Annotated in this window: 45 protein-coding genes and 8 pseudogenes (1 of these 53 only partly in view); 23 read left to right on the top strand and 30 right to left on the bottom strand. The window is 68.8% G+C overall.

What is annotated here, in order from left to right:
- Positions 1-124, bottom strand: partial view of a hypothetical protein gene (locus ACIQKA_RS32925; protein ID WP_402119473.1) — the 5' portion only. 113 nt of this gene lie to the left of the window's left edge; the window shows 124 of its 237 coding nt (coding positions 1-124); its start codon is at positions 122-124; its stop codon lies beyond the left edge, outside the window.
- Positions 125-440: 316 nt separating this feature from the next.
- On the opposite strand from ACIQKA_RS32925, the gene ACIQKA_RS32920 reads away from it, so the two are divergent.
- The 3 genes from ACIQKA_RS32920 to ACIQKA_RS32910 all read left to right on the top strand — a co-directional run bounded on the left by ACIQKA_RS32920 (position 441) and on the right by ACIQKA_RS32910 (position 4286).
- The gene (locus ACIQKA_RS32920) at positions 441-2987 is read left to right on the top strand and encodes a Helicase associated domain protein (RefSeq protein WP_402543187.1); all 2547 of its coding nucleotides are present in this window, start codon (positions 441-443) and stop codon (positions 2985-2987) included.
- Positions 2987-3295: a hypothetical protein gene (locus ACIQKA_RS32915; RefSeq protein WP_402543186.1), complete on the top strand. Its 309-nt coding sequence runs from the start codon at positions 2987-2989 to the stop codon at positions 3293-3295. Before ACIQKA_RS32920 ends, ACIQKA_RS32915 begins: the two co-directional genes overlap by 1 nt.
- 460 nt (positions 3296-3755) lie before the next feature.
- The gene (locus tag ACIQKA_RS32910; RefSeq protein ID WP_402543185.1) at positions 3756-4286 is read left to right on the top strand and encodes a GNAT family N-acetyltransferase; all 531 of its coding nucleotides are present in this window, start codon (positions 3756-3758) and stop codon (positions 4284-4286) included.
- Between the two features lie 223 nt (positions 4287-4509).
- Here the strand turns inward: ACIQKA_RS32910 and ACIQKA_RS32905 are convergent, their stop codons facing one another.
- Both ACIQKA_RS32905 and ACIQKA_RS32900 read right to left on the bottom strand, forming a co-directional pair.
- On the bottom strand, positions 4510-4719 hold the full coding sequence (locus tag ACIQKA_RS32905; RefSeq protein WP_402543184.1) for a hypothetical protein: 210 nt from the start codon (positions 4717-4719) through the stop codon (positions 4510-4512).
- A gap of 210 nt (positions 4720-4929) precedes the next feature.
- Positions 4930-5871 (bottom strand): ribosome-inactivating family protein, encoded by a 942-nt coding sequence (locus tag ACIQKA_RS32900; protein ID WP_366379363.1) that lies wholly within the window; start codon positions 5869-5871, stop codon positions 4930-4932.
- A 1121-nt stretch (positions 5872-6992) separates the two neighbouring features.
- On the opposite strand from ACIQKA_RS32900, the gene ACIQKA_RS32895 reads away from it, so the two are divergent.
- Positions 6993-7286 carry an STAS domain-containing protein gene (locus ACIQKA_RS32895; RefSeq protein WP_402543183.1) on the top strand — a complete coding sequence of 98 codons (294 nt, stop codon included), beginning with the start codon at positions 6993-6995 and terminating at the stop codon, positions 7284-7286.
- 295 nt (positions 7287-7581) lie between these two features.
- On the opposite strand, the gene ACIQKA_RS32890 is transcribed toward ACIQKA_RS32895, so the two are convergent.
- The 8 genes and pseudogenes from ACIQKA_RS32890 to ACIQKA_RS32855 all read right to left on the bottom strand — a co-directional run bounded on the left by ACIQKA_RS32890 (position 7582) and on the right by ACIQKA_RS32855 (position 14585).
- The gene (locus ACIQKA_RS32890) at positions 7582-8058 is read right to left on the bottom strand and encodes a hypothetical protein (RefSeq protein ID WP_402543182.1); all 477 of its coding nucleotides are present in this window, start codon (positions 8056-8058) and stop codon (positions 7582-7584) included.
- Positions 8059-8469: 411 nt separating this feature from the next.
- Positions 8470-9279: a replication-relaxation family protein gene (locus ACIQKA_RS32885; protein WP_402543181.1), complete on the bottom strand. Its 810-nt coding sequence runs from the start codon at positions 9277-9279 to the stop codon at positions 8470-8472.
- Between the two features lie 375 nt (positions 9280-9654).
- On the bottom strand, positions 9655-10125 hold the full coding sequence (locus ACIQKA_RS32880) for a hypothetical protein (RefSeq protein ID WP_402543180.1): 471 nt from the start codon (positions 10123-10125) through the stop codon (positions 9655-9657).
- A gap of 456 nt (positions 10126-10581) precedes the next feature.
- Positions 10582-10908 (bottom strand): hypothetical protein, encoded by a 327-nt coding sequence (locus ACIQKA_RS32875; protein WP_402543179.1) that lies wholly within the window; start codon positions 10906-10908, stop codon positions 10582-10584.
- Positions 10905-12059 (bottom strand): annotated as a pseudogene (locus ACIQKA_RS32870) (relaxase domain-containing protein); the annotation flags it as partial. The pseudogene ACIQKA_RS32870 and the gene ACIQKA_RS32875, both read right to left, overlap by 4 nt.
- Before the next feature lie 72 nt (positions 12060-12131).
- Positions 12132-13331 carry an ATP-grasp peptide maturase system methyltransferase gene (gene tgmC / locus ACIQKA_RS32865; RefSeq protein WP_402543178.1) on the bottom strand — a complete coding sequence of 400 codons (1200 nt, stop codon included), beginning with the start codon at positions 13329-13331 and terminating at the stop codon, positions 12132-12134.
- Positions 13328-14314, bottom strand: a complete 987-nt coding sequence (gene tgmB / locus ACIQKA_RS32860; RefSeq protein ID WP_402543177.1) for an ATP-grasp ribosomal peptide maturase — start codon at positions 14312-14314, stop codon at positions 13328-13330. The genes tgmC and tgmB overlap by 4 nt, the downstream gene beginning before the upstream one ends.
- Before the next feature lie 4 nt (positions 14315-14318).
- Entirely contained in the window at positions 14319-14585 is a 267-nt protein-coding gene (locus ACIQKA_RS32855) for a putative ATP-grasp-modified RiPP (protein ID WP_402543176.1), read from the bottom strand.
- A 160-nt stretch (positions 14586-14745) separates the two neighbouring features.
- On the opposite strand from ACIQKA_RS32855, the gene ACIQKA_RS32850 reads away from it, so the two are divergent.
- The 4 genes and pseudogenes from ACIQKA_RS32850 to ACIQKA_RS32835 all read left to right on the top strand — a co-directional run bounded on the left by ACIQKA_RS32850 (position 14746) and on the right by ACIQKA_RS32835 (position 19378).
- A complete protein-coding gene (locus ACIQKA_RS32850) occupies positions 14746-16113 on the top strand; it encodes a Tat pathway signal protein (protein WP_402543175.1) in 1368 nt (455 codons plus the stop codon).
- 13 nt (positions 16114-16126) lie between these two features.
- Positions 16127-16417, top strand: a complete 291-nt coding sequence (locus ACIQKA_RS32845; protein ID WP_402543174.1) for a DUF6087 family protein — start codon at positions 16127-16129, stop codon at positions 16415-16417.
- A 198-nt stretch (positions 16418-16615) separates the two neighbouring features.
- A pseudogene (locus ACIQKA_RS32840) lies at positions 16616-17383 on the top strand (IS5 family transposase).
- Between the two features lie 153 nt (positions 17384-17536).
- On the top strand, positions 17537-19378 hold the full coding sequence (locus ACIQKA_RS32835; protein ID WP_402543173.1) for a hypothetical protein: 1842 nt from the start codon (positions 17537-17539) through the stop codon (positions 19376-19378).
- A gap of 356 nt (positions 19379-19734) precedes the next feature.
- Here ACIQKA_RS32835 and ACIQKA_RS32830 read toward each other — a convergent pair.
- The 4 genes and pseudogenes from ACIQKA_RS32830 to ACIQKA_RS32815 form a co-directional block, all read right to left on the bottom strand.
- Positions 19735-20097 (bottom strand): annotated as a pseudogene (locus ACIQKA_RS32830) (DUF4259 domain-containing protein); the annotation flags it as partial.
- A 65-nt stretch (positions 20098-20162) separates the two neighbouring features.
- Entirely contained in the window at positions 20163-20366 is a 204-nt protein-coding gene (locus tag ACIQKA_RS32825) for a hypothetical protein (RefSeq protein WP_402543172.1), read from the bottom strand.
- 80 nt (positions 20367-20446) lie between these two features.
- Positions 20447-22228, bottom strand: a complete 1782-nt coding sequence (locus ACIQKA_RS32820; protein WP_402543171.1) for a hypothetical protein — start codon at positions 22226-22228, stop codon at positions 20447-20449.
- Between the two features lie 185 nt (positions 22229-22413).
- Positions 22414-23166, bottom strand: a complete 753-nt coding sequence (locus ACIQKA_RS32815; RefSeq protein WP_402543170.1) for a hypothetical protein — start codon at positions 23164-23166, stop codon at positions 22414-22416.
- Positions 23167-23318: 152 nt separating this feature from the next.
- Between ACIQKA_RS32815 and ACIQKA_RS32810 the strand changes: the two genes are divergently transcribed.
- Positions 23319-24272 (top strand): YecA family protein, encoded by a 954-nt coding sequence (locus ACIQKA_RS32810; RefSeq protein ID WP_402543169.1) that lies wholly within the window; start codon positions 23319-23321, stop codon positions 24270-24272.
- A 104-nt stretch (positions 24273-24376) separates the two neighbouring features.
- On the opposite strand, the gene ACIQKA_RS32805 is transcribed toward ACIQKA_RS32810, so the two are convergent.
- The gene (locus tag ACIQKA_RS32805; protein ID WP_402543168.1) at positions 24377-25126 is read right to left on the bottom strand and encodes a transposase family protein; all 750 of its coding nucleotides are present in this window, start codon (positions 25124-25126) and stop codon (positions 24377-24379) included.
- A 242-nt stretch (positions 25127-25368) separates the two neighbouring features.
- Between ACIQKA_RS32805 and ACIQKA_RS32800 the strand changes: the two genes are divergently transcribed.
- Positions 25369-26133: an IS5 family transposase gene (locus ACIQKA_RS32800; RefSeq protein ID WP_402543167.1), complete on the top strand. Its 765-nt coding sequence runs from the start codon at positions 25369-25371 to the stop codon at positions 26131-26133.
- Positions 26134-26144: 11 nt separating this feature from the next.
- Here ACIQKA_RS32800 and ACIQKA_RS32795 read toward each other — a convergent pair whose 3' ends face one another.
- Together ACIQKA_RS32795 and ACIQKA_RS32790 are read right to left on the bottom strand one after the other, a co-directional pair.
- Entirely contained in the window at positions 26145-26453 is a 309-nt protein-coding gene (locus ACIQKA_RS32795; RefSeq protein ID WP_402543166.1) for a hypothetical protein, read from the bottom strand.
- 49 nt (positions 26454-26502) lie between these two features.
- Positions 26503-26952, bottom strand: a complete 450-nt coding sequence (locus ACIQKA_RS32790) for a hypothetical protein (protein WP_402543165.1) — start codon at positions 26950-26952, stop codon at positions 26503-26505.
- 178 nt (positions 26953-27130) lie between these two features.
- Here ACIQKA_RS32790 and ACIQKA_RS32785 point away from each other — a divergent pair, with 178 nt between their 5' ends.
- Positions 27131-27844 carry a hypothetical protein gene (locus tag ACIQKA_RS32785; RefSeq protein ID WP_402543164.1) on the top strand — a complete coding sequence of 238 codons (714 nt, stop codon included), beginning with the start codon at positions 27131-27133 and terminating at the stop codon, positions 27842-27844.
- A 551-nt stretch (positions 27845-28395) separates the two neighbouring features.
- Here the strand turns inward: ACIQKA_RS32785 and ACIQKA_RS32780 are convergent.
- Positions 28396-30081: an IPT/TIG domain-containing protein gene (locus ACIQKA_RS32780; RefSeq protein ID WP_402543163.1), complete on the bottom strand. Its 1686-nt coding sequence runs from the start codon at positions 30079-30081 to the stop codon at positions 28396-28398.
- A gap of 349 nt (positions 30082-30430) precedes the next feature.
- On the opposite strand from ACIQKA_RS32780, the pseudogene ACIQKA_RS32775 reads away from it, so the two are divergent.
- The 4 genes and pseudogenes from ACIQKA_RS32775 to ACIQKA_RS32760 all read left to right on the top strand — a co-directional run bounded on the left by ACIQKA_RS32775 (position 30431) and on the right by ACIQKA_RS32760 (position 35698).
- Positions 30431-31233: pseudogene (locus tag ACIQKA_RS32775) on the top strand (IS5 family transposase).
- A 294-nt stretch (positions 31234-31527) separates the two neighbouring features.
- A complete protein-coding gene (locus tag ACIQKA_RS32770) occupies positions 31528-33237 on the top strand; it encodes an IPT/TIG domain-containing protein (RefSeq protein WP_402543162.1) in 1710 nt (569 codons plus the stop codon).
- 492 nt (positions 33238-33729) lie between these two features.
- A complete protein-coding gene (locus ACIQKA_RS32765; RefSeq protein ID WP_402543161.1) occupies positions 33730-34563 on the top strand; it encodes an IS5 family transposase in 834 nt (277 codons plus the stop codon).
- 244 nt (positions 34564-34807) lie between these two features.
- Positions 34808-35698: a hypothetical protein gene (locus ACIQKA_RS32760; RefSeq protein ID WP_402543160.1), complete on the top strand. Its 891-nt coding sequence runs from the start codon at positions 34808-34810 to the stop codon at positions 35696-35698.
- A gap of 540 nt (positions 35699-36238) precedes the next feature.
- Here the strand turns inward: ACIQKA_RS32760 and ACIQKA_RS32755 are convergent.
- On the bottom strand, positions 36239-36607 hold the full coding sequence (locus ACIQKA_RS32755) for an STAS domain-containing protein (protein ID WP_402543159.1): 369 nt from the start codon (positions 36605-36607) through the stop codon (positions 36239-36241).
- Positions 36604-37977 carry a PP2C family protein-serine/threonine phosphatase gene (locus ACIQKA_RS32750; protein WP_402543189.1) on the bottom strand — a complete coding sequence of 458 codons (1374 nt, stop codon included), beginning with the start codon at positions 37975-37977 and terminating at the stop codon, positions 36604-36606. The genes ACIQKA_RS32755 and ACIQKA_RS32750 overlap by 4 nt, the downstream gene beginning before the upstream one ends.
- A gap of 242 nt (positions 37978-38219) precedes the next feature.
- On the opposite strand from ACIQKA_RS32750, the pseudogene ACIQKA_RS32745 reads away from it, so the two are divergent.
- Positions 38220-38551, top strand: a pseudogene (locus tag ACIQKA_RS32745) (hypothetical protein); the annotation flags it as partial.
- A gap of 65 nt (positions 38552-38616) precedes the next feature.
- Here the strand turns inward: ACIQKA_RS32745 and ACIQKA_RS32740 are convergent.
- Together ACIQKA_RS32740 and ACIQKA_RS32735 are read right to left on the bottom strand one after the other, a co-directional pair.
- Positions 38617-38982 carry an STAS domain-containing protein gene (locus ACIQKA_RS32740; RefSeq protein WP_402543158.1) on the bottom strand — a complete coding sequence of 122 codons (366 nt, stop codon included), beginning with the start codon at positions 38980-38982 and terminating at the stop codon, positions 38617-38619.
- Between the two features lie 684 nt (positions 38983-39666).
- Complete coding sequence (locus ACIQKA_RS32735; RefSeq protein WP_402543157.1) at positions 39667-40089, bottom strand: DUF3052 family protein; 423 nt, start codon at positions 40087-40089, stop codon at positions 39667-39669.
- A 417-nt stretch (positions 40090-40506) separates the two neighbouring features.
- Between ACIQKA_RS32735 and ACIQKA_RS32730 the strand changes: the two are divergent.
- Positions 40507-40695, top strand: a pseudogene (locus ACIQKA_RS32730) (transposase family protein); the annotation flags it as partial.
- Between the two features lie 4 nt (positions 40696-40699).
- Here the strand turns inward: ACIQKA_RS32730 and ACIQKA_RS32725 are convergent.
- Together ACIQKA_RS32725 and ACIQKA_RS32720 are read right to left on the bottom strand one after the other, a co-directional pair.
- Positions 40700-41041, bottom strand: a complete 342-nt coding sequence (locus ACIQKA_RS32725) for a beta/gamma crystallin domain-containing protein (protein ID WP_402543156.1) — start codon at positions 41039-41041, stop codon at positions 40700-40702.
- Positions 41042-41455: 414 nt separating this feature from the next.
- Positions 41456-42607 (bottom strand): serine hydrolase domain-containing protein, encoded by a 1152-nt coding sequence (locus ACIQKA_RS32720; protein WP_402543155.1) that lies wholly within the window; start codon positions 42605-42607, stop codon positions 41456-41458.
- 582 nt (positions 42608-43189) lie between these two features.
- On the opposite strand from ACIQKA_RS32720, the gene ACIQKA_RS32715 reads away from it, so the two are divergent.
- Positions 43190-46312 (top strand): AfsR/SARP family transcriptional regulator, encoded by a 3123-nt coding sequence (locus ACIQKA_RS32715; RefSeq protein ID WP_402543154.1) that lies wholly within the window; start codon positions 43190-43192, stop codon positions 46310-46312.
- A gap of 312 nt (positions 46313-46624) precedes the next feature.
- Here the strand turns inward: ACIQKA_RS32715 and ACIQKA_RS32710 are convergent, their stop codons facing one another.
- Both ACIQKA_RS32710 and ACIQKA_RS32705 read right to left on the bottom strand, forming a co-directional pair.
- Positions 46625-47458 (bottom strand): alpha/beta fold hydrolase, encoded by an 834-nt coding sequence (locus tag ACIQKA_RS32710; RefSeq protein WP_402543153.1) that lies wholly within the window; start codon positions 47456-47458, stop codon positions 46625-46627.
- Positions 47459-47761: 303 nt separating this feature from the next.
- A complete protein-coding gene (locus ACIQKA_RS32705; RefSeq protein ID WP_402543152.1) occupies positions 47762-48598 on the bottom strand; it encodes an alpha/beta fold hydrolase in 837 nt (278 codons plus the stop codon).
- Between the two features lie 1015 nt (positions 48599-49613).
- On the opposite strand from ACIQKA_RS32705, the gene ACIQKA_RS32700 reads away from it, so the two are divergent.
- Together ACIQKA_RS32700 and ACIQKA_RS32695 are read left to right on the top strand one after the other, a co-directional pair.
- A complete protein-coding gene (locus ACIQKA_RS32700; protein WP_402543151.1) occupies positions 49614-50195 on the top strand; it encodes a sigma-70 family RNA polymerase sigma factor in 582 nt (193 codons plus the stop codon).
- Between the two features lie 47 nt (positions 50196-50242).
- Positions 50243-50416, top strand: a pseudogene (locus tag ACIQKA_RS32695) (transposase); the annotation flags it as partial.
- Between the two features lie 29 nt (positions 50417-50445).
- On the opposite strand, the gene ACIQKA_RS32690 reads toward ACIQKA_RS32695, so the two are convergent.
- Positions 50446-51600: an IS30 family transposase gene (locus tag ACIQKA_RS32690; RefSeq protein ID WP_402543150.1), complete on the bottom strand. Its 1155-nt coding sequence runs from the start codon at positions 51598-51600 to the stop codon at positions 50446-50448.
- 52 nt (positions 51601-51652) lie between these two features.
- Positions 51653-52201 (bottom strand): annotated as a pseudogene (locus ACIQKA_RS32685) (transposase); the annotation flags it as partial.
- A gap of 682 nt (positions 52202-52883) precedes the next feature.
- Between ACIQKA_RS32685 and ACIQKA_RS32680 the strand changes: the two are divergent.
- Together ACIQKA_RS32680 and dhaL are read left to right on the top strand one after the other, a co-directional pair.
- Positions 52884-53882: a dihydroxyacetone kinase subunit DhaK gene (locus tag ACIQKA_RS32680; protein ID WP_402543149.1), complete on the top strand. Its 999-nt coding sequence runs from the start codon at positions 52884-52886 to the stop codon at positions 53880-53882.
- Positions 53883-53939: 57 nt separating this feature from the next.
- The gene (dhaL, locus tag ACIQKA_RS32675) at positions 53940-54596 is read left to right on the top strand and encodes a dihydroxyacetone kinase subunit DhaL (protein WP_402543148.1); all 657 of its coding nucleotides are present in this window, start codon (positions 53940-53942) and stop codon (positions 54594-54596) included.
- An 89-nt stretch (positions 54597-54685) separates the two neighbouring features.
- Here the strand turns inward: dhaL and ACIQKA_RS32670 are convergent, their stop codons facing one another.
- On the bottom strand, positions 54686-55450 hold the full coding sequence (locus tag ACIQKA_RS32670) for an HAD family hydrolase (protein ID WP_402543147.1): 765 nt from the start codon (positions 55448-55450) through the stop codon (positions 54686-54688).
- 520 nt (positions 55451-55970) lie between these two features.
- On the opposite strand from ACIQKA_RS32670, the gene ACIQKA_RS32665 reads away from it, so the two are divergent.
- Positions 55971-56657, top strand: coding sequence for a ScbR family autoregulator-binding transcription factor (locus tag ACIQKA_RS32665; RefSeq protein WP_402543188.1), 687 nt, complete (start codon positions 55971-55973; stop codon positions 56655-56657).
- Positions 56658-57135: the final 478 nt, after the last annotated feature.

Raw genomic sequence — 57135 nt, 5'->3', positions numbered from 1 at the left:
ATCCGGGGTTGGGGCCTGATAGCCAGGTGAAGTCGTACGTGCCCAACTCGTCGGGACGTTCGGTGACGTCGAACGTCTCTCCGTCGACCACGAGTGTCGACCGCTGTGTGCTGTGCCTGTCCATGACTGGTCATTATGTCTGGTGCTCTGACATCGATCGTGCGTGTCGGCACTCTTCGTATCAGCGCTTCAGGGAAGCGCGGGCTCCGTGTGCTTCATTTTTTCATCCGAGATAAACTATGGACTCGGAGAACACAACTCCGGACCTCTCCGAAGGGTTATCGAGATCCATCCCACGGCCTTGCTGGTGCTCCGGTGAGGCAGAGCAGCCACCCGATCACGTCAGTCCAACCGTAGCCCTAGTGGCTCCTCCACGTGCAGGTTTCCCGTTTCCCGTCGCTCGAATCGACCAGATGGCACCCTAGGAGAAGGCAGGCGTTATGTCGAGCACAGAACGCGTTGATCAGCGCGAGGCGGCCCAGCGAGAAGCCGTTGACGCGGTCGCGCGTGCCCTGGAATTGCCTGCAAGATCACTTGTGCCCGAGCGGGGGCTTCGAACGCAGGTGATCATGGCGACCGGGTCCGGGAAGACTCGAGTGGCGGTCCGCAGCGCGGAGGAGCTCCACGCGGGCCGTGTGCTGGTGCTCGTGCCCTCTCTGGACCTGCTCGCCCAGACCGAGGCCGCGTGGCGCGAGGGAGGCCGTCGTGGGCCGATGATCGGGGTGTCCTCGCTGCGGGGCGAGGAAGCGTCTTTCCCCAACACCACGGACGTGGACGAGCTGGTGGAGTGGACGCGAGGGTTGGAGAAGGTCACCGTGTACGCCACGTACGCCAGCCTCGGTCTGGGCACGCTGGAGCGGGCGCACGCCGCGGGTCTCGCGGCTTGGGACCTGATCGTGGTGGACGAGGCCCACCGTGTTTCGGGCCGGATCGGGAAGCCGTGGGCGGTCGTCCACGACAACCAGAAGATCCCATCCCTGCGCCGCCTGTACATGACGGCCACGCCCCGGCTGTGGCAGCTCGGGGACGACGATGCGGCCGGCGCACCGGGCGAGCTGGTCGCGAGCATGGAAGACGACCCTGAAGGTCCCTTCGGCAGCCGCTGCTTCACTCTCACCCTCTCGGAGGCGATCGACAGGGGAATCTGTGCCCCCTACCAGGTCGTATGCGTGGACGTCACTGACACCGCGCTTCAGGCCGCGCAGCTCCTGGGCGCCGAAAGCCGGTCGGCAGAGGTCCGCGGAGCCCGGCTCGCCGCGCTCCAGACCGCTCTGGTGAAGGCGTCGGCGGAGGAGAGCTTCCGGCGCACGCTGGTCTTCCACCACGTCGTGAAGGAGGCCGAGGCTTTCGCGGTCGGCCTTCCGGACGTCGCCGCGCAGCTGCACGCATCCGACCCCGAGCTGTACCCGCGCACGGTCTGGGCGGACTGGCTGTGCGGCGATCACAAGCCCCTCTACCGGCGCCGGGTCCTGACCGAGTTCGAGGACGGCGTCGACGAGGACGGCAACGTGGTGGAGAAGGCGTTCCTGTCGTCGGTGAAGGTCCTGGGCGAAGGCGTCGACACCCGCCGGTGCGACTCGGTGTACTGGGCCGACGTGCGCGGCTCGATGCCCGACCTCGTCCAGGCCGTCGGCCGCGCGCTGCGGATGCAGCCCGGCGAGGGGAAGGTCGCCTCCCTTGTCGTGCCCGTGCTCCTGAGGCCTGGGGAGACGGCGGACAACATGCTGACCTCCCGGGCGTTCGGCGGGCTCGCCAAGCTCCTGGAAGCTCTCAGGGCGCACGATGCGCGGGTGGTGGAGGCGTTGGCGGAGCAGCAGCGGCCGAGCCGCTACACCCCCGTCAGCAAGGACGACAGCGGGTCGGGTACGCGTGGAAGCGGGAAGGGCTCCGGGGGCGTCAGCGCCCCCGCCAGAGCGTTGCTGAAGTTCTCCACGCCCCGCGACCCGGCACAGTTGGCGGCGTTCATCCGGCTGCGGGTGATCAACCCCGAGCACGAACACTGGCGGCGCGGCATCGAGGCCGCCTCCCTCTACCACCGGCTCCACGACGGCCTGCGCGTGCCGTTCACCTTCCGGGTCCCGGCCAGGGAGGAGGGTCAGGAGGTGCAGGGCGAAGGGTGGCCGGCGACGCTCGCCGGTTTCCCGCTGGGGCAGTGGATCGCCGACAACCGGCGCTTCTACGCTCGTGGGGACATGGCCCCGGATCGGGTCGAGGAGCTGGAGAAGCTCGGCATGGTCTGGTCCCACCACGACGTCGCCTGGGAAGAGGGCCTGACCGCGGCGCGCGGGTGGGCCGCCGAGAACGGGCACCTCCTGGCCCCGCTCGGCGCCGTCTACCAGGGCGCGGCGGTGGGAATCTGGCTGAAGAACGCGCGGGCCGCCGCCCGGCGCGCGGCCGAACTGGAGCAGCGCCAGGCCGAAGGGCTCCCCGTGGTGTCGTGGGCCGGGGCACTGTCAGAGGCGCGGCGCGAGCAGTTGGAAGAGATCGACCCGTCCTGGTGCCCGAGCTGGCCGGTGGAGTGGCAAAGGGCATTCCACCTCGTACGCCAGCACCTCGACGAGGGCGGAACGCTGCCGGTGGCGGCCGGGAAGGTCGTACGACAGGGCGAAGACCTCGGACGGTGGGTGCGGGCGCAGCGGATCGGGTTCGACAAGCTCACGAGCGTGCAGCAGTGGATGTGCGAGCACGCCCTCGGCATCACCCCCGCCACCGAGAAGGAAAGGCCGAAGGCCCGGGTGAGCCAGGCGGCCAAGTGGGCGATGCACTACGCCGCCGCCCGCCAGTTCTACGAACGCGAGGGGCATCTGACGGTTCCGAGGAAGCACGTCGAGACCCTCGTCTTCGACAGCGGCAACGGCGAGGGCCGGGAGCGGCGGGAGGTGTCGCTCAAGCTCGGCACGTGGATCGGCAACCAGCGCACCCGGGCCGTGACGTTGACGCCGGAGCGGATCGAGCAGCTCTCCCGGATCGGGATGAGGTGGGCGTGATGGGTGTGGGCGTCGCCGTGGTCGGGGCGCTCGCGGCCGGCTATCTCCTCGGCCGGGTGCGGCTGTGGCGGCGCCTGGGTGACTGGGCGGTCGACGAGTTCCGGTTCACCGGGCCCTGGGTGCTCGGCGGCCGGGGCCGCCAGGCCGTTCTGATCCTGCCCCACCTCCTCGCCGAGCCGCGCGCAAGCTGGCAGATCGCGCGCGCCTCGACCACGAAGACACTCCTGCGGACGCCGGTATCGGTACCCGTACGCGACCCGGAGTGGGCTGCCCGGCGGGCCCGAGACGACGAAGGAGGAGCGGCATGAGCACGAAGTCGTACGAAGCGGGCGCCTACGGACTGGAACTGGCCCGGATCCGCCGACACCAGGACGAGGCGGTGAACGCCCGCCTGGAGGTGTTCCGAGCCCTGGCCACCGCCGGGGTGCCGACCGAGCGCGCGGACGAACTCGTCGCGACGCAGCGCGTTCGTAGCCGGTCGGCGGGTCCTCCTGCCGGGCGCGCGGGCGCCGGCCCGGAATGCCGCCGCGACCGGCGCATCCTTGACGGTCTGATTCACGGCCGGCAACGAGATCCAGTACCTGTTCGCAGCACTGATCCGCCCAGTCCACGGCCCTCCCGCCTTCTGTGCTGGTCCCACTGGCAACACAGGCATCAGACCGGAGCGGGCCAGTGTCATACCGTAGGCAGGCCGCCGCCCGACCCTGAAGATCAAGTTCTAGGGCTGGAGCACTAGGGTGGCGGGAGGACAGGAGGTGTCAGGCGGTGATGACCGTGGTGCTGAGCTCGACCGACCTGACGCTGCGCCCGTGGGAGCTGGGTGACGCCGACGCGCTGGCGGCACTGGCCGATGACGAGGAACTGCGCCGTTGGACGTCGCACCGGGTGGCCGGGCCGCAGGACGCGGCGCGCTGGATCGCTACGCAGGAGGCGGGATGGGAGTCCGGGGAGCGCCTCGGTTTCGCCGTCCTCATGACTGGGCGGGTCGTGGGGCACATCGTTCTCAAGCGGCCCGCGAGTAAGGCATGTGGCGAGATCGGCTACTGGACGGGGGCTGCGGCACGGGGTCTTGGTGTCGCTTCCAGGGCCGTGGAACTGTTGACGGCCTGGGCCTTCGGCACCGGGTCGGGAGTGGTGCTCAGGCGTCTGGAACTGATCCACAGTGCGGGCAATCCTGCCTCCTGCCGGGTCGCGCAGAAGGCGGGCTACGTCCTGGAGTGTGTCCTGCCGCCTCGTGCACCGCATGAGGCCGAGAGGCACCTCCACGCGCGCGAACGCGAGGCCGTTCCTCCGCCATGACAAGCCGGGCCAGGCGATCGCACCACCGGCTCATACGGAGAGTGGGAGGCGCGACAACATCTGCGATCTCTCGGTTTCATGGCAGTGCACCACCTGCACAGGTGCCGCCCCCGTGACAGTGAGATCACCACGATCTCTCACACCTATGACAGCGCGCTCCACTCAAGAAAACCGGGTCGACCTGCGGCAATATGCCGCCCCACCACTGTCTCTCACTCTGCTGTCACGAAACCGAGAGATCGCACTTGTGCCACAGCCGGGCCGCCTCCACACGGACGCCGAGCCCGCGTATCGCCTGATCCGGGCTGAGGGGTACGTGCCGGTCCAGGAGCGCGGGCAGGTCCCGGCGGTGGGCGAGGGTGGCCACCTGGTCCGGGTGGGCGTCAGGGAACTCCGCCTCCCCACCGAGGGAGACCAGAAGACCCGCCTGCACCAGCTGCCTGACCCCTGCCGCAGTCACTCGGGGCCGACGGCGCGGCAACGGGTCCCCCAGCGCGGCTGTCAACCGGTCCGCCGGCGCCCCGGCCCAGAGCACGCCCGACAGGGCCGCCCGGATCTGTGCCCGGGCCGACTGCGGTGCGCGTACGGGAGCCGGGGCCCGGTCCTTCCCGGACCGGACCCCGGCTCCCGTACGTGTTACCGGTCAGAGGCCGCTGCCCTGGATCGCGAGGAAGGGGGCGATGCGGGGCCGGCCGGTGCTGTCGTCGTCGTCACCGTCGCCGTCCCAGATTTGCCTCAGGCTCCCGTAGACCCGCCCGTTGATGTTCACGGCAGTCACGTTCCGACCCGCTGCCGACCGGTGGGCCAGCGAGGACAGGGTGTCCCAGTTCATCTCCAGATCGGTGCCGAACTCGCCGATGTGGTCCGGGCTGCCCGGGTAGTCGGGGTCCCCGTTGTAGATGAGAGTGCTGGCGATACGATCCGCGATCCAGCCGAACCGGGTGGCCTCGGAGGTGGCGCCGATGAAGTAGGCCAGGGCCCGCCGCACCCCGCTGCTGTTCAGGTTGTTCGCGTTCGCGGCCTCCAGGGCCCGCCAGTGGAGACTGAACCTGGCCGCTGTGTACGCCTCGGCCCCACGCCACTCCTCACTGGCAGACAGCGACGCGTAGCTCCCGTTGGAGTCGATCGCACGAACCAGCGGAGCCGTCCTCAGGTTGTCGTGGACCCGGATCTCCTCCGCCAGGTGCGCACTGTAGGGGGCGTTGATGCGGTAGTGGTTTCCATGAGCCGAGAAGCCCATCAAGTAGAGGTTGTCAACGGAGTAGTACAACGCGACATCGGCCCGCTGCGCGCCGTTGGGGTTGCGGGTGGTCGCCTCGTTGTTCCAGAGCAGGATCCGGATGACCCGGTTGGTCCTGGTCCCGGGAGCGATCGTCGTGTCGTAGACACCGGGCAGACCCTGCGTACCGGCCATCTCCTGGCTGGCGAGCTGGCGCATCCGGTTCACGACGTCCTGGTAGTACCGCGACTGCCGCGCGGCGGCCGAACCGCCGCGCGGTGCGTCGTAGTCCTCCATGTGCCAGTCGATGTCCGTCCACCGCTCACTGGTATTCGCCTGGGCCTCCGGCGCAGCCGCACCGTTCACGAGACCACCCACCGCAGCCATCGCGAGCAGCAACGCACCCGCTCTCGCCCCTGCCCGGCTCCAGAGGGACTTCAACTTCATAACGACCCAAGCTCCCTGAAAATGCTTCCGCGCACAGTGCACGGCGAGTTCCCCCTGCCACGTATGCCACTGCTTCGGGGCACCGCGTTCACGCAGGACTGACAGCGAAGAAGAAGGCCACCACCCCGCCTACCGGACCCGTCCCCGCAACAGCGGACGGGCCGGTCCCCCGGCAAGGACACCGGCTTCCTCCTCAGACCCCCAAGAAAACCCGCCCCAACAGAAATGGGACACGAAATTCCACCCGCAAAACTGTGAACCGCCTACTTTTGCGCACCCCACTCGCAAGCCGTTTTCCACAGCTTGCACACACCGCACCCCCTCCGGCGTGCCCTCGCTGGCCTGGCACCAGTCGTACCGGATCGTCGTCACCGGAATGGGGTCCACCCACGCCCCTTCCCGCCAGCCTGCGACCGCCCACACGTATCAGCCCGGCCAAGGCCCGTGCCAGCCACACACGCATCCAGGGGCCCTACCGACCGTCGCCAGCTGGCACCGCGCCGACGCGCTGGAGCAAACGGCGGCTGCCTCGGCCGACGCCGTCCACCCGCCGGGGGGGGGGGGCCCCCGGGGGGGGGGGCCCCCCCCCCGGGCGCGCCCCGGGGGGGGGGGGGGGGGGGGCGGCCCCCCCCCCCCCCCCCGGGGGGGGGGGCGCGGGGGGACAGGCCCCACGGGCCCCCCCCCCCCGCCCGCGGGGGCCCCGCGGCCCCGGCGGGGCCCACCGGGGGGGGGCCCCCCCCCGCGCGCCGCCCCCGGGGGGGGGGCCCCCCCCCGGGGGGGCCCCCCCCCCCGGCCGGTGACTCACCGGTGAGTGGGCCGGTGAGTCACCGGCCCAGAGGCCCGCCTCGGGTGCAGGCGCGACGCTGGAACTGGCCCATCTGCCCGACCACGCCTGCGACTGCTGGACCTCACCGGCACCCCGGCCCTTGTTCGCCCTCACCCCCGGTAGGGGCCAGCCCCCTGGTGCGGGGTGTCAGCGTGGGCGGGACATGCCGTACGGTCACCGGGTAGATCCACAGGCGATTGAAGGGAGGTCGGTGATGGCGCCCCAGGTGACGGTAAAGACCGACCTCGACGGTGTGCGGGCGGTCATCTGCTCCGGCGAGTTCGACATGGACACCATCGGCCAGCTGAGGGAAACCTGCGCCGAGGCCGACCCGGCCGGCCTCCTGGTGGTGGACGTCACCCAGGTGTCGTTCGCCGACTCCACCTTTGTCAACCTCCTGGTCCACCTCCGCAACACCCGCCCGCTGGCCCTCCAAGGCCCGCTCCCCCACCAGCTGCACCGGGTCATGGAGCTCACCAGCGCGCTGGCCCTGTTCGAGATCCACTGACGCCACCGGCCCGGCCAGGTGAACCGGATGTGGCGGATATCCGGAATCTGCCGAAGAACCTGGGGCAGTCTCATCCTATGAGGCCCCGACCCGGCAGAACGCGGCTCCCCTCAGCAATGAGCTGTGCGCAGGCGCGGGACCCCGGCGAGCCCGGTGTCCGGGCCCGGATCTACGCCGACGTCCTGCGCCCGGGACGGGAAGCCCCATAGCCGCAGGCCCTGGGCAAGCCGCCTTCGCGGAGGGCTTGCCCAGGGTCGCCTCCGGCTTGCCCAGGTGCTCAGGCTTGCCCAGGTGCTCAGGCTTGCCCGGCCGTCGGCGCCCACAGGGGGTGAGCACGCCCGGTGCCGTGGCAGTGGGAGCACAGTCCGCCGCCGGGCGTGCTGTGCGCGTCGATGGTGGTGACGGCGTCGCGCAGGAGTTGGGTGAGACCGTCCACGTGGTCGGTGTGGAGGGCGAGCTGGTGGCGCTTGCCAAGCAGGATCTCCAGCGCGGTGCCCGGCGCGGCGGCGCCCAGTTCGTAGGTGATGCCGCGGGTGACCGTGGTGATCAGATCGTGGACGTGGCCCATCGTCTCCCCGCCGGACAGCTCCACTCGCGCGGTGAAGGCGATGTCACCGGGCCGGGTGAGGGAGAGCAGCGCGTCGGCGCGCACGAAGGGAAGGAGGGGCCCGACGGGTTCAGAGTGGGTCTGGCGGAGAGCGGCGAGGGCGTGCCACATGCCCCCCGCATCGCTGGGCACGGGCCCCAGGTTGTTCTGCTTGTTTCGTCTCATGGCTCCGGTGTACGACCGGCGAGGAGGCGTCGGCCGGCTCCAGGCATCTGCGTCCCGGAGGGTGACGCCGCGACTTCAGGAGCCGTCCCGCCCCGTGATCAGGATGCTGGGCAAGCCCTCCGCACCGAGGGCTTGCCCAGCAGAACCCGTGACCGGCCGGCAGGCCGGTCGTGACCGATCCGTCTCTCGTGATCGGTCAACCAGCACGTCAGCGCCCTGACCGGTCCATGCAACTCCCGGCCTGGGCGGTGACCGGTCATCGGTCACGTGTCATCGGTCAGCCGCGCCCTGGCCGTGAAGGCCAGCGGTGGCCGTGACCGATGCCGCCCTGCCGACGAGCGCTGGCCGGGATGGGCAAGCCGGTGTTCGGGATGGCTTGCCCAGGCTCCCCTTGGGCTTGCCCAGCGCCGGTCAGCGGCCGATGGCTTCGGGGTAGCGGGAGCGGCGCTCGTGCGGGTCGTCGACGCCGATCTCGTACCAGGGCTCGCCGCGCTGGAGACTGGGCAGGGTGTTCGCCCACACCGCGATGGTGATGCCCTGCACTGCGGCGGTGAGCGCCTGGAGGCGGTTGTCGAGGAGGTGTTCGGCCTTGCCCGCCAGGACGACGTGCAGCCGCGGGAAGGTGGTGGAGCGGGTGTAGCGGTGGCGCTGCCAGAACGGGTACGTCCCGCCGATGGTGCCGCGGGCTCCCTCCCAGACGCGGTGCCCGGCGTAGCGCTCGTAATCCCAGACCTCCTTCGCGAGGCGGGCCTGAGACAAGGTGCCGTTGTCGAGTTCGAAGAGGCGAACCTCGCTGGTCCTGGTCGGCACGGCCAGGACGGCGTCGGCATTGAAGGACAGGCCGGTCTCCTTGATCGCGTGGTTGACCTCCACCTGCCAGTCGGTCAGGTACTCCCGGCGACCGCGCAGGACGGTGTCGGTGTAGGCGAGGATCGTGTCGGTCACCGCGAGCCCGTGCGGGCCGAAGCCGGCGCGAACGGCCTTCGCTCCGGTGCCGGCCTTCGGTCGTGCCGGTAGTTCGTTGCCGTCGGCGAGAGCTTTCTGCCCTGCCGGGGTGAGGTTCCAGATCTTATGCTTGCCGTCTTTGCCGTTCGTCTCCGCCAGCCCGAGGCTCTCCAGTTCCACCATCGCCCTGCGCACGTACGACCTGCCGTCCGACTCCTCCGCCGTGATCATTTGGGCCATCTGCCGGACCGTGGCTATCCGTACACACCCCAGCATCCTCAGAGCATCGGCCCGTACCTTCCCTGCTGTGGGAGTGGACTTCTTCCCCTTCGCTGCTGTCTCAGGGTTGGGGAGAGAGGTGTCGGCGTGCCGGGCAGCCCCCTGACGGGCGGTGTGAGCTGCGGTGATGGGCACGACGTTGGAATCGTTCACGGCACTGGACGCGGCACCGGCTTCCGGACCGTCTGCGGGGTTCTCGGCACCCCTTGACCAGGTCGTGTCTCGCTCCGGCTCGGGCTGCCGGGCGCTGCTGGCGTACGTCATCGTTCAGGCTCCTCACGCGGGTGGCGCGGGACTCCGGGCAGAGTTCCGCATTCACCTGCTACAGGTGCCGCCGAAGCCGATCGTGTGACGCCCGTTATCGAGCCGTGATCATGTGGCGGGTGGGGCGCAGAGTTCGGAGGCGATCGTGAACGAGGTGGTCACCATCGGCACGGCCATGGCCGGCGGCATCGCCGCGTGGGTGGTCTGGCCGTGCGCCATGCCGTTGCGGATCTTCCGCCCGTAGTCGAGGTACTCCGCCTGCCGGGCGGTCAGGACCCCGCTCTCCGCGCCCTGCTTGATGAGCTGGTGCAGCGGCTTCTTGCCCGCGCCCGGGATGCGGTCGCGCAGCACGATCTCCACCGCGATCAGGGAGTGCATGACCGCCACGGTGGAGAACTCGTAGCAGTAATAGGACTGGCGCAACAGCTCCCGGGCCGTGCGCAGGACGGTCGCCGCGGCCTCGGGGACGCCGTCGGGCACAACCAGGTCCTCCACGAGGGCGTGCATGTCGGCGTAACTGCCGACGAAGTAGTGGGCGCGTTCGTCGGGCACCGGGAACGGGAGGCGCTGCGTGGTCATCTCCGGAGTCTCCCAGCGACGTGCCGGGTCCGGCAGCGGCTTTTCCCCGACCGTCGCTCAGCGTGCCAGGGCGGAGATTTCTCCCCTCCCGGGATGGGCGGTTTGTCGCACCTGGCGGACCCTGTCAAGGAGAAACGTGCCCGTGGAGAACGTGGTCAAGGGGTGGAGCCGCACCCGGTCAAGGGGGTCGGTGGAACCTGGTCAAGGGGTGGTGCAGAGGGTGGACAAGGGGGTTGGCCGAACCTGGACAAGGGGTGGCTAGGGGAGGGTGCGGATGGTGCACACCCGGTGCGGTGCGGGACATCGTGGTGCGCCCGAGAGTGGAGTCCACCGTCAATCGGGGTGCGCACTGCGGTGGAGTCCACCGAGTGGAGTCCACCGAGTGGAGCCCACCCGATGGAATCCACTCGGTGTCGACTTCGGGGCGGTCCACTCGGTGGACGGTGCTCGGCCTTGTCACCACAGCCAGGCGTTCGAGTGCCGCATCCGGGACAGGGCGCGGGCGTCGCGGCGGGCGGCGGCGCTGCCGATGCGGTTCTGCCGGGGCCGGGGCCGGCGCGCCTGGGCGCCGTAGAACCGTCGGACACCGGCCGCCTTGAGCCGCTTGCGCTGCTTGGCCAGCTCCGCCTTCCTCGTCTTGATGGTCTTCGGCTTCCGGGGACGCTTCCAGATCGGCTGCCAGTGCGTCGGCGGCGCGTATGCCTCGGCGCGCTTCTGCGCGGCCTCCTTCAGCCGGGCGGCAACGGCTTCGATCCTGGGGTCCGCGGGTGGCGTGGTGGTCATGCGATTCCTCCGGTGGGTGGTGTCCGGCCCGGCGCGGGCTGGACAGGCTGGTGGGAGTTCGGCGGCGGGGCCGCTGCGGACTTGAGAGGGAGGCGGCGGGCGGCGGCTCGTTCCCGGACGCCGGCCTGGAGCCGGGCGGCCATCTCGGCCGCGGCGGCCTCCAGCGTCCTGCTGGTCAGCTCCACTGCGACGACGTCTGCCATCGGCTCCAGTTCCCGACTCGTGCGCAGGCGCGGGCTCGGCGTGGTCGGCACGGTAAGGGTGCGCGGCCGGGGCCGGGAGTTCAGGCGGTCCGCGCGGCGCAGCGCGTGGACGCGGGCGGTCAGCGCCCCGGCAGCGCGACGGGCCCGCTCGTACGGGACGGCGGAGCTCTTGCGGGTCAGCGCGCGCAGCACGGCCTGGTCCTCGGTGTCGTGCGGGTACAGGGCGCGCAGGTCGGCGGTCATCCTCCGGCCGCGCCCGACGGGACGGGTGTAGTCGTCGACGGCCGCCTGCACGATCCGTTCGTCCAGGCCGGGCTCGTGGCGGCGGCCGCGCAGGGCGTAGGAAAGGTGGCGGCGGGCTTCGGCGAGCAGGTGGTGGCGTGCGAAAGCGCCGCGCATCACATACACCACGGCGACGACGTCGACGGCCGCCAGGACGATGTCGACCACCGGCCGCACCGCCGCGGCTGCCGCCCTCGCCCGCTCGGCGAGCCGGTAGACGGTGCAGGCACCGAACGCGGCGATCGCCGAATCCCGCCATCGGCTCCGCAGCTCGGTCAGCGACCACAGCTCGGTGCGCTTGGGCGGGCGGGTCTGGTCGGCGGCCTGACAGGCGAGCGCGTAGTCGGCTCGCTCCCCCGGCGGGTGCCCGTGCCGCTTCTCGTACTGGGCGGTGATGACGGGCAGCGCGTCCTCGATCTGCTGGCGGCGGGTCGACTGCCAGCCGATAAGGCGTCGGTCGATCCCGGCTATGTCCATCACGGGCCGGCGCCCCGGGGTCACCTCGCGCGGCTCCCACGCCCACCCGAGCCGGGCCGTCACCTCCTCCATGAAGTGGAGGGTGTAGAGGGTGTCGGCGGCGACGATGTGAGTCATCAGCGAGTCGGCCGACAGGTTGCCCCACTTCCCGTCGTGCGGCCGCCGGGCCCGGACCGACACCACCGCGTGAGCAGGAGTTGGTTGAGCTCATTGCTACAGACACCCCACTTGAAACCTCGGGGTCTTCCGGGTCGGGCCGGATTATGGCCTGGGCAGCGGTAGGTCGGGCAGATGCGGGTGGCTCAGGTACTGTCCGCCGCCTGTGACGTGCAGCGTGAAGGTCTCCGGGTCGGGTCGGCCTGCCTCGTCGTATGCGGACAGCACGCGCTCGATCCGCTCCCACAGTTTGACCGGCCCGCCCTCGCGAACCTCCCACCGGCCGCCAGTGAGGGTGAGGGTGGCGGCGGAGCCATCGGCGACGTCGATCAGGTGCACGATGTCGCCGACGGTCGTCATCTGTGCGTCCGGGACGGCGCATTGGGCGAGGAACCGCAGGTGGAACGCTTCCTCGGTGGCGGCCATAATCCGCTCCGGGCTGTGGTGGATGGTGCGGCCCGTTTCTGGGAGGTCGGCAGCCCAGTGGGCGGGGTTGCCGAATACCGGCGCTGCGTGTGTACGGGCGGACATGAACGACACCGTGCCAGGTAGCAGGCGACCTTCGGCAATGCCGTTTTCGCCGACGGTCAGCAGAACGCGGGCGTAGCCGTAGAGCCAGCCCGACAGGCTGAGCAGGACCTTTCCGCCGGGCCGGGTCTGCGCGAGTAGCGCTGGGGGGACGGTACGGAAGGAGCAGGCGGCCACGATCCGGTCGAAGGGCGCCTCTGGCCAGTAGCCGTACAGGCCGTCGGCCACCGCCAGGGTGGGGGTGTAGCCGCATGCGTACAGCGCGCCGGCCGCCTGCTCCAGGCGGTGGTCGTCGACCTCGATGCTCGTGACGTCGGCCGATCCGAGGAGTTCGCAGGCCAACGCGGTGGAGTAGCCGGTGCCGGTGCCGATCTCCAGCACCGTGTGTCCCTCGGCGATGTCGGCGTCGGCCCACATCCGCAGCACGAGTGAGGGCAGTGTGGATGACGAGGTCGGCGCCCCGCCGTGCCGCACTTGCGGGTTCTTCCAGTCGGGTTCGGCGCCGTCGAACTGCGTGATCAGCGTGGTGTCGGAGTACGCGGCGGCCAGCCACCGGCCATAGTCGAGCTCGGCAGTGACTGGTTCCCACACCGTCAGTCCCTGCCCGTCCGGCTCGTCGGCGGGCAGGTAGAAGCCCGGCACGAACTGGTGCCGCGGCACCCGCTCGACCGCCGCCCTCCAGCCGGGATCGGAGAGGGCACCGTCGGAGGCAAGGGCCTTTGTCATCGTCTCGCGCAGCCGGTCGGCGTCGGTCTCCAGGTCGGCGGGCATCGTCATCGCGCCCCGCCTCCTTCCGTGCTCGTACTCAAGATGTCGGTGAAGGCGGTCGTGATGTCGCCAGCGTCGGGCAGCCAGCCCCACTGGCCGTTGGGGTTGCATTCGATAAACACCCAGTCCTCCGCCGCGTCGCCGTCACCGGTCAGGGCAAAGTCGAAGCAGCCGAAGACCAGGCCGAACGCGGCCAGGTAGCGGTGCAGCGCGGTCTCGATGGGCGCCGGCACGGCGATCGGGTTGTGCAGCAGGGTGTCCCAGTTGCCGCGGCGCCAGTCCAGTGCTCCGTCCGGTGCGGCGATCTGCTGGGCGAACACCCGGCGGCCGACCACGGTGACGCGCACGTCGCCGGTCTTGGGGATCTCCGCCTGGAAGAGGTGGGCGGTCACCGCGAGGGAGTCGTCGAAGGTGCCAGGGTCGACGCGCTGAGCCCAGATCGCGCCAGTGTGCCCGTCCTCGCCCGTGGGCAGGCCGCGAAACGTCTTGTAGATCACGGGTCCGTGGTCGGCGGCGAACTTTCGGGCCTGCTCGATGTCGTTGGTGACCAGCGTCGGTGGGATCGCGAGGCCGAGCCGGATCGCTTGCTGAAGTTGAGCGGGTTTGAAGTCCGCGGCCGTCACTGCGGACGGGTGGTTGACGTAGAAGGCGTCGTGCAGGTGGTTCAGGACGCCGCCCAGCCCGTGCCGGGCCTCGGCGGTGGCGAAGTCGCGCGCTTGCGCGGGCAGATGCTCGAACCGTGTGGCGTAGGGGGTGGGGCGGCGGTAGTACACCGCCACCACCTCCCCCAGCTCCACCTCCCGGCTGCCGGTGACCAGCCGCCCGCTCCAGGCCGGCGATCCGGCGCCGATGCGGGCGTTAAAGACCAGTCCGGCGCCGATGTCGGCCGGGTCGAGACGGACCACGGGTACCTCGCGCTCGTTCAGCGCGGCGATCACCCAGTCTGCGGTGACGTCTTCCAGCGCGGTGACGACCAGGACGGTGGAGGCCATCGGGTCAGTCCGAGTTGTAGTCGGTGGTGTGGTCGTCCTGCGTCTGCGGCTGGGGCTTTTGTCCGTCGCCACCGCCGGACATCGAAGCCGTGCCGGTGGTCTTGCTCGTGCCGTGCTTACCCATCTCCACCACCTGGCCAGCGGCATCGGTGTAGCGAGCGGTCTGCGTGGCCGCATCCAGCGTTACCACGGCGTACGACGGCGGGCCGACCGGGAGCCGGTCGGTAACCAGTCTCATAGCCCACGGAACCTGGGGTGCAAGCGTCGCCATGCGTTCATCCCTTCCCCTCTGCCTCAAGCCGATAGCCGGACGGCTACCGCAGATACAGAATCCGCCCCCGCCCAGGGTCCTGACCAGTACCGTAGGAGCCGCGAACCGTGGCGAAACCACCACGCTCCGTCACGGGTGAATCGGGGAGGGAGAGACACCGGTGCCGAGCAGATCGAGCAATGCACACCTGGCGCTGTGGATCGCGGCCACCGGCCTGTCCCACGGCGAGATCGCCCGCCGGATCGCCGCGCAAGCGATCCGCCAAGGTCACCGGCAGGTCACCCCGGACACCACCCGCGTGCGCCGCTGGATCGACGGCGAACGCCCCCGCCCGCCCGCCTCGGCCCTGCTCGCCGCGGTGATCTCCGACGCGGTCGGACAGCCCCTTACACCCGGTGATATCGGACTGACGGCCGCCGGACCCACACTCAATAGCATCCAGCTCCCCCTGTTGACCGAGGCAGCCGCACAAACCCTGGCCGGATGGACCCAGAGGGACCTCTTCCTCGACCGCCGCGACACCCTCAAGCTCGCCCTCGGCGCCCCGCTCATCCTCGCCGCCGAACGGATGCTGGGCGGCACCGCCCGCCGGCTGAACCGCACGGCCAAGGGCTTCGACGCCGACACCACCGCCGCACTGGAGGAGGTGATCACCTTCTTCACCAAGGCCGACGCCTCCAAGGGCGGCGGCCTGCACCGCTCCGCGATCGTCGCCCAGCTCGCCGAAGTCGCCCGCCGCATCCAGGACGGCGTCCCCGCCTCGCTGAAGACCCGGGTCTTCGCCGCGACCGCAGACCTCGCCGCTCTGGCCGGGTGGGCCAGCCACGACAGCGGACGGTATGCCACCGCCCAGCGGTACTGGTCGTACAGCATCTACGCCGCCTCCGAGGCCGGGCTGGCGGACCGGGGCGTGGAGATCGTCACTCGCATGTCCCACCAGATGATCTATCTCGGGCATCTCCAGGACGCCCTCGGCCTCCTCGACCTCGCCGCGAAGAAGGCGACCCTGCCCGCGACGAAAGCGCTGGTCGCCTCCCAGACCGGAAGGGTCCACGCCGCCCTCGGCAACGAGCAGCATGCCGAGCGACACCTGGGCACTGCCGACGAACTGCTGGCCGCCGGCCTGGACGCCGTGCCTGGCTGGGTGGACTACTTCGACGCCGCCGAGCACGCTGGCGCCCGCGCGGTCTCCGCCCGCGACCTCGCCGGATTCCACGGCGAGCGCCGACTCGCCAGCATCTACTTCACCGACGCCCTGCGGCTACGCAGACCCGGCTTCGAACGGGTGAAGGTCATGGACCGGATCGGCCTGGCCGCCGCCCTCCTCGCCGAGGGCGAGCCCGAGCGCGGCTCCGCCGCCGCCCACCAGGCACTGGACGAAGCTGCCCGCGTCGACTCCACGCTCGTGGCCTCACGGCTCAACACCCTGCTGGACGCCGCCCGCCCCTACCGCACCGGCGCGGTGGACGAGATCCGCACCCGGGCGGCGGATCTCACCGCAGCCCGGCCGACCACCATCGCCGCCTGAGACCATCTAACCCATGGGCAAGCACTCCCGACCCGGACCACCGAACCAGCCGTCCCGCGCAACCCCCCGCGCCGACCCCAACGACCCGCTCGCGGCGTACAACAAACGCCGCCGCCCCCCGCTGGACATCCACCGCCGCCACCGCCCGCTCCACGGCGGTGGTGGACACCTCCGCCCCGACGAACCCCGGACCCTGGAGGAGTGGAACGGATTCTCCTACCAGCCCGCAGGCACCGCCGCCAACCTTGCGGACGCGGCCCGGTGGGTAAACGAACAGACACCCGGCGAGGAACCGGCGCTATAAGGACCGAGCCGCACTCCCGCACCCCCCCACCAAGCGGGCACGTAGCTTTCCGTGCCGGTCGTCACGGAAAGCGATCCTCATAGAACTCGTAACACGATCTTGTTGAGCGCCCTTGGCTGGCCGTGACCGGTGTGACGATTCGGCCGTTCGGAGGGTGTGAGTGTTCGGCCGTGGATCGTGGACGATGACCTGTGAGCGCTGATCGAGCCGCTGCTGCCGCGCTGGCCCGAGAAGGCTCCCGGCCCGCGGCCGGTGCCGGACCGGCAGTGCCTGCAGGGCATCCTGTACGTGCCGCACGATGACATCGCCTGGCAACTGCTGCCCCTGGAGCTCGGGTTAGGCTCGGGACAGACCTGCTGGCGGCGCCTTGAGGGGTGGCGGCAGGCCGGGGTCTTCGACCGGCTGTACCGGATCCTGCTCGCCAGGCTGCATGCGGCCGGCGAGCTGGACTGATCCCGAGCATGCGTGGACGGTTCCCACGTCCGCGCGAAAAAGGGGGAGCCAACACCCGTCCGTCGCCGGTCGACCGGCGCAAGACGGGCAGCAAACACCATCTGATCCGCGACGGACGCGGCACCCCGCTGAAGGTCATCACCACCGCGGCCAACGTCAACGACATCCGCCCAGACCCTCGCCCTGGTCGACGGCATCCCACCCGTCGCCGGACGTCCCGGCCGACCACGCCACCGTCCTGAGGCCCTGCTCGGCGACAAGGGCCACGACTCCGACCCCCACCGCCGCGAACTGCGAAAACGCCGGATCCTGCCGGTCATCTCCCGCAGGCGCGCCCCGAACACCAAAGGGCTGGGCAAGCTCCGCTACGTCGTCGAGCAGACCTTCGCCCCTCTCCACCAGTTCAATCGCCTCGCCGTTCGCTGGAAGCGCCGCACCGAACTCCACGACGCCTTCGTTTCCCTCCCCTGCAGCCTCATCTGCTGGAGACGCCTCAAGAAGACCCGAACATGATCGTGTTACGAGCTCAAAGCGAAGCAAGCCCGTGGAGCCCGTCTGACGCCGACGAGGGTTGGCCGAACGTAGAAGGCTCATTCCAGGCGTCACCCATCTGGCGGCAGATCGTTCCTGGGGTCAGGTATCAGCGTCTGCGGTGAGGGAGGTCCGGTGGGACCGTCGTTGGTGGTGGAGCGGCTTGAGTTCTTGAGGGATGGGATCTGGCGGGTCCGCCTTTTCACCAGTCTGGTGACTTTCCTGGTGGGACACTCGAAGGCGGGCAAGTCGACAGCGGTCGAGGCGTTGCTGTATCCGCTGGGACTGACCACCGCGAGGGTCATGCCGGAGGTCCGCGGTTGTCAGGAGGTCCGTCTGACGTTCCGCGTGGCCGGCACTCGCTGGCAGGCCACACGCAGGGGCGCGGAGGCGCAGGCCCGGGTGCTGATCAAGAATCTGGACGACGAGAAGGACATCGGCCGTCCACTGCCCGTCAGCTCCTCATCCGGGGAGAAGACCGCCGGCGCATTCATCCAGGACCTCCTGGGTCTGCCGGCCGCCTCACGCGGCACCGCCCGTCTCACGCTGGACACTCTGTACGGCACAGTCATGGCCCTGCGTCAGACCACGATCGCCTCCGAGTTCCTCGGAGGTGTAAAGGCGCAGGAACGGATTCTGACCCTGGAGGTGATTCTGGGTCTGTGGAGCGAAGCCCTTGCGAGCCTAGAGAAGAATGCCTCGGAAACCGAGTCTCAGCACCGTGCGGCGCAGACGGCTCTGAACCAGTTCAAGCGGCTGCGTGATACGGGAGCTCTCACAGACCCGGAGGCGACACGTCAGGAACACCGCCAAAAGGAACGTGAGCACAAGGCGGCAGCGGAAAGCGCCCAGGCCATGACTACGGCGCTGTCGACCGCTGTGGGTGAGAACGGCCGGCTGGTGGCCCTGCACAAGGCGGCGGAGCAGCAGCGGCGGAAGGCTTCAAAGCAGGCCGAGGACGCGCGGACCCGGTTCAACAGGACCACAGCGGATCTCGCTCGTGCCGAGGGTGTGATCTCCGGGCTACTCTCGACGTCCCCGATGGAGTGTGCGGGGTGTGGTCAGGGGCTTCCTGAGCGGGAGCCGGGGCAGTGCCGGCAGTGCGGCCAGGCGGTTCACGGTGCTGAGGACCGGAGGGAGAAGCAGGTCGCGGCGGCACGGGCGAAGGCGGACCGTCTGCGGCTGGACCTGAAGGGTCTGCAGGAGGCCATGGCCAGCGCGGAGCGGGCGGCGGGGGCCGCTGAGGAGGCGGCCGCGCACGCGCTCGCGCAGCGCGACGCCTACGAGCGGGACCATCTGGCTCCCGCCCGCCAGGCGGCACAGCAGGCGGAAAAGGAAGCCTTCGGTCTGAGCCGGGACATCGCGCAGCTGAAGAAGCAGATCGACAACGCCGACTACATCAAGGCACAGGCCCTGGCCATCACCGCGGCCAAGGAGCGGATGAAGGCCGCGCAGGCCGCCAGGGACGCGGCGAAGGCTGCTGACGAGGTGCGCCGCAAGGAGGTCACCGGCCGGTGGTCGGAGTTCTTCCTGCGCCGTCTGCAGCAGATCAACCCGGCCGTGGAGGCGGCGTTCATCGACCCGGCCGACTTCACCACCCGGGTCAAGGAGCGCAACGAGGCGGACAAGTCGTTCGACGACAGCTCCGTGGGCGGCAACCCGAAGGCCGTGACCAACATCGCGCTGCTCCTGGCGCTGCGTGACCTCGGACGCATTGATGCTCAGGTTCGCGTGCCGCCGCTGCTGATCATCGACTCGCCGTTGTCGGGTCTCGGCTCGACGGGCCTAGACCAGGAGACGAGCTTGCGCTTGATCGACACGCTGATCTCCATCGCGGCCGATCCCGCCACAGACGGATACGGCTGCCAGATCATCGCGGCCACCAATGATCCCCTCCCCCGTGACTACCCCGAAGTCAGGGAGATCCATCTCGACGCCGGCAACCGGTTCTTCGACCACGCACCGTCCGCCGCCTGACCCGTCCACCGGGCTCGACGCTTTAGCCCGGCAAGAACGCAGGCTTCGGTGCCCCGCATCGCTTGAGACGCGGGGCACCGGGCCGAACTCTTCACGCGGACTCTGCCCCTGATCCCGACGGGTGCGCCCAGGGCGGGGAAACCACCGTGGTCGAAGAATGCGGCAGACCGGTCCGGTTCGTGCCCTTGCCCGCCGGGTTCGCGTTGAGGAGATGCGGGCGCAGGAAGCGATCGCAGAGGGGTTCATCGTGACTGGGTATATGCAGGTGCTGGACCTGACGCGGCGTGACCTGGAGCAGGCGGGTGGCTTTGTCCATGAGAACGGGTTCTGGCACGAGTTCCGTGAAGCGGTCACGATTAGTAATCAGCGGGTGTTTCGAGTGCTTGGAGGATCTGTCGTACTTCCTGGCGCCACTGATCGGCTTCGGCGCTGCCCACCCAGCCGGTCGCCATCTCTGATCCGTCCTGGAGAACCCGGTCCAATGCGAGTCTCGCGGACAAGCGAAGCGAGGCCGGTAGTTCGGGCAGCGGTTCCCTGGGGCCGTCATCAGGGTCAATCACAATGGGGCTGTCGGGGAGGGTGCTGGCGACGAGAGCGCCAGCGGCAACGGCTTCGGCTCCGTCTCCGCCATCGACGCGCTCGCCCGAGTCGGTGACTCGCTGGAAGGCCCGCTCCAGCACGTCGATGACCTGCTGGTGGGTGAGTCCCTCAAGTGCATCGACGAAGTCTGCGTGTCGGCGTACTCGTTTGAGTGCTCCAGTCCGTACGGAGTTTTATGCACCAGTCAAGTGTAGACGTTGCGTCCGTACTCCTCGCGGCTCACCTGGAAGTCGTCCGGTCGGTCGCGGCGGAGTTCCTCGTATCGCGCCCCGAAGATGTCGATCGCCTCGTGGAGCGTGCAGCCGGACGCGTCCATGATCGCCTTGAGTGCCAAGACGATCCGATGGTCCAGGATGTGGCGGTCTACGCTCTCAGGCAGCTCTTCCATGGGGCGACCGTACCGAGAGGCGTTCGGCTGCGCCGGTCAATATCACCGGGCGAGCAATCAAGATCACTTTCCCGAGGACATCAGGCGACGTCGGTTTCCCGGTCGATGGCCTGGAGGCGGTTCTTGAGGCGGTAGCTGTTGCCGTTGATCGAGATCACGTCGCAGTGAGCCTTTTTCATCCTGGACTCGACATGGTCTCTCGAGCGCTGCTGACCTGCGGTGATGCTCTTGATCTTCACTCTCGGAACCCCAGGATGAAAGAGGCTCACTGTGAGGGTGATGGGGTTGATGGGGAAGCCCTCGGGCAGGACGAGCAGGGGCAGAAAGCGCCGATTGTGCGTGGGGGGCGTTCCGGTGAAGGCTGTCTCGTTGTGGCGAAGGGCGTTGATGGTCGCGTCGATCTGGTCGATTTCGTCGATGAGTTTGTCGATGTCCTTGATCTGAGAGTCGTCGGGCACGGCGGTTGCGGCTTCGCGGCGTAGTTGGGTGGTGGTGACTTCGATGACGATCCAGGTGCCCGGGTAGTCGATAGCGGCGTCGGCGATGCGCTGGCGGTGGGCGGTGTAGGCGGCTTTGAGTTGTTCGTCGTCGTAGACGCGTCGTGCGGCCGGCGAGTCTTGGGTGATGTGGTGAAGGATTTCGCTGACGTAGACCTCGCTGAAGTGCCGCAGCGTCTGCTCGGCCTGGGCGGCGGCTTTCTTGTGGCCGGGCGGCTTGGGCCGGTGATCCGGGGGCCACTTGATGTCAAGGATCGGCATCCATCCGAAGGCCCGGCTTACGAGGTGCCGCGGGTCGAGGATCAGCAGACGTTGTTCGGGCAGTCGGATGACGGGCCAGCGCTCGAAGGGGTCGAAGAACCATTCGGTGCGCTGCTCGGTCTTTGTTCGCTGGAGCTCTGTCCGCAGTCCCGGTATGTCCTGGCTGATGAGGTCGAGTACGGCGTCGAGGCGCTCTGCGGGGATGTTTAGACGTTCCAGTTCAGTGTGCTCCACGACGAAGCGGCCGTGCACTGTGTGCACCCACAGGGCGCCGGCTACGGCAGCGAGGTCGTCGAGCCGGATTCCCGTGCAGTTCTCGTATGCCTGGCTGAGGTTCACGATCGCGGGGTTCGACTGGTGTTCTGCCGGAAGCTCGATCCATCGCCGCGCGTAGCGGGCCAGTACGCCGGAGACGGACCAGGTGTGGTTGAAATGCTGGTTGGCAATGATCTCGCGGCCCAGCGGGCCAGGGCGGTCCTCGATGACGGTGGGGCCGGCCTCGGTGTGGCGGCCCATGGTCTGGTTGATGTGCAGCAGGGCTCCGACAAGATGGCCCTGCGGTGCGTCCTCGGGCACAGAGTCCGGCAATATCTCGATCGCCGACCGGGCCAGGAGCATCAGGGCCTGGGGAACGAGCAGCCGCCGGCTCGGGTCTCTGAGGAGGTTGAGCACGCGGTCACGCACTCGTTCCTTCAGTACTGCGTTGACGAAATGCTCGTCAGCCTCACGCGCGGAGGTGTCCGGCATCGCCAGCGTCGTGAGCCAGAGGGCACAGAACCGAAGGACGGTCTCGGCAGGAATGCGTCGCAGCTGATCCTCGGCATAGCCTTCGGGCGTCGCCATACCGGCGATCTCCTCAGCTGTCAGGTAGACGGCCATCAGGTCAATGGGGTCCGGGGTCCGCGCCGACGAGGTGGGGACCAGCAAGCCGCTGGGACGCTCGTTCCACACAGGCACGATGGCCGGTGCGGTGGAGCCTTGCAGGACGGCCTTGCCGCCCGACGGGTCGGCGAGGTAGCTGGTGCGCAGCGAGGCCGGCTCGTCACCTGCCAGCATCTTCCTGATCTCTTCGATCTTCCTTGCGAGGTCTTCTTCGGGCTCCATCGAGACTTCCTGTCGTACGTGGCGGCGCCGACCGAGGCCACTGCGAAGAGCGCTGCTCCGCGCATCTCTAGAGAAAAAGCCCAAAGAGCCAGGAGCGGTGTGGCGGTCACAGAGCGGACTACGAGTGACAGCCCGCTCGGCTCACGGTGGGGGCGGGTCCCGCGGGGGTGCGGGCCATGGGTATGTCAGGCGTGCGGCTCGGTAGAAGGCCCGACGGGCCGCCCGCTGTAGGCGCTGGAGAGGGCGGGCAAGTGTCGGCGGGCCTTGCCGAGCAGTTCCGACGGTTCGCGCAATGCGGGGTCGAAGAGCTGGACGCCGCCGGCGAAGTCGCGGAAGCCGATGCTGCGCCACAAGGCTGCGATCTTCTTCGTGGCCTCTTCGCGGTAGGCGCGGGGGACCTCGGTGACGCCCTCGGGCCATTCCCCGAGCCCCGGCTGGGCCGCGACCGCGCAGCAGCCGCCGGCCAGGCGCCGGATCGCCTCGGCAGCGAAGACGGGGCCGAGTCCGAACCCTCGCCATTCCTTGCTCAGGAACACTCGGTCCAGGATCAGCAGGTCACCGACGGGGCATTCGATGAACTCCTCGAATGCCTGCGAGTACTCGTCCGTGCGGACGTCGAACACGGTGGCCGCGATGGCCTCAAGGTCCCCCGACTCCGCGTCGGCCGCCTCCCACCGGTTGTCGCCGGTGTAGTCCCGCACCCGCCACAAGCGCACATAGCCGATCTCGCGTCCACTGTCGATCAGCTCCTGACACTCTGCGGTGCAACCGCCCTCACACTCCTCTTCCTCGAAGTGGTAGGTGCGGATCGACACGTGCCACGCTTCGAGGGTGTCCTCGAAGTCGTACGGCTCAGCAGGATGATCATGACTGTAGGACAGCCTCAGATGCGCGGGATCAGCGGGCAGCTCGGACACGGGACGACGCGTCTTGGTCATAGCCGTGAAGGCTACAGAGGAGCACTGACAACGCCGGTCCTTCTCCTTAACCTTGGTTACCCCTACGGACGCTGGAGGTGGCCTTGAGGCCGCAGGATGTCATAGCACCGCAACGTCTCAGCCATCTGGAACGTGACGCCCGGGGCTACCCAGTGATCGCGACAGTAGGGCGTGGCGCAGAGGGGGCAGACTTCGGAGCCGTCAATGAGCGGCGAAAGCTCGTACTGGCCACTTTCGACTGGTGCGCCGTGTGCGGCCTGCCCTTTGGGGAGGAACCCCGATGGCAGGTACTCCCCAGCCTCGGCGCCTCCCCCCTGCCCGAGGACGTCGGGCTGTCCGAGGCTCCCGTGCATGAGATCTGCGCGGTCTACTCAGCGCAGGTGTGCCCGTTTCTGTCCTCCCAGGGCGCGCGACTGGGCGACGACAAGCGCCGTGGCGAGCGTCGTGAGACGACCGTGCAGGTGGTCGGATTCAGCCGCACCAAGTCCGTCGAGGCATTTCGTTCTTCGCTCCAGGACAGCCTCTTCGTTCTCCACTTCTTCCACAGTGAGGTGGTCGACTCCTTCGCCTACAGCAGCCCCGAAGAACTCGAGGACCGCTACCGGGCCCTCTTGGCCGCGGAGCTTCCCATCAAGCCTTCTTCTGGTGAGCAGGCGCTCATTGACCGGTTCAACGCCACGAGCACTCCCGACGAGCCGACCGGCGACCCGGGTGCGGTGGTGGCGGGCGCTGCCGTCATGATCGGCGCGGCTTTCGCTCCCCATGTCTTCCGGGTGCAGGGGATGCAACACTTCAGCGATCGCCGCTCGTACGGCTTCATCGCCCGGCAGTTGCTGGACCATGACGAGCTTTCGCAGGCCGCGGTTGACTTCCCCGACGCATCCGGCCGGGCAGCCGCGCAGTGGCTGCTGGACCGGGGCGATGATCTCCCCGCAGCACTGTCCTCGTGGCGAGAGCTCGGTAAGCAGCAGGTCTCCGGTGTCACGCTTCCCAGGGAGAGGCCCGCCGGCCCAGGCCGTAGCGTCGGCAAGAACACGCCTTGCCCATGCGGTTCGGGCCGCAAGGCTCGTCGGTGCCACCCTGCAGGGGTGCCCGAGTCGCCCTGACCTGCATGGAAGCGTGTTTCTGCACGGCGGTTCGCGGATGCGGCACGCCGGCGGGTCGTCGTCTTCAGAGGCCAATGGAGACTTTGCGGCACCAGTAAGAATCTTCAGCGTCGCCTCTCGAGGGTGAGGACGGCCTTGGTGATTGACGTGAGTCGGTTGGGGCTGATCCGTGCTTTGCGGAAGATCCGCCAAGCCTTGAGCCGGGCGAAGGCCCGCTCGACGGGGAAGCGGAGTTGTGCGTATGCGCGGTTGACGGCTGCCTGTCTGGTGGTGAGGGGGCGTCCGAGGTGGCGTTTGAACGGAACCTGGAACGTTCCGCCGGCTCCGACGTAGGCCTTGTCGGCGAGGACGGGAATCCGCAGTCGTTCACAGACGGTGATGATGTGGTGGGTGCGGGCGGCGGTGATGTCGACCGTGCGGCCGGGTAGTGCCGACGAGTACCAGATCAGCTCGCCGGCAGGTCCGGTGACGGCCTGGATGTTCACTCCGTGCCGTCGGGCCTTGCCGGAGTAGTCCCGTTCACGGTCGCCGACTCGGTCGCACTCGGCGATGGTGCCGTCCACCAGGACATACTCGGGACGTGTCCGGCGCAGGGCCTGCGTCAGAGACGGTGCCCTCGAGGCGAGGAGTCTGATCACACTCTGTACATAGGCGTGGGCGGTGCCCTCACTGATCCGAAAGCCTGCGGCGAGCTTCGCGTAGGTCGTGTGTTCGCGCAGATAGATCAGGGTGATGATGGCGCGTTGCGAGGGCGGCAGCTTGCACCGGCGGTCACCTTCACGGGTGACGATCAGCATCGTCACCCACTCCACGAGCGCGTGTGGCAGGTCGAGTGCGGCAGGATAGGGGACCAACGAGGCCTCCGGTCACAGCGGTTGAGACGTCAGACATCTCGAACCACTGCCCGAAGGCCTCGCCTGCTATCCGTGGACGGCCGTCACCCGATCGGTGACCACTCTGAAGATCCTTAGTGAGCCGTTTTCATCCTGTCTCTGTGGGGTGAAATGGCAGGTCAGCGGGGGTGTGTGATGAGGCGAGGCTCCTGGTCGTTGCGGTGGTGTTCTCTACGCACCATGCATCGTCCGAGGAGCCTCGCTTGGTCCCGTATCGTGCCACGATCGATGTCCCGCATGAGCTGGTCGAGCATGTTTCCTGGCTCATCTACGCACGAAGGTGTGAACGCGGTTCGCGGTGGCGGAAGCTGGGCTGCTTCCGGCAGGCCCTGCTCGTGCTGGTGCATTTGCGGAAGAACGAGCCGCTGCCCGCTCTGGCGGCCGGCTTCGGCGTCTCGACCGCCACAGCCTGGCGCTACGTCGACGAGACTCTCGACGTCCTCGCGGCGTGGGCGCCGGGTTTGCACGAGGCCCTGACCGGCCTGGGCGAGGGCGACCACGTGATCGTCGACGGCACCCTGATCCCCATCGACCGCATCGCCGCCGACGAGCCGTACTACTCGATGAAACACCGCAAGCACGGGATGAACGTGCAGGTCATCGCCCGTCCCGACGGCACACCGCTGTGGTTCTCCCGTGCGACACCCGGGCGGACCCATGATCTGACCGCGGCCCGGGCCCATGGCATCGTCCAGGCCTGTCTGACCCGGCAGATCCTCGTTCTCGCCGACCGCGCCTACCAGGGCGCCGGCGCCACCGTCCGCACCCCGTACTACCACCACCACGAACAGCCTGAGCACTACCAGCAGTTCAACCGTGACCACGCGCGCCTGAGAGCTCTCGGGGAACGGGCCTTCGCGCAGCTGAAGTCTTGGCGCATCCTCCGCCGGGCCCGATGCTCCACCCGACGCATCGGCACCATCGTCCAAGCCGTCCATACCTTGCTGACCTGCAGCTATTCAGGATGAAAACGGCTCAGTCAGCCGAAGTCAAACATCTCCTGCACGCTGGCGGCCGGGGCAGGAGCAGTGATGCACTGTCGTGGTAGGCGGTCGCCCAACAGCTTGTGCAGCTCGTCCTTCCAACCTTGAGCGGAGGCCAGGAAACGCCCCCAGTCGGCGAGCCAGTCGCGCCCGGTCACCAGGGGGCGTATAGGCCGGCCTCGGTCTTTTCCCGTGAAGACAGGACCGCCCGGTGAAACCTGGCGGTCGCCGAGTGAAGTGCCCCGGCGGTCGAATGCAGACGTCGCCACCATCGCCGGCAACGAACCCTTCGCCGCCCAGGTCATGGCCGACGTCCTCGTGGGGTTCGTAGGCGCCGTCGGAGGCCAGCAGTAGCTATCCCGGCCAGTCAGGTCCGCCCACGTGCTCGATCGCCGGGTGCCCCCAGCGCTGTTCGGTCACCTCGTCGCCGCGGATCCCGCCGAGGCAGGCCGTGATCAGGTTGCGGCCGCCGCCGTGGCCGTCGCAGGCGCGGCGTTCGTTGTGGTCCTCGCTCAGCAGCCACAAGGGCCCACCCAGGTCGTCGAGGAGAAGGTAGGTGCGGTCGTCGCCCGACCAGGCGAAGGAGAACCAGCCGCCGGGGACGTGGACGGCGACGACAGCCGCGGCGGCGGGGAGATCGTGATCGGGGGCAGGCCCGGCGGCGTAGCGCTCGTACTCGGCGCGCAGGCCGACTTCCGCGTCGCCGTGGCCGGCGGCGGGCGGCAGGCGGCGGTACGGGTCCAGGCCCGTACCGCCGGGGTGTCGCCGACGCTGTCGAGGAGGGTGTAGGAACGGGTGCCGCACGGCCGCGTCCCCGGTAGGCCGGGTTGGTCATCGGAGGGCTCCGCGCCGCATCCGGGAAAGCTTTGAGCTTCATCCGATCGAGGGCTTCGACCCCTGTTCGGCGATCACTGCCGGCCCGCTCCATGATCATGGCGGAACAGGCCCGGGACGGGCTCAGACCGCAGAGAGGAGCAGGTTCGTGGGAACTGTGAAGGTGGGGTTCAAGGACAACTTCGGCACCGACCTCGTATTCGAAGGGGCGGTGGAGCCCCGGGGTGCCACCGGATACAAGTTCGTCGGGACGGTCAGGGGACACTGCGGGCTCAACCGCTCCCACGAGAGCTTCGACAACATGGTGCAGGTCGAGCACGGGGCCACCTCGGGCGACTGGAACACGTTGGAGTTCCGGATCACGGGCGACCCCATCAAGGTCGAGGGCGAGGGGACACGCTTGCCGAACGAGACGGTCGACTTCAGGATCGGTGCGAACGTCACGGCCATGGGCAACTACCAGTACGGGTCTGCGGCGACAGTGACTGCCGGCGGACCGCCCCAGGAGGTCGTGGCCATGTACACGAAGACGGACGGGAACGGGAACAACTCGTACTACGTCCGCTTCAGCGGCCACGCCTGGGCGGACGGGCCGACCGGGTACGTCATGCGGGGAACCCTGGATGCCGACACCCAGGGCGGCGCCCTCACCCAGCAGCATGCGACGTTCGGCCACAAGTCCGCCTCCGGGAGCTGGAAGTACGAGACCTTCAGGACCGACGACGGCCTGAAGGACATCCTGGTCCGCGGGCAGCGCAAGGCCGGGGAGAGCATCCGCCTAGTCGTCGGCGCCACCAGCAACATCGCCAACCTCTACAGCTACGGCAATGAGGTCACCGGCACCCTCCCCGACACGTTCTGATCCCGAGCACCGGGCCGGTCGCACCGCACCCGCGATCCGGCCCGATCAGTGCGGCGGGGCAGGGGCGCGAAAGTGCAGCGGGCCGGGCAGGGTGTTCCTGCCTGGTCCCGTGGTCGCCGGCCAACCGAAGCCGAGCGTCTCCTGCACGAGGTCGGCCGGCACCAGGATTGGCTGCGGGGCGAGGGCAGCGGCGCATCGTCTTGGCAGGCGACCTTCCCGCGCTCGACGAATCGCCCTTCTCGTCCGTAGGCAAAGGCCAGGAGGCACCCCCAGACGGTGAGCCGGTCGCGGCCGGCCGCCGGTGGGCGTGCGGGGCGGCCTTCGCTGGTCCGTCTCGCGCACGAAGCCGATCCCGCCAGCACTCAGGTCTTCGGGTTCGCTGGTACAGGTCGCCTGTTGGCTCCGTCGGCTGGAGCGCCGGGAGGTCCGGGTCGAGTTTCTAGCGAATGTTCCGGTCAGAACGCTTCGCTCAAGCCGCTGCCCTCCTTCGGCCTGTGGGCGTCGATGGAGGGCAGCGGTGGTGTGTGGCGCACGGTCGCGCGCCGGGTGGGTCAGGGGCAAGTGACGAGAATAAGGGAGATGGCGGTGCAGGTGGCGGTCGCGGTGTCGTTGGCGGGGTTGGGGTCGGTGGGGGCGGAGAGGATACGCGCGCCGGTGACCTTGACCTGGCCGAGGGTCAGCAGGTGCAGGGGGACGCGGAACGTCTTGTGCGCGCTGGCACCGTTGGCGATGGCGTCGTAGGCGCAGGTCACCGTGGTGGCGGCGACGGTGCATCCGGCGGACAGGTTGGTGGCAGTCGCGCCCGGGGGCAGCTTCGCGGTCAAGGTCGCGGAGGTAACGGTGCCGGGGCCGGTGCTGTGGGCGGTGAGGGTGTAGGACAGGTAGGGCACCAGGAGGCCCAGGTGCGGCTGCGCGGTGAGGCTGACGTCGATGTCTGCGGGCGGAACCAGATAGGTGTACTGGTCGGCCGACTTGGTCGCGCTGGTGCCGCCGGGGGTGGTCACCTGGACGTCGACGGTCCCGGCGGCATGGGCGGGGGACGTGGCGGTGCAGGAGGTTGCCGCGCAGCTCACGCCAGTGGCGGGGGTGCCGCCGAAGGTGACGGAGGTGGCGTCGGCCAGGTCGGTGCCGGTGATCGTCACGACGGTGCCGCCTGCGGTCGGCCCCGAGGCCGGGCTGATTGCGGTGACGGCCGGTGCGGGCGTGGCCGTGGCGACTTGGAGGACGTTGAGGGTCGCGCTGCCGTTGTTGGCGACGTAGGCGAGGGTGCCGTCCGGGCTCACCCCGACACCGTAGGGGCCGCTGCCGATGGGGGCGTTCTCGGTGACGGTGTTGGTCGCGGTGTTGATCACCGCCAGGGAGTTGCTGGAGTAGCTGGTCACGTACGCGGTCGCGCCGTCGGGGCTGAATGCGGCGCCGATCGGGTTGCCCGCGGTGGTGATCGTTGTGGTGACGGTGAGCGTGGCCGGGTCCACCACGGACAGGAAGTTGTCATTGGAGTGGTTGACGTAGGCCGTCCCGGTCACGGGGTTGACCGCGACCGCGAACGGCTGGTCGCTCAGCGCCACGGTGGCACTGACGATGAGAGCGGCGGTGTCGATGACGCTCAGCGTGTTGTTGCCGTGGTTGGTGGCGTAGGCGCGCGATCCGTCCGGGCTGAGAGCGACATCCTGCGGGAACCGGCCGACGGCGACCGACGCGACGACCGTGTTGCTGACGGTGTCGATGACGCGGACCGACCCGTTGGGGTAGCCGGAGTCGGAGACGTAGACCCGGGTGCCCGCCGCGTTGACCGCGACCCCTGTCGGGTCTGTGAACCCGCCGATGGTAGCCGTCACCGTGTTGGTGGCGGTGTCCACGACGCTGACCGTGGCGCTGTCGCGGTTGGCGACGTACAGGTGCGCGCTGTCGGGGGTGACGGCGATTCCGGTCGGGTTGTTGCCGACCGTGATGGTGGCCCCGACGGTGTTGCTGGACGTGTTCAGGACGGTGATGGTGGTTCCGGCGGGTTCGCCGTTGGGGCCGCTGCCGTTGCTGACGTAGACATGGGCGCCGTCCGGTGCCACGGCCACTTCCTGCGGGCTCGCCCCGGTCGGCACGGTGGCGATCACGGCCGGGGTGACCGTGGCGGCCGCCACGGCGTCCAGACCGGTCATGGCCAGCGCGAACACGGCGGCCACCGCCGTGCGGCGCCGCCAGAGAACACGGGGAGAACGTAACTGGGATCTCGAGGACATGGCGAAGTACTCCCTCCAAAGCCGCGGCACGACGGCGGGGACCGAAAGCCCCCCGGAAACCGCCCGTGACGCAGTCGTACAAGACGCCCCGTGCCAGCGGCGACAACCGCCCCCGTAGCCCAGGCCCGCCCCTCGCACACCCATCACGTCGGTAGCCGACCCGTGACAGCCCTGCAGCCCCCGCCCGATGAACGGACATGATGGTGCCCTGGCATCGTCTCAATGAACGCTCATCCACTACATGAAGCCTTCGCAAATGTTCGAATTCGATCAGACGATGACTGCTTTACTGATCATTTCAGAATGAGTTCGGCGTGAGGGCTAGGCGATCGGACTTGGTGACGGCAGAGTGTCGCGAGTTTCGGATGATCTTGTGTCTGATGACCTATGGGAACGTATCGCTGCGCTGCTGCCGCACCGGCCGCCGCAGCGTCATCGGTATCCGAGGCGTCTGCCGGCGGACGACCGTGCGGCTCTTCGGGGCATCTTGTACGTGCTGCGCAAGAACGTGAGCTGGAGGGACGTGCCCGCCGAGTTGACCGGGTGCAGTGGAGTGACGGCCTGGCGGCGGCTGCAGGACTGGACCGAGGCCGGCCGGAGTGTGGCCCCGCCTGCACGAAGTCCTTCTGACCGAGCTGCGCAGGGCAGGGTTGCTGGACATGGACGACTGCGCGATCGACGGCTCGCGCATCCGGGCCCTCAAGGGGGGGCTCACACCGGACCTTCGCCGGTCGACCGCGCGCGACCAGGCAGCAAGCACCACCTGATCATCGACCGGCACGGCGCACCCCTCGCTGACCGGTGAAAACAGGCATGACGCCACCCGGCTGACGCCGTTGCTGGATGCGGTCCCCCGCATCCGAAGAGTCCGCAGGCGGTCGCGGCACCGGCCGGGCCGGCTGTTCGCCGACCGCGGCTACGGCTGAGGCAAGTACCGGCGCATTCTGCGGGCCCGCGGCATCACGCCCAAGATCGTCCGACGCGGTGTCCCGCACGGCTCCAGCCTGGGCAAGACCCGCTGGGTCGTCGAGCGGACCTTCGCCTGACTCCACCAGTTAAAACGACTGCGGATCCGCTATGAGATACGCGCAGACCTCCACCTCAGCCTGCTCCAAGCTCGCCCGCAGCATCATCTGCTTGCGACGCCTATGAACCTCATTCTGAAACGATCAGTAAGAATGAGCAGAAACGGTCATTATCATTCATCCGGCGATGCGCCAACTTCCCTTATTCTAGCGTGATTTGACTAACCCGGTTGGACGGCCGGGCTTCCGCTTCCTCCGAGAGGTGAAACACGTGACGCTGGCCACTGATAGCACGGCGAGACGCCCGGGGCGGTTACGCCGCCTGCGACGCGGCGCGAAGGCCGCGCTGGCCACCGCGGTCCTCGGTGCCGCCATCGCAGTACTGCCAGCCGGGGCCGCGCATGCGGCGAGCCCGGGGCAGTTGATCTACGTCGCCAACCGGTACGACGACTCCGTCACCGCCGTCGACTCGGCGAGCGGGGCGGCGGTGGCCACCGTTCCGGTCGGTACGGGGCCGTCCGACGTGGCGCTCACCCCGGACGGCTCGCAGGCGTATGTCACCAACTACGAAGGCGACTCTGTCTCGGTGATCGATACCGCCACCCACACGGTCGCCGCGACCATTCCAGTGGGTCCCTCGCCCATGCCGGTGGTCGTCTCGCCGGACGGTGCGCGCGTCTACGTGGCCCACATGGGCAGTCCCGGCGGGGTCGAGGTGATCGACACCTCTTCCCTGACCGTCGCCGCCACCCTGCCCCTCAGTGGCTATCCGGGCATGATCGCACTGTCCCCGGACGGCGGCCGACTCTACATCGGCATCACCGACCCTCCCAACGGCTCGGTGGCGGTGGTCGACACCGCCACGCTGGCCGTCACCGCCACCATCCCCGTCGCCGACCCGGCCGGGATCGCCGTCAGTCCCGACGGCACCCGCCTCTACGTCTCCGGGTACAACAACAGCACCATCTCGGTGATCAACACCGCCACCAATACGGTCACCGCGACTATCATGGTCGGCTCTCAGCCGCAGAGGATCGCCGTCACCCCGGACGGGGGAAGTGTCTACGTCAGCAACTGGACGGCCAACACGGTTTCGGTCATCGACGCCGGGACCAACACCATGACCGCCACCGTTCCGGTGGGTGCCGGACCGGCTGCCGTCCTGGCCGACCCGGACGGCAGCCGCGTGTACGTCGCCAACGCCTTCTCCAACACCATGTCGGTGATCGACACCGCGACGCGCACCGTCATCACCACCGTCCCCACCGGCTCCCGCCCGTACGGCCTGGCGATCGGCAAGGCCGTCCTGCCCGCCGTTACCACCCTCGCCCCCGACCACGGCCCGACCGCCGGCGGCACCACCGTCACCCTCACCGGCACCCACCTCACCGGCACCACCGCCGTCACCTTCGACGGCACCCCGGCGAGCGGCGTCACCGTCGTCGACGACACCACCGTCACCGCCGTCGCCCCGCCGCACACCGCCGGCGCCGCCGACGTCACCTTGACCGCCAAGGGCCGCACCGTGCCCGCCGGCAGCTACACCTACCACGTCCCCGCGCCCACGCTGACCGGTATCGCCCCCACCACCGGACCCGTTGCGGGCGGCACCATCGTCACCCTCATCGGCAGCAACCTCGCCGGGGCCACCGCGGTCACCTTCGGCACCACGCCCGCCACCTCCTTCCACGTAGACAGCGACACGCAGATCACCGCCACCGCACCCGCCGCGAGCGCGGCCGGACCGGCCGACATCACCGTCACCACCCCGGGCGGCACCAGCGCCGTGGTGACCGCAGGCCGGTACGCCTACACCAAGGACACGGCCAAGCTCACGGCCAGCCCGCTGCTGCTGTCCATTACTCCCGGCCAGCTGAACATCAACCTCAACCTGTCGGCCACCCTCACCGACATCACCACCGGCAAGCCCGTCCCCGGCGCCCCGATCAAGTTCACCGTCGGCACCACCACCGTGTGCACCGCCACCACCAACGCCGCTGGCACCGCCACCTGCACCGGCCCCTGCCCCGTCACCGCTGTCCTGCTCAACCTCGGCTACACCGCCACCTACGCCGGCTCTCCCACCCTGGAGCCCACCAGCGTCACCGCCGGCCTGATCCGCATCGGCTGACGCTTCACCCACCACGGAAGGCCGCCGTCGAGAAGTATCGACGGCAGCCTTCCGCCCCCATCCCAGAAGCAGCGTTGTCGTCTCCGGCAGCTCTGCCTCAGCGGCAGGGCGGCTCGGGGTAGCGCCGGCGGTGCCGGTCCGGGACGTTGACGCCGATCTCCTATCAGGGCTCGCCGCGCTGGGGCCGGGGCAGGATGCCTACCCACAAACGAACGGCTTTCGCGTCTATGCCCGGACCGTGAGGAGTGGGACCCCACCCGAGCCGCCGGACGAGACCGGCCAGCCGCCTGCTGGCGCCCTGTGACGGGCCGCTTGCCCTACGACTGCAGGGCGGGGGCCGGTCCGCTGTCTGTGCCATCCCGTTTGGCCCAGGTTTCTTGACTATTGTGGGTCGGTCTAGGCCGTGTTTCAGGTGTTCAGGTTCCGCTGCGGTTGCTGAGCCGTGATGATCGCGGTGTGGGGCGTGGAGATCTCTCGGACAGGCAATAGTCAGTGCTGGAGTCGGTGTTGCCTGCGGCAGGGGTGCGTCGCAGGTCGGGGAATCGGCGACGGTTGGTCGATGGAGTTCGGTGGCGGGTGCGGACCGGTGCCCCGTGGCGTGATCTGCCATCTGAGTACGGGCCTTGGCAGACCGTGCATGGGCTGTTCCGTAGATGGCAGCGCCAGGGGGTGTGGGTGCGGATATTCACGTTGCTGCAGGCCAGGGCGGACGCGGCGGGGCGGATCGTCTGGGAGGTCAATGTCGACTCGACGGTGTGCCGGGCCCATCAGCACGCAGCCGGTGCACGGCAGGATGGGGCCGGGCAGAAAGAGCCGCCTGGCGGAGTGGTCTGCGAGCCAGATGATCACGGGTTGGGCCGGTCGCGGGACGGGTTCAGCACGAAGATCCATCTTGCGTGTGAGCAGGGCCAGAAGCCCCTGTCACTCCTGGTGGCTGCGGGGCAGAGGGGTGACGGTCCGCAGTTCGTGCCGGTACTGGAGGCGATCAGGGTGCCCCGGCTGGGCCTGGGCCGACCGCGGCGGACTCCGGTCCGGGTGCGGGCCGACAAGGCGTACTCGTCCGCTGCCAACCGCGCCTATCTGAGGAGACGCGGAATGCGGTGCTCCATCGCCGAGCCGGTCGACCAGGTCCGCAACCGCGAGCGCCGGGGCCGCTTCGGCGGTCGGCCACCGGACTTCGACCGCCAGGACTACAAAGCCCGCCACGCGGTGGAATGCGGCATCAGCCGTCTCAAGCAGCACCGGGCCGTGGCCACGCGGTACGAGAAGTTGGCCTGCCGTTTCGAGGCGGCAGTCCCGGTCGCGGCGGTGAATCTGTGGCTGTGACCCGCACGCTCGGGGCACGAGCGCCGGGCTGCCCGCTGGTACGTAGCCATCAGATGGATCGCCGATGCCGGCGTGCCGCGCCCGGCTGATTGCACCGTCAACGGTGCAATCCCGGTGTGACCCGCGGGCTTCGCGCGGAAGCGGGTGTCACTGGATCCGGTGACATCCACTAGGCAATTGATCACGCACCGCAATACCTTGATTGCGCTGCGCGTTGTGCCGCGCTTTCACAGATCGAGGTCCCATGAGCTTTCAGCAGTTCCTGTCACGGGCCGCTTCCCGGATCGGCTGGTGCGCCACCGCGCTCGGCCTGGTCCTGATCGCGGCGGTGCCGGCCCAGCCTGCCGCCGCCGACACGACACCGGCACCGCCGCTGGCGCTGGTCTCGATCGTCAAGGCGACGAAGACCGTCAACGACTACCAGCCGGTCTACGCGGAGTGCCGCGACGGGGACTGGGCCATCAGCGGCGGCGCAGAGGCGGTAGCCCCCAACACCGCGTACCACGAGGTCGGCCTGGTCGGGAGCTTCCCCGCCGTCCTCCACGGTGAAAAGGGAGCGTGGGGATGGGCGGCCAACGCCCGCAACTTCCGCGGGCAACCCACCACGGTGACCGTCTGGGCGGTCTGCGCGTCCCTGCCCAGGGGCTATGAGGTCGTGCAGGCCCCGCTCGTCCAGGTGCCGAGCGACCAGACCGTCACCGTCTCCTGCCCGGCAGGCAAGACCGCCCTCGGCGGCGGGGCCGAGATCCAGGGCACCGAAAGCTCTCTCACCAAGAGCTACCCGTCCAGCTTCACCGCCTCCGGACCGACGTCGTGGACGGTGGCCGGCCGTGTCTGGTCGAACCGCACGGTCGGCGTCGCGGGGGCCGTGACCTGTGCCGACCCGATCGCCGACAACGAGTGGACGACCTACAAGGTCAGCAAGAACACCCCGTCAGGAGGGTTCCTCACCTGCCTCAACGGACGGCGGGTCACCAGCGGCGGCGCCGCAGCGAACACCCAGGAGCCCGTACTCATCGCATCCAGGCCCGGCCTGATGAGCGAGGGAGCCGACCGCGACGGCTGGTGGATCCAGGCCGGAAGCCTCTGGGAGCCGATCGACGTGGACCTCTATGTGATGTGCAGAAGTCGATAGCGGCAGACTGCGGACACGGCCGCAAAGACAGCCGGCCGAACGCAGAAACGGGCCCGGCCGGTACCGCGCCAGCAATACCGGCCGGGCCTTTGCACCCCGCGTGCGACGCACCACTCCGACCAGTCCTCGTTCCGAGGACCCAGACCGGCACCACGATCGCCACGGCCCAACAACCCCAGTGGGCGTCGTTAGTCCCACTGTCGGATGAAGTGCACAGGGACCCCGGGATGTCATGGCTGATGCCCGGGGTCTCGTGCTGCCTACGGGGCGGCCGATCGTTCGATGCTGTGGATGTTGCGGCCGTTCTTGACAGGTCAGGGCTAGAACGTGGGCTCGGCTGGGCTCCCGCGTTGCAGGCTGGTGTTGCAGTCGTCGTGGGTCGGATGGGTGAGCGCCGGCTCTTTGGGCGTACCCAGGTTGATCGGGCTGTCGATCGTGGGCTGAGTGGAGTATTCGGCCGCGTGTGGGGCTGCCTCTAGGAAGAGGATTATGGGACGTCACAAGCAGTACAAGCTGCGCCGCCCTGTGGGGCGAGGGGTTTCAGGCGGTGGTGCGGTTGTTTTGGCGTGCGGCGAGCGCGGCGTCGGCGCTGGGAAAGGCGTGCAGGAAGGTGTCCATCCCGGTGACGCTGAGCAGGCGGCCCAGCCGGTCGGGGATGGCCGCCAGGGTCAGCGAGCCGTCGGCGTCCTTGGCGCAGCGCCAGATGCCGACGAGGGCGCCCAGCCCTGAGGAGTCACAGAAGGTGACGCCCGCCAGGTCGGCGACCAGATGGGGGTGGCCGTTCGTGATGAGCTCCAGGGCGCGGGCCCGCACGGCGGGCGCGGTGGTGATGTCGAATTCACCGGACAGTGCGATCACGGCCAGGGTGCCGTCGGTGTGCGGGACATCGATGTGGAATGCGTCGTTCATGGGCGTCGGTTCTCCTGCCCGACAGAGACATCGGCGCTCGGGGCGGCGGCGCTGTGAGCGGTGGTGGTGATACCTGCGGGAGCGGCATCGGGGGTGGGGACGGACAGGGCCAGCAGCGCCACGTCGTCACGTTCGGTGTCGGGGAGGGTGTCCAGGAGTGCGACGGTGTCGTCGATCAGGGCGCCGGCAGCGACCGGCGCCGGCCGGTGGGCCAGGAAGTCGAGCAGGCCGGTGTCGGCGAGCATGTGACCATCAGCGGTGCGGGCCTCGGTCAGACCGTCGGTATACAGCAGCAGTCCCTGGCCGGGTGCCAGGTGCAGGGTGCGTGAGGCGAAGGAGGCCTCGGCGAACGCGCCGACCAGCATCCCGCCCTTGGCACGGACCGCGTCGACCCGTACACCGCCTTCCTCGGTGGGGCTGAGGTGGTAGGCGGGCGGGTGGCCGCCGGTGGCCAGCGTGACGGTGAAACCGCCGTCCCGGTCTGGATCGAGCAGGCCGAAGATGGCGGTGCAGAAGCGGGTGCCGACCGCCGCGTCCAGCAGCAGCGCCGTGTTCAGGGCATTGAGCGCGGCCGTGGGGTCCGCGTCGACGAGGGCTGCGGCCCGCAGCGTGTAGCGGGTCAGTGAGGTGACCGAGGCGGCTTCGGCGCCCTTGCCGCACACATCGCCCAGGAAGAACGCCCACCGGCCCCCGTCGACGGGGAAGACGTCGTAGAAGTCACCGCCCACTTCCTGCGGGGAGGCGGTCTTGTAGTGGCAGGCCAGCTCCAGCCCCGGTACCGCGGGCAACGCGGGAGGCACCAGGGTGCGCTGCAGGGTGGAGGCGAACGCGGCGATGGCCGCCTTGTCCCGCTCCGCCCGCTGCCGCGCCTCTTCCTCCGCCTGGCGCCTCTCCTGCTCGACCTTGCGGCGCTCCTGCTCGGCGCGTACCGCGTGCAACGCCGACAGCCGCAGCTCAAGCTGATCGCGCACCACCGCCGCCAGGTCCGCGAGCGTGGCCGAGTCCGCCTCGCTGATCTCGCGGGGGCGGGTGTCGAGGATGTTGACCGTGCCCAGCCGGTACCCGTCGGCGGTGATGATCGGGGCGGCCGCGTAGAACCGCACCCCCATCGGGCCGGCGACCAGCGGGTTGGAACAGGCGACCGGGTCGAGCAGGGTGTCGGGGATGACGGTGGTGTCATCGGTCAGGACCGCCGAGGCGCACAGGCCCGGATCGCGGCCGATCTCGGTGACACCTTCCAGCCCGTGCGTGGCCTTGAACCAGATCCGGTCCTCGTCCACGATCGTCACCGTCGCCACCGGCACCTCGAACAGGCGCGCCGCCAGCGCCGCGACCCGGTCATAGGCGCCGTCCGGAGGGGTGTCGAGAATGTCTTAACGGCGCACCGCCGCCATCCGCGCCGCCTCGACCGACGCGGCCACGGGCCCGCTCGGTGCTATCGCAGGCGAACTCGCTTGCTCGGGCATAACCCTCGTCTCATTCATCCCCCCAGGAGGTGCCCGACCAGACAACCGGCACCCAGGCACTGTACCGACATACCTCAGCACACCCGACTCGACGACGAACTGCGCGGAAACAGCCGCAACCGGGCGCAGTGATCACCGATAGGCGAAACATGACGGCGTTCGTGGCACGCCGGTTCGTCGACCGCGGCCTCCTGGCCGACCTGAGTGCGAACCCGGACGGGACGCTGCGCCCCCCGGCCAGGTCGAGGGGGTCTGCCGCCGCGAGGACTTGGCGGACTTGGTCGCCGCCGACACCCCGCTCGGACCCGAGCAGGCCGCCGCCCGGCTCGGGGTGCGCCGTGCCGACTTCGACCACATGGTGCATCTCGGATGGGTCCGCTCCCCGCAGTCGATCGAGGTCCGCTTCGGCACCAGCCGGGCCAGAGCCGTCGACGTCGCGCTCTACGGCACCGCCTCCGTCGACGCGGTCGTCCCTGCCGGCCTCCGTCCACGGCAGCTCGGCGTGCGCTACCAGACGGTCGGCCGGCTCGCACGGAGGGCTGGTCAGGCTTCGAGTTTCGTCTGGTCGATGACCTGCTGGAGGGAAGCGGCGTAGGTGAAGTGGTCGAGGGTGCCGCTTCGGTCGAAGAGGAGACGGACCGCGCCGGTCAGGGGGCCGATGAGGTAGAAGGCGCGGCCGTCGCGCCGGTGGCGGTTGTGGGCATCCAGAAGGGCGCCGAGGGCGGCGCTGTCGGCGAAGGTGACCGCGGACAGGTCCACCGCGGTGGCGGGCAGTTGTCGTTCGTCGGCCTCGTCCCAGGAAGCCTCCAGCAGGTCCTCCTCGTCGAAGTCGAGCTCACCGGAGACGGTGACGACGAAAACACCGGCCTCTTCGCTCACCCTCACCACAGCCCTGGACTCCCACTGCATGAAGATCATTCTGATCCACACCCGCACCCACGACCAAAAGAAGCCGGCCACAAGCACCACCAGGACCAGACCGAGGACCACACCGAGCTACACAGGCGCCATCCTTCCTACCTGGGAAACGACACCGCTCTTCACCGACCGCACGACACAGGACCCAAGGAACACCCAGCTCAGACGGCGCGACACCAGTGAAGACACATGACGCCCAGGGGTGAAGAACGGGCGACGCCTATCACTCGGGGAGGCCTGAAAACAAGCGCCAGGGCGGCCGTGCAAATGCTGCGCCCCGCGCTCCGAGGCGGAGGCGGGGCGCAGTTGCGCGTGCACGCGTAACCCGCGCTGCCCGTGTGAGGGCGGGCCGGTGCGCAGGCGTGCGGGCATTGGAGCCGGGTCAGGCGAAGTGGCGGGCGGAGGCGGCCACGAAGGCCTTGGTGGCGCCTATGGCGTCCTGCCGGAGCACGGCGAGGGTGCCGGCGCCGGGGGCGCCGCGCAGAGCGTAGGAGGCCTGCGCGGCCGCATCCGCGGCCGGCGCCAGGGCGGGCAGGAGGATCGCGACCAGGACCCGCGGGGTCTCGATCGCGGCACGGCGACGACGAAGGGCCCGGCCAGGCGGCCGGGCCTTTCTGTCTGTTCCTCGTACTTCTGCGGGCGTACAGAAGAAGGAAGAATGCAGGAAAGCTGGGATCAGTGCAGCTCGCTTACGATCCAGTCAACGTTCGCGGGCATGTACTGCTTCTTCAGATAGACATGCTTCAGCCCGGCTCCAGAATAGATATCGCGCTCGGTGAGGTACCCCTCCTCGCCCTCTGCTGGCGTAATGAGCAAGATAGTATCGGAACCCCCCCTCACGAAGGACGTGCTGACCCTGTGCAGGTCCCCGGCGAAATCTCCGGTGTCGCTGCACCACAGGAGCGCGGCGTCAGCCTTTTCATTCCCGTTCAGTGAGGAAAGTTCCATCTGAATCGTCGGTTGCCCGGTCGCCGACTCGACGGCTTCCCTGAGCAGGTGACCGCCAATGAAATTGCTCTCGTCGTAAGGATTGCAGTTCAACACCTTCTGTCCGGGCGAGAAAAGACTTTCGATCTCGGAGTAAACGGCGTCGGTCATTTCAGTCTCCTGTGGCACATGTTGCGCCAGATGCGTCGGAAGCGTTCGTCCCATCCAAGTCGCATCTGTCGCCCGGCAAGCGGCATTCACTCGATTGAGGGCGCGTACAGGACATGCCCGGTCCGGGCAGGGCGCGAGGAACGACGTGTGCCTGTTCCTGAATCTCCGGGGCTCGGGCTCGGCAGCCTGAAGGTGCGACCGGAACGGGTGAATGACCGCATAGCTCCACATAAGGGTGGGAAGACCGCTTCAGTGAGCCTTTTTCATCCTGTCTCTGTAAGGTGAAATGGCAGGTCAGCAGGGGTGTGTAACGAGGCGAGGCTCTTGGTCGCTGCGGTGGTGTTCTCTACACACCACGCATCGTCCAAGGAGCCTCGCTTGGTCCCGTACCGTGCCACGGTCGATGTCCCGCATGAGCTGGTCGAGCACGTTTCCTGACTCATCTACGCACGAAGGCGTGAACGCCGCTCGCGGTGGCGGAAGCCGGACTGCTTCCGCCAGGCCCTGCTCGTGCTGGTGCACCTGCGCAAGAACGAGACGCTGCCCGCCCTGGCGGCAGGCTTCGGCGTCTCGACAGCCACGGCCTGGCGCTATGTCGACGAGACTGGCGCTACCAGATCCTGATCTTCGTGATCTTGTGTATGGGCTGACCGGGGACATTGCCGAAATGCCACTTGTCCACGGTCATGCTGGTTACAGGCGCGCCCAGCTTCGGCACGTACTCCAGCGTGACCTTGTTGTCTCCGGTCCAAATCTGGTCCACGCCGTAGATCGCCACGCTCTGCACGCCCGCGTTGGCGAAGCAGAGGGAGCCGCCTGCGTTGTGAAGTGACAGGAGGCCCAATCCATTGCAATCGGTGCGGTTGATGGCGTACGCCGACGAAGCAGGTAGCACAACGGCCATGGCTCCGGCCGCCGCGACTACTCCGAGGCGTGTGAGGAAGCGCTTCACTGGTGAGTTGTTCCTTCCATGGTGGTGTGGTGCCGCCGGAGGCCACGGCGCACGGCGGCATCGCAGGGACGCCCGCGCGTCCCATCAGCGCAACGCGAGGAACGGCGGTCCGGTTCACCACTTGAGCGCCTTACTTCGGACACGGCCGCAGCCTCCCTCCACGTTTGTTGTCCCTTCACTCGGGGGCGCGTCTCCGTGCTCGCGGCGGAGCGCCGGAGCCCATCGAACCCCGCTGGCCGGGGGCCGCCTGCCCACCCCGGCCCGAGGGTCATAAGCATCTCGGGGAACCACCCCGCAAGCCCCCACGCGGCGTGCGGCGCGAGAAACCTCAACCAGCATCCGGTAGCCCTGACACCGCGACCGAGCAAGGCTCGCCGACCTTGGACAGAGCCGACGCCCCTGCAGTTCCTGAAGTCAGGAGGCGGTGGAGTCCAAGACTTCGTAGACATGCCTGATGTAGTCGTGGGTGCGCTCCGAGCCGAGGATTCCGTCGCCCAGCCGGTTCATCGTGTATGAGAACGTGACGCGCCGGTCGAGGTCCATCATGACGATCGAACCGCCCCGGCCGACCCAGAAGCAGACCCTTCCGGTGGGCATGTGCGGCATCGTCCTCGCGTCGGCGAGTGCGAAGCCGATGCCCCAGCGCACGGGAACGCCCAGGAACAGGTCGACCCCGTCCGCCTGTACGTCGAGGACCTTCTCCGCCGTCTCCTCGGAAATGAGCCGGAGGCCGTTCACCCGGCCTCGTCGGGAGATCACGGAGAGGGCGCGGGCCATGCCTCGTGCGTTGCCGTGACCGTTGACGGCGCCGAGTTCGGCACGGCGCCACCGAGGGGTGTCGACGTGCTCGTCCCGGGCGGGGCTTCCGAGCAGTGTCTTGGTGAAGATCCCCTCGGGATCGAGGCCGGTGGGTATTCCGGAGAGCTGCGACGGTGGCACCAGTTCGGCGATGCGCGGCCAGTCGGCCTGCCGCGCGCCGATCTGGACGTCGGCCCGCGCCGGTTTGGCAATCTCCGTGTCGACGAACTCGGTCAGGGTGCGGCCGCTGACCCGCCGGACGAGTTCTCCTACGAGCTGTCCCTGGGTCTGCACGTGATAGCCCGAGGCGCTGCCCGGTTCCCACCAGGGCGCCTGCGCGGCCAGCCGGGCGCTGGCGGTGGGCCGGTCGTACAGATCGTCCATGGTGAACGGCTGCTGCCAGCCGGAGAGCCCTGAGGTGTGGGCGAGGACGTGCCGCACCTCGATGTCCTGCTTGCCCTGGGCGGCGAATTCGGGCCAGTAGTGCGCGACCGGGCGGTGGAGGTCCAGTGCCCCCCTGTCGACGAGGACGAGGGCCGCCAGACTGCTCAGGGTCTTGGTGGTCGACCAGAGGTTGACCAACGTGTCCTGATGCCACGGGGCGGTGCGCGCTTCGTCGGTGTACCCGCCCCACAGGTCGACTTCCATGACTCCGTCAACGTCCACTGCAATCGATGCTCCCAGCTCTTCGCCGGACTCCAGGTGCGCTGCCAGCGCCGCTCGGACCGGTTCGAACCGGGCGGTGCTCGTTCCTTCGACAGGGACCATGTTTTCTCTCCACTCCTGATGACGACCGTTCGCTCACTCAACGGAGCGGATGTCGTGCCGGTTCACGCGTTGTCGCAGGTGAAGGGGTACCCGTTCAAACGCACCCTGGCAGGACCTGTCCTGTGGAGATCATCTGCACCGGCCACGTGGCGGGGATGCCCGCGGGTCAGCAGGCCGGAATCCGCGACGCCTTCGCGGGGTGGCGGTTCAAGCACCCGGCCAGGATGGACCTGTTGCGGATCGCCTCACGCGCATCGTGTGCGGCACTGCGCAGGTCGGGCTCGCCTGGTCGAGGAAGGCATCCAGCGCATGGCCGCCTCCAAAGCATCCGAAGGGATTACGCCGATCGGCGCCTTGCTAATGTCCGGTGTGGTACGCAGGAGGGGGACGACGGGGTCCTTGCCGCCTCGATCACCTGAGCAGCCCCCATCTCGATGGTCGGGTCACCGCGACGAGGATCTCACGGGTCCGATTTTCGTCACGGCGGGAGTCGGGCGCCCCTGCGTCCACTGGTCATGATCATGTATGTGCTTCCGATGGTGGCGTCGGCGAGCGGGATTCCGGATGAGTACGGTGACAGGCGTGGGGCAGGATCTCGACTTCGGACTGCTGGGTCCGCTGGTGGTACGGCGGGCGGGAGCGGTACTCGATCCGGGTCGGCGCCGACAGCGGCTGCTGCTGATCCGCCTGCTGCTCGCCGACGGCCGGGCGGTCGCTCCACAGACGCTGTGCGAGGAACTGTGGCCGCAACAGCCGGGCCGGACACCGGACGGAGCGATGGGCTCCCTGCACGCCCACGTCAGCAAGGTACGCGCGGTCCTGGAACCCCAGCACCTGCGCCGGAAGGGCACCTACGAGGTGCTGGTCACCGGACCCCTGGGCTACGCCCTGCGGGTGCTGCCCGAGAGCCGTGACACCATACGCTTCGAGCGGGCCGTTGCCCGGGCACACCGGTTCATGGACCAAGGGCATCCCGAACGCGTCGTGGATGAGGCGCGAACAGCCCTGGAGATGTGGCGCGGCCCCGCCTTCGCCGACGCCGCGCACCACCTGTTCGCCGTCAACGAGGCGGCACGCCTGGAAGAACTGCGCCAGAACGCCCGTGAGATCCGTGCCACCGCCCTCCTCCTGCAAGGGCGGATCGTCGAGGCCCTGGACGCGGCACAGCAGATGACCGCAGAGCATCCCCTGAGAGAAACCGGCTGGGTCCTGCTGCTGCGCGCCCTGTACCTGGCAGGTCGGCATCCCGAGGCGCTTGAGCGCTATGCCGACTTGCATCGGCACCTCGACGAAGAGCTCGGCCTCGAACCCGGCCCTACCCTGCGCGCGCTGCACCACGGCATCCTCCACCATGACCTGCCACCCCTTCGCCCAGCCAACGAGCTGAGCAGGTTCGGCGCGGCATCCGTATCCGGAGGAAGTACTGGCCACGGGCGCGATCCGCTCGGGCCGAACGCGTCAGGGACGCCGGAGGAGGACGGGACGGCCACGTCCGTGGGCCCGGCCGACGAAGGGCCGACCAGCGCCGGCGATCGGCCCGATGCGCGTCGTGACCCGGCCGCGGATGTCGAGGGAACCGCGCCGACGCCTCGGATGCGCCCTGCACAACTGCCGCGCAGTCTGACGGTGTTCGCGGGGCGGGAGGCGGAGGGCGCGTGGCTGTCGGCCGTGAGCGGTGTGCCGGCCCGGTCCGGAACGATCGCTGCCTCCGCCGTCGTCATCAGTGGGGCTCCCGGGGTCGGCAAGACCACCTTCGCCGTCCACCACGCCCACCGCGTGGCCTCCTCTTTCCCCGATGGGCAGCTTTTCGTCGACCTGTGCGGTTTCCACCCTCACGCACCTGCCGTCGAACCCGGCCACGCTCTGCACGGCTTCCTGACCGCCCTCGGTGTTCCCGCCCAGCGCATCCCGGAGGACACCCCGGGCCGCAGCACGCTCTTCCGCAGCCTCCTCGCCGACCGGCAGGTCCTCGTCGTCCTGGACAACGCCCGCGACGAGCAACAAGTGCGTCCCCTGCTCCCCGGAGGAGCGGGCTGTCTCACGCTGGTCACCAGCCGCAACCAGCTTCCCGGGCTGATCACCACCGACGGCGCCCGGCCCCTCGCCCTCCCTCTGCCCTCACAAGCGGAGGCTCACCAAGCTCTCGAACGGCGCCTGGGTACCGAACGAGTGGCCGCCGAGCCCGCCGCGACGGCCGACATCATCCGTCTGTGCGGACGGCTTCCCTTGGCCATGGCGGTGGTCGCCGCCCGCGCCGAACTCGATCCGTCCTTCTCCCTTCACGCCATCGTCGACGACCTGCGCGACACCGACGGCCTGGACGCGTTCACCGGCTTCGACTCCACCACCGACGTACGCGCCGTCTTCTCCTGGTCCTACCAGTCCCTGGACGAGGCCACAGCCCGGCTCCTGCGCCTGCTGGCCCTGCACCCCGGCCCCCACATCACCGCCCCCGCCGCCGCCAGCCTCGCCGGGCTTCCCCTCGCCCGAACCCGCCGCGCCCTCGCCGGCCTGGTCGGCTCCTGCCTCGTGGAACAGCCGCTACCCGGCCGCTACGGTCTGCACGACCTGCTGCGCGGCTACGCCACCGAACTCGCTCACGCCCACGACACCGTCCAGGAACGCCACCACGCCACTCTCCGGGTCCTGGACCACTACATGTTCACGGCCCACGACGCGAACCAGCTCCTCAAACAAGACACGCCGCCCGACCTCGACCTCGGTGCACCCGGCCCGGGCGTCACCCCGGAGAGTCTCACCACTGTCGGGCAGGCGACCCGATGGCTGACCGCCGAGCACCGGGTGCTGACCGGCCTGCTCCACACCGCCGTCGACCAGAAGCTGGACCACCACACCACCGGCCTTGCCTGGTCCCTCAAGGAACATCTCAACCGCCAGGAATTCTGGCCCGAGGCCATCACCGCGCTGACACCCGCCCTCGAAGTGGCCCGGCGCCAGAACAACCTTCTCGAAGAAGGCCGTTGCCTGCGCCACCTCGGCCACATCCACGCCTATCTCGGCCACCAGGAACAAGCCCTTCACCATCTGCGACGCGCCACCACGATCTTCGAAGAGCTCGACGCGACCGGTGACATGGCCCGAGCCCACTACGTCAGGGCGTGCGCGCTGTTCCTGTTCGGCCGGATCCAGGAGGCCGTGACGTTCTCCGAACGGGGACTGGAGCTGTCCCGGGAGACAGGTGAGGAGTTGTGGCTGGCCGAGTGCCTCGTCGAGCTCGCCTGGTTCCACTCCAACCTCGGGAATCTCGAGAAGAGCCTCTTGTACAGCGAGGAGGGCATCGCTCTGTTCCAGCGCCTGGGCGCGCCGTGGCAGCTGGCCCAGGCCTGGGACATCCTGGGTTACAGCCTCCGTATGCTCGGCCGTCACGAGGAGTCGGTGGCCACCTACCAGCGGGCGACACGGGCGTTCGAGGAGCTGGGTGACCACAGGAACGCCGTCGGCTCACTGATGCGGCTGGGCGACACCCGGCTGGCACTGGGTGACCGGGAAGGTGCGCGGACGGACTGGGTCCACGCCCTCGAAAGGGCCGACGCGCGCGCCATGTCCCACAGCGCCCAGCAGGTCCGCGACCGGCTCACCGCCCTGGACATGGAGGCGGACCCCGCACCCGCGGTGCCGGAAAGAGCGGTCGCATGTCACGGTCATAAGCTTCCGACTCCGAGAAGCGGCCGTCCTGCGGCTTAGGCTTCTTCCATCGCCCGAAGAGTTGCGGCTGCCGAGCGGCCCGTCCGGGGCGACGTCTGGCTTCACACCGGAGGCCGGACCGGGACGCCTTCGAGGCGAGCCCGAACGCGGCGATGAGGGCGAGCTCCGGCCGCCCGGACGGCGAGGGAGCGTCTGGGAGCATGATCATCGCCGTCGGCATGGTGGTCACCGTTGTGCGTCCTTCTTCCCCGGCCTCGGCGGGCGGCCAAGACGGCGCCCCGTCACCGTTCGACGGTGACGGGGCACGTCCGGGTCGCCATGCGGCCCGTGAGAGGCCGTCGGCCTCCGGGGCTACTTGGCGAGGAAAGCGAGGAGAGCGTCGGTGACCTCTTGGGCGTGGGTCCACAGCAGGCCGTGCGGGGCGCCCTCGACGACGACGTAGTCGGCCTGCGGGAGCGCCTTGTGGAAGAGCTCGCCGGTGGCTTCGAGGGGCAGGATGCGGTCGGCGGTGCCGTGCAGGATCAGTGCCGGCACGTCGATCTTCCGGATGTCGGAACGGAAGTCGGTGGTCCACGTGGAGACGCAGGCCAGCGAGGCGTACCAGGAGGCTCCGGCGGCCACGTTCCAGCTGTTGCGGACGGCCTCCTCGCTGATCCGGGTGCCGAGGTTCTCGTCCAGGTTGTAGAAGTCCTGGTAGAACGCGCTGAAGTAGGCGTACCGGTCGGCGGTGACGGCCTGCTTGATGCCCTCGAAGACGCTCCCGTCGACACCCTCGGTGTTGTCGTCGGTCTTGAGCAGGAACGGCTCCAGCGAGGCGAGGAAGGCTGCCTTGGCGACCCGGGCCGAGCCGTAGGTGCCGAGGTAGCGGCCGACTTCGCCGGTGCCCATGGAGAATCCGACGAGGACGGCGTCGTGGAGGTCGAGGGTCTCCATGACGGTGTTCAGGTCGGCGGCGAAGGTGTCGTAGTCGTAGCCGGCGGTGGGCTGGCTGGAGCGGCCGAATCCGCGTCGGTCGTAGGTGATGACACGGTGGCCGGCCTCCAGCAGGGCCGCAGCCTGCTTCTCCCAGGAGTGGCCGTCGAGCGGGTAGCCGTGGATCAGCACGACCGGCTGCCCGGTGCCGTGGTCCTCGTAGTAGAGGTCGATGGTGGTGGAGTTCTCCTGGCCGACGGTGATGAACGGCATGGTTGGTGCTGCCTCTCGTTGCGGGTTGTGGTGCGGGGTGATGGTTCGGGTGTGGTCGGCGGTCGGTGCAGGCCGCGACCTCGGTCGACCGGCTTCGCATCCGTCACTCTGGAAACGGGGACGGGGTGGGCGCGGTTCACATCTGGACGAAGGGGATTGTTGACGCGGCCGGAATGCAAGGGACATCAGTGACCTCTGGGCATGGGTCCGCGACGGGCCCTCCGAGGCGCGCTCCGGACCGGGCGCTCTGCTGGTGGAAGCGCCCGCTGGCACGGCTCCCGTGTCTGGACCGGCAGGTCCCGGTCAGCGGACCGTACGAGCCGCCTTCTCCACGATGCGGGCGACGGCGTCGGGACGCGAGACGGACACCGCGTGCGAGGCGTCGATCTCAGTCGCACGGGCGTGCGCCCGGGCCGACATGAAGCGCTGGGCCGCCACGGGGATGTTCCGGTCCTCGGTGGTGACCAACGACCAGGAGGGAATCGTCTTCCAGGCGGCACGGGTGGAGTTCTCCTCCAGCGCGGCGGCGGCGATCGGGCGCTGTCCCGTGGCCATGAGCCTCGTCTTGTCCGCGGGGACGTCCGCGGCGAACTGCTGGTGGAACTTGTCCGGCTTGATGAAGACGTCGGCGCCCGAGGCTCCGTCGGGAAGCGTGTAGTTCACCGGAGCGATGACCTGGCCGAGGGTGCTGCCGGGAAACTTGTTCGTCAGGCCCAGCGAGTTCTCGCCCGTGTCGGGCAGGAACGCGGCGATGTAGACGAGCGCCTTGACCTTTTCCTCCAGGCCCGTGGCGGCCTGGCTGATGACGGTGCCTCCGTAAGAATGGCCGGCCAGGACCACCGGGCCGTCGACGTTCTCGACGACGCTGCGCAGGTAGGCGGCATCGGTGGCCGGTCCGCGCAGCGGGTTGGCGGCGGCCACTACCGGGTAGCCGGCCCGCTGCAGCCGCTCGACGACCCCGTCCCAACTGGAGGCGTCGGCGAACGCCCCGTGCTCCAGCACGATCGTCGGACGGACCGGCTGGCGGGGCACCGCGCCGGCCGTGCCGGGAAGGGTGATCGTCGTGACGGAGAGGCCCACGGCCGCGACGCCGAGCAGGGTGACCAGACGGGCGGCTCTGGCCGGACGGGTGATACGCATCTTCGATGTCCTTCTGTGTGAGGGCTGTAGCCCTGAGGGGGCGGGGCCGGCAAGACGAACCGGCTCCGGCGTGAAACGCGGCACAACGTCACATTGCAGTCAATTGAGTCGTGCGCGATGAAATTGGTGTGAGACTTCGTTCCGTCTGATGGGACGGCGGCTCCGGAACCTGGCCGACCCTGCCGACTGCCGCCACAACAGCCGACAGGGCTGACGCCCGGTCAGGGTTTTCATGTGACCGGACGTCACTGCTTCCTACGAACAATCCCGCACCGCGGTTCACCGACGCTGGTGACCTCGACTCCGGCCCCCTCGGGTCCCGGACCACTGCATTCGACGGTCGACGAAGCCGGCTTGTCCTGTACGAGCGGAAGTCACCACCCGGCTTCGGCCTCGGTTCCCTGCACGGGCGTCGTCCCGGCCACGTCCACCACCGTCGAACGGGCAATGCCGATGGTTCGCAGACAGGCACCGGGTACTGGCCGGATCACTGCAGACCGCCGTCGGCCGGAATCCGGCCCATCCCCCCACCGACCTCGCGTGTTCGCCGAAGGAGCAGCCGCAAGCCAGAAGTGGGGCCCGAGGCGATCACCTCACCGACCCTCGCCCTGGAAGTGCCACAGCGCAAGGCCACCGGCCCCTGCCGGGAAGCACTGGGCGTGAGGTCCAGCGCTGGGACAGCGTGGACTATGCCCTCCATCGACCCGACCGGTACGAGGAGGCAGCGGGCACCGGACGCGTTCGAGTAACTGGAAGCCCACAGGAACGCGGTCCGCGCCCCGTGAACCCCCTGTGCCGGCCCTTCTCCTCGCACGCGGGCCCGAGCGTCGTCGGCCCCGCCGGGCATCGCCTCGGCGGACACGACGACGTGCCGAGAGCCGGCGGCCTGGAACGACAAGCGGCGCGACAAGGAGACGACAAGGTTCCGCAAAGGGGTCCCGCCGAGTGTGGAACCACTCCTCCGCGCAAGCGGGAGAGCACGCCACGGAACACTCGAACAGAATTGGCACCACCCATGAACGGGACCATGAAGGCGGGGACGGCCACCCTCGCTCCGAGTCGGCCGCACCTCCGGCACGTCGCTTCGGAGACCGACCACGACGCCTTCGTACGAGACATGTACGAGCAGTACGGCCCTCTGCTCATCCGGTACGCCGCCCGACTGCTGGACGGCGACTGGCACAGAGCGGAGGACATCCTCCAGGAGACCGCGGCGCGCGCCTGGAAACACGCCCCATTCCTGAGCACCCGCAGTGAACACATCCGGCCGTGGCTGTTCACCGTGGTCAGGAACCTGGTCATCGACCATCACCGGGCCCGGCGGCTCCGGCCACTGGATCTGATGGCGGTCGAGGACCTGAACACCTTTGGGGACGCCACGGAGGCCACGATCACCTCCCACGCCGTATTGGAGGCACTGCGGGAGCTGAAGGAACAGCACCGGACCGTCATCCGCCTCATGTACTACCTGGAATGCAGCGTGGCCCAGGTGGCCGAGCACCTCGGCATCCCGCCCGGCACCGTCAAGAGCCGCGCCTTCTACGCCGTGCGGGCCCTGCGCAAGGCTTTGGAGAGGCAAGGCGTGCTCGGTATATAGCTCGTGTTCCGGCCGCGCCAAGGGGGCGTCGGTACCCGTGCGAGGGACTGACCGGGGTGGACCAGATGGTCATCTCGCTGTCCGCGAAGGGTCTGACGACCGGCGAGGTCCAGGCCCACCTCGCCGAAGTCTATGGCGCCGACGTCTCGCGCCAGACGATCTCCACGATCACCGACAAGGTCCTCGAGGGCATGGCCGAGTGGCAGAACCAGCCCCTCGACCTGGGGCGGTTTCCATCAGTGGTTGCGAATCACCAGGTCAATGGGCCTGTGAGGCATTCTCGCATGACCTCGGTGGGTGTTCTGTCACCGAGTACGATGCGAGGCCGGTGGTTGAGCTGACGGGCGACGTCGCGGAGGTCGGCAGCCGTGTGGGCCGAGAGGTCAGTGCCCTTCGGGAAGTACTGCCGCAGCAGGCCGTTCATGTTCTCGTTCGTGCCGCGCTGCCAGGGCGAGTGCGGGTCGCAGAAGTAGATCCGGAAGCCTGTGAGGGCTTCGATGTCCTCGTGCAGGGTCAGCTCGCGGCCCTGGTCCCAGGTGAGGGTCTTGCGGAGCTGGGGTGGTATGTGGGCCGTCTGGGTGATCAGCGCGTTGCGGACCTGCGGGGCCTTCCAACCGTGGGGCAGGTGGATCAGGTGAACGTATCGTGTGGTGCGCTCGACCAGGGTGCCTGAGCCCTGTCCGCGGCCGATGATGAGGTCTCCCTCCCAATGCCCGGGCTTTTTCCGGTCGTTGATCTCCGAAGGGCGCTGGTGGATCAGTGTCATATTCTTGATCTTGTTCAGGGTGGGGACACCGCGACGCTGCTTCTTACGACGGGTTCGGCTGGTGCGGAGTTTGGCGTTGCGGCGGCCGAGGAGGCCGGCGAACAAGGCCCGGTAGATCGTCTCCGGACACGCCCGCATCGCCGCGTCGTGGGCGTACTCGCGGGCCAGGTGACGCGCGATCTGCTGGGGCGACCACTTCTCGGTCAGCTTCACGCGCACGAGCGTGCGCAGGGGCTCGCTGGTGCGGATCTTCTCTTCCTTGGGGCGCCCGCGGCGCAGGAGAGCCTGGTTGTGAGCCCACCAGGGGTTGTAGCGGCCGTCTGCTTTGGCGTTCCGCTTGATTTCCCGATAGACGGTCTGAAAGCTCTTCCCGATCGAGGCCGCGATCTCCTTGACCGGCTGCTTGGCACAGAGGCCGTCGGCGATGGCGATGCGCTCGTCCTGGGTGAGGAAGCGCGGTGATATCGGACCAGGGTCGGGAACGATCATGCTTCCAGCATCGATGAACCACAACGAGCCGCAGCTGGTGGAGACCCCCACCACCCGAGCAGCGGCCGCACCCTTGTAGCCCTCTCTCAGCAACTCGAAGTACCTCTTCTTCACCGAGGCCGGCATCTTGTTGGGGGCATACGTCGGCATCCGAACACCTTCCAGCTGAGGCGTTCGCAACCACCGATAGAACCCAAGCCGGGTCGAGGGGCCGGTTCTGCCATTCGGCCATGCCGTCCAGGACCTTGTCGGTGATCGTGGAGATCGTCTGGCGGGACACGTCGGCGCCATAGACCTCCGCGAGGTGAGCCTGGACCTCGCCCGTGGTCAGACCCTTCGCGGACAACGAGATGACCATCTCGTCCACGCCGGTCAGACGCTTCTGCCGCTTCTTGATGATCTTCGGCTCGAACGAGCCGTCCCGGTCCCGGGGCACGGATATCTCCACCGGACCGACGTCCGTCAGCACGGTCTTGGCACGGGTGCCGTTGCAGGAGTTACCGCTGTTCTTCCCGGCCGCATCGTGCTTGTCATAGCCGAGGTGATCGGTGATCTCGCCCTCCAAGGCGGACTCCAGCAGCCGCTTCGTCAGCTGTTGCAGCAGCCCGCCTTCGCCGGTCAGCTGCAGACCCTCGGCCTGGGCACGGGACACCAGCTCGTCGATCAGCCGGTCATCCACCGGCTTTGCCGACTGCGGTCCAGACTGCTCGACGGTCTCGGCATCGGCCTCGGCCACGTTCTCACTGGTCATCGGTGCATCCTCCATGATCGGGAGTTACACCGAACGATTTACAGTCCCCATCCAGGCCGATCGGGACGTCACCGCCCACGAGCTCAACCACTGCCCGCGTAAGATCCACGGTTATCGCACTCCGGCAGAGTTCTACGCTGACCTTCTGAACAGCGGTGATGCGCTGACCGCTTGAGCTCGCCGTCGGCCCAGACTGAGTTCGATCGCGCCATTGCCCGCATCGGCCTCCACCTCGACGCACGGCTCCTCCCGGACGTGCGAGCTCAGCTCACCCGGACCGGACCCAGGCTCGATCCCTCCATCTCTCCCAGCACGTCCGCCAGGGCTGTGGGGCGATCGACGGCTCGAAGGCGTTACAGCGGGTGTTCCTGCTTAAATCCGGGTCCCTCGCGGATCGTGCCCTGTCACGTGAAGAACGACGACGGCTTCTACGCCGGTCCTCTCCGCCCGATCGAGCACCTCCAGGGCCGCCATCGGAGTGACCGGCGAGCGGCCCGGGGCGCCCACCCCGCGAACCGGGCCGCAGCGGCTGTCGCCAACCCGAAGCGCTGCGGGCGCCCCCGGGTCCATCGCGGAAAGCGGCACTCGAAAAGACGAGCGACTTGACGCGCGGCTTGCCCCGGGCGGAGCCGGAGCCCAGCATGGAGGAGCCCCTCGCGGCCCCTAACCACGGAGGATTCGCATGGTCTCGTATTTCGAGAACAGCGCCGACACCCTCGTGTCAGACGCGCTCGCGGGCTTCGCACGTTCCCACGCGGACCTGCTCACTCTCGATCCCGACCACGGATTCCTCCTGGCCCGCGCCACGTCCCCGCGCCGGCGTGTCGCCCTGCTGTCCGGCGGCGGCGCGGGACACGAGCCGATGCACGCCGGGTACGTCGGACGGGGCATGCTCGACGCCGCCTGCCCCGGACGCGTCTTTGCCTCACCGCACAACCGTCAGGTCTACGAAGGTTCGCTCGCTGCCGCCCGCGAGGAAGGCGTCCTGCACATCGTCAAGAACTACACCGGTGACCGCATCAACTTCGGCATCGCCGCCGAGCGCCTGGCCCACCGGGGGGTGCCGTGCGCGCGCGTCCTCGTCGACGACGACCTCGCCTCCGACTCCGAGGAGATCGTCTCCGGCCGCCGGGGAACCGGCGGTACCGTTCTTCTGGAGAAGATCCTCGGTGGCGCCGCCGACACCGGTCTCGGTCTCGCCGACCTCCAGGAGCTCGGCACGCGTCTCGCCTCCCGTTGCCGTACGCTCGCCGTCGCCTCGGCCGCCCATACCGCCCCTGTCCTGGGCGGCCCCGCCTTCGAGCTCGCCGCCGGCGAACTGGAGTACGGCGTCGGCATCCATGGGGAGCGGGCCAGGTCGACCGTCCGCCATGGCACGCTCACCTCCCTGGTCGAGCGGATGACAGGTGAACTCCTCGATGCCCTCGCCCCGGGGCCGGGCACCGCCGTCATCACCATGGTCAACGGTCTCGGTGCGGTGACTCCCCTGGAGCTGTACGCCGCTCACGGTGAGTTGGCCCGGATCCTCGACTCCCGGGGAGTCGCCCTTGCCCGCAGCCTGGTCGGCGACTACGTCACGGCCCTCGACATGCGCGGTTTCTCCCTCACCCTCCTCCTCGCCGAACCGGCCGACCTCGCCTTCTACGACGCGCCCGTGCACACCGCAACTCTGCGCTGGTGAGCAGACCCGGTCCGGCGACCCGCCGATCCGTCCGATCACGAGAACGGGAGCAGCACCTTGGCCACCGCTGACGAGGCACTCTCCGCCGATGCCTGGATACGCCGCTTCGCCGGTACCGTACGTAGTACCGAAGCCCAGCTCACCGCCCTCGACCAGCAGGTCGGCGACGGCGACTTCGGCACCAATCTGTCCGCGGGCACCACCGCCGCCCTGACGCGTCTCGACGCCCTCGGTGCTCCTGCGGACGCCGAGGCCCTGGAAGCCGCCGCCACCGCCTTCCTCAACGAGGTGGGCGGCACCAGCGGCCCCCTTTTCGGCCTGCTGCTCCAGTCACTCGCCGCTTCCGTCGCAGCCCTGAGTCTCACTACCCCCGCCCTCGCCAAGGGAGTCGCAGAGGGACTGGCCTCCATCCGTCGCGTCGGTGGGGCCGCACCCGGTGACAAAACCCTGGTCGACGCCCTCGCCCCCGCGGCCGGGGCATTGGAGGCCCTCCCCGACCGGACCCCTCCCACCACCGCTTTGAACGCCGCCGCAGAAGCCGCCTGGCAGGGCGTGCGCGACACTACCCGGCTCCGCGCCCGCATGGGCCGCTCCAGCTACGTTGGCGAACGCGCGGCGGGCGTCCCCGACCCGGGAGCCGTGGGAGTTGCTCTCCTCTTCGCCTCGGCCGCCGGGGTCGTCGGGGACCTCGCCTCATACATACACGCCTCGTAGGCTTCCGCAGGCCGGTCGTCGCAGCCCCCGGCCCCGTCTTCGGTCCACCGCCCCTAGAAAGGCATCCCGGCCCGGAATTGCGGTCCGGTTCACCCCTCCGGAGTATCCGTCCGGCGCGGCACCTGCCTTCGCACCCAGTCCAGGAGCACCGGCGAGTGCAGCGCGGTCACCCACAGATCGACGCGCGAGGCGTCCTCGTCAGGCCGTGGTCCCACTCCGAGGACCTTCAGTCCGGCCCGGCGAGCCGACTCGATCCCGGTCGCCGAGTCCTCCACCGCCAGTGCGCGCTCCGGCTCGGTACCGCAGAGCCGGGCGGCCGTCATGTAGACGTCGGGCCAGGGCTTGGGCCGCACGCCCTCCGGAGCAGTGGTGTCCGGACCGTTCGCCACCGTCTGCGAGGTGGACGAACCGAAGGGCTCCGTGGGAACCACCACGTGGGCGAAGTAGCGCAGCAGGCCGGCGCGGCCAAGGCTCTCTTCCACGACCCGCGACGGGCAGTTGCTGGCCACTGCCAGCGGTAGCCGTCCTGCGAGAAGCCGGACGAAGTCAACCGCTCCGGGCATGGTCACGGGATCGTCGGCGACCAGGGAGAGGAAGTGCTCCAACAGCGACCGGGCCAAGTCGTCGGCGAGGTCGGGCTTATGCGTCTCCTCGGCCATCAAACGCCCGCAGTCGACGTAGTGCACACCCTTCGCGCGGTCGGCGAATCCCGGCGGAGCCGTCAGCCCGAATTCGCGGAAGGCACGGGTTCGGGCGTCCTGCCAATGCCGTTCGCTGTCCATCAGGGTGCCGTCGCAATCGAGGACGACAGCTTCGGGGGACCAGCCGAGAAGGGAGTGCGCCTGGATGATCATGCGGCCTCCGGGGAGGAAGGGGTCGCGCTCGTGGCGTGACCGGATGGGGCAGATTGAGGTCTCCCGGCCAGCGGGCGGAGCACCGAACTAGGGCACCGCCCGGTGAAGTACGGACATCACGTCCATACCGCAGCAAACGGAAAACATCGTGGCGGCTACGTTATTTTTGTGATCCGAGTGACGCAATCACCGCTTCGAGTGCTGGACGCGATGACTTAAGTGGGATAAAGAACGCACTCCCACTGGTTTTGATGTATCGGCTCGAGATCCGGTTAACCTGCTGGCACGAAGCACAGTTGGCGCATATGCGCGAGGCAACGGGCGCGGGCTGAACGAGAGGCGACGCCTTCACCCGGACGGCCGGTCCACCCGCCAGAGAACAGGCAATGACCACTCTGGAGAATGAGGGATCGCACAAAAGAGCCATGCTTGCAGACGGGGTGACGAATTACCACCGGCGCACGCGGGCGCACTACCTTCTCGGTCGTCACGAAAAAACTGAGTGGAAGTGAGCGGCGCATTGCAGCAACGAGCAAGGGCGACCCGCAGAGCACTGCTGGAGGAGGCCGCCCGCCTCTTCGCCGAACGGGGATACGCCGGTACCAGCGTCAACGACATAAGCACCAGATCTGGCCGGACCAGCGGGTCCGTCTACTTCCACTACGCCAGCAAGGAAGGAATCGCCCTCGCCGTGGTGAAGGACGCATTCGCCACGTGGCCCCATCTGGGCGCACGCTATGCCGACCGTTCCGTACCGCCGCTCGACCGGCTGGTGTCCCTCAGCTTCGAGATCGCGCACGCGCTCATAGAGGACACTGTCGTGCGCGCCGGCGCACGTCTCTGGGCGGAGCGCGACACCATCGATGCTCCCCTGCCCGATCCCTTCACCCTCTGGACCGCCGCCACCACCCGTCTCCTCGCCCAGGCGCGCGCCACCGGCCATCTCGCGCACAGGGTCCGCCCCGCCATTGTCGCCCCCGCTCTGGTCCGCGCCTTCTTCGGGCTCTGCACCCTCACCGAGGCGCTGGAGGACCGCCGCCTGGTCGCCGCGCGTCTCGCCGACTGGTGGCACATCACCCTGCCCTTCCTGCAAGGCGATACCGATTCAACGGGCGTGCTGAGCCGGGCGCGGGCGCAACAAATGGTGCCGACGATGCGGAGGATTCCAGCGGCAGCCCCGGTGCAGCACTCGACCGCGATCCCGTAGCGACCGGCGAAGGTCGTAACGCGCGGGGTGCCGCTCGATCCCGGCGTCCCGGTTGTCACCCGGTCCACGTCCGTGCGCCTGCCGATCCCGGTAGCCCAGGATGCAGAGAGGGGGCGACGGACACCACGAAGACGGGCGATGGACCGTGCAGAACCGACCTTCCGGCTCTGCGTATCGCGCGCGGCGACCCGTGCCGTTTGGGTCAGGGCCAAAGCCACAGGCCGACATCGTTCGTCCTCACCCTCTGGGGTCGCCGATGTCCCCGTGCGGGAAGCCTCACGGGTCGCTGGCGGCGGCGTTCAGGACGTCCCAGGCGGTCTGCTCGGCGTGCTCAGGCAGGGCGGCGAGCGCCTTCGCCGCAGCCGCGGACAGGCGGACCGCTTACTGATCGTTTCAGAATGAGTTCGCTGTAAGGGGTTGGCGGCCGGGCTTGGCGGCGGCAGAGTGGGGCAGGTGTCGGATGATCTTGTGCCTGATG

Source organism: Streptomyces sp. NPDC092045, assembly GCF_044756005.1.
Classification (GTDB): Bacteria; Actinomycetota; Actinomycetes; order Streptomycetales; family Streptomycetaceae; genus Streptomyces.
Note: the sequence above shows the minus strand (reverse complement) of the source record. Positions and strands in the feature narration are given on the sequence as shown.

Excerpts from the sequence above, each read along its gene's own strand:
- ACIQKA_RS32880 (WP_402543180.1), bottom strand. The coding sequence starts at position 10,125 with ATGACCACGCAGCGCCTCCCGTTCCCGGTGCCCGACGAACGCGCCCAC.
- ACIQKA_RS32735 (WP_402543157.1), bottom strand. The coding sequence starts at position 40,089 with ATGACCGACGCCGTTTACTCCGAGATCGAAAGTCTTTTCTCGCCCGGA.
- ACIQKA_RS32795 (WP_402543166.1), bottom strand. The coding sequence starts at position 26,453 with ATGACCTGGGCGGCGAAGGGTTCGTTGCCGGCGATGGTGGCGACGTCT.
- ACIQKA_RS32710 (WP_402543153.1), bottom strand. The coding sequence starts at position 47,458 with ATGCCGTTCATCACCGTCGGCCAGGAGAACTCCACCACCATCGACCTC.
- ACIQKA_RS32705 (WP_402543152.1), bottom strand. The coding sequence starts at position 48,598 with ATGCGTATCACCCGTCCGGCCAGAGCCGCCCGTCTGGTCACCCTGCTC.
- ACIQKA_RS32755 (WP_402543159.1), bottom strand. The coding sequence starts at position 36,607 with ATGAACGACGCATTCCACATCGATGTCCCGCACACCGACGGCACCCTG.
- ACIQKA_RS32910 (WP_402543185.1), top strand. The coding sequence starts at position 3,756 with ATGACCGTGGTGCTGAGCTCGACCGACCTGACGCTGCGCCCGTGGGAG.
- ACIQKA_RS32855 (WP_402543176.1), bottom strand. The coding sequence starts at position 14,585 with ATGGCGACGCTTGCACCCCAGGTTCCGTGGGCTATGAGACTGGTTACC.
- ACIQKA_RS32760 (WP_402543160.1), top strand. The coding sequence starts at position 34,808 with ATGAGCTTTCAGCAGTTCCTGTCACGGGCCGCTTCCCGGATCGGCTGG.
- ACIQKA_RS32915 (WP_402543186.1), top strand. The coding sequence starts at position 2,987 with ATGGGTGTGGGCGTCGCCGTGGTCGGGGCGCTCGCGGCCGGCTATCTC.
- ACIQKA_RS32820 (WP_402543171.1), bottom strand. The coding sequence starts at position 22,228 with ATGGAGCCCGAAGAAGACCTCGCAAGGAAGATCGAAGAGATCAGGAAG.
- ACIQKA_RS32815 (WP_402543170.1), bottom strand. The coding sequence starts at position 23,166 with ATGACCAAGACGCGTCGTCCCGTGTCCGAGCTGCCCGCTGATCCCGCG.
- ACIQKA_RS32825 (WP_402543172.1), bottom strand. The coding sequence starts at position 20,366 with ATGGAAGAGCTGCCTGAGAGCGTAGACCGCCACATCCTGGACCATCGG.
- ACIQKA_RS32670 (WP_402543147.1), bottom strand. The coding sequence starts at position 55,450 with ATGATCATCCAGGCGCACTCCCTTCTCGGCTGGTCCCCCGAAGCTGTC.
- ACIQKA_RS32875 (WP_402543179.1), bottom strand. The coding sequence starts at position 10,908 with ATGACCACCACGCCACCCGCGGACCCCAGGATCGAAGCCGTTGCCGCC.
- tgmC (WP_402543178.1), bottom strand. The coding sequence starts at position 13,331 with ATGACGATGCCCGCCGACCTGGAGACCGACGCCGACCGGCTGCGCGAG.
- ACIQKA_RS32680 (WP_402543149.1), top strand. The coding sequence starts at position 52,884 with ATGGTCTCGTATTTCGAGAACAGCGCCGACACCCTCGTGTCAGACGCG.
- ACIQKA_RS32890 (WP_402543182.1), bottom strand. The coding sequence starts at position 8,058 with ATGAGACGAAACAAGCAGAACAACCTGGGGCCCGTGCCCAGCGATGCG.
- ACIQKA_RS32895 (WP_402543183.1), top strand. The coding sequence starts at position 6,993 with ATGGCGCCCCAGGTGACGGTAAAGACCGACCTCGACGGTGTGCGGGCG.
- ACIQKA_RS32690 (WP_402543150.1), bottom strand. The coding sequence starts at position 51,600 with ATGCCGACGTATGCCCCCAACAAGATGCCGGCCTCGGTGAAGAAGAGG.
- ACIQKA_RS32920 (WP_402543187.1), top strand. The coding sequence starts at position 441 with ATGTCGAGCACAGAACGCGTTGATCAGCGCGAGGCGGCCCAGCGAGAA.
- ACIQKA_RS32720 (WP_402543155.1), bottom strand. The coding sequence starts at position 42,607 with ATGGTCCCTGTCGAAGGAACGAGCACCGCCCGGTTCGAACCGGTCCGA.
- ACIQKA_RS32740 (WP_402543158.1), bottom strand. The coding sequence starts at position 38,982 with ATGCAGTGGGAGTCCAGGGCTGTGGTGAGGGTGAGCGAAGAGGCCGGT.
- ACIQKA_RS32700 (WP_402543151.1), top strand. The coding sequence starts at position 49,614 with ATGAACGGGACCATGAAGGCGGGGACGGCCACCCTCGCTCCGAGTCGG.
- ACIQKA_RS32845 (WP_402543174.1), top strand. The coding sequence starts at position 16,127 with ATGGGCAAGCACTCCCGACCCGGACCACCGAACCAGCCGTCCCGCGCA.
- ACIQKA_RS32885 (WP_402543181.1), bottom strand. The coding sequence starts at position 9,279 with ATGCTGGGGTGTGTACGGATAGCCACGGTCCGGCAGATGGCCCAAATG.
- tgmB (WP_402543177.1), bottom strand. The coding sequence starts at position 14,314 with ATGGCCTCCACCGTCCTGGTCGTCACCGCGCTGGAAGACGTCACCGCA.
- ACIQKA_RS32780 (WP_402543163.1), bottom strand. The coding sequence starts at position 30,081 with ATGTCCTCGAGATCCCAGTTACGTTCTCCCCGTGTTCTCTGGCGGCGC.